This window comes from Oricola indica (genome assembly GCF_965227485.1).
In the GTDB taxonomy this organism is placed as follows: domain Bacteria; phylum Pseudomonadota; class Alphaproteobacteria; order Rhizobiales; family Rhizobiaceae; genus Oricola; species Oricola indica.
In genome coordinates, this window is the sequence record NZ_OZ245747.1 from 3,560,365 (window position 1) to 3,618,035 (window position 57,671).

The 57,671-nt window shown below is 62.2% G+C and carries 49 protein-coding genes and 1 pseudogene (2 of these 50 only partly in view); 23 read left to right on the forward strand and 27 right to left on the reverse strand.

The annotated features are described in order from the left end of the window. From ACQK2M_RS17890 to ACQK2M_RS17910, 5 genes are all read left to right on the forward strand, one after another. Positions 1-773, forward strand: the 3' portion of a protein-coding gene (locus ACQK2M_RS17890; protein WP_223476999.1) for a TRAP transporter substrate-binding protein. Its footprint begins 274 nt before the window's first position; 773 of the gene's 1,047 nt are visible here — the last part of the coding sequence; its start codon lies off the left edge, out of view; the stop codon is at positions 771-773. A gap of 69 nt (positions 774-842) precedes the next feature. Beyond that, positions 843-2,207, forward strand: a complete 1,365-nt coding sequence (locus ACQK2M_RS17895; RefSeq protein ID WP_425418900.1) for a glutamine synthetase family protein — start codon at positions 843-845, stop codon at positions 2,205-2,207. A 4-nt stretch (positions 2,208-2,211) separates the two neighbouring features. After that, positions 2,212-3,594 carry an aldehyde dehydrogenase family protein gene (locus tag ACQK2M_RS17900; protein ID WP_425418901.1) on the forward strand — a complete coding sequence of 461 codons (1,383 nt, stop codon included), beginning with the start codon at positions 2,212-2,214 and terminating at the stop codon, positions 3,592-3,594. Next, positions 3,591-4,736 (forward strand): iron-containing alcohol dehydrogenase, encoded by a 1,146-nt coding sequence (locus tag ACQK2M_RS17905; RefSeq protein ID WP_425418902.1) that lies wholly within the window; start codon positions 3,591-3,593, stop codon positions 4,734-4,736. The genes ACQK2M_RS17900 and ACQK2M_RS17905 overlap by 4 nt, the downstream gene beginning before the upstream one ends. Positions 4,737-4,826: 90 nt before the next feature. After that, entirely contained in the window at positions 4,827-5,813 is a 987-nt protein-coding gene (locus ACQK2M_RS17910) for a magnesium transporter (protein WP_425418903.1), read from the forward strand. Between the two features lie 59 nt (positions 5,814-5,872). Here the strand turns inward: ACQK2M_RS17910 and ACQK2M_RS17915 are convergent, their stop codons facing one another. From ACQK2M_RS17915 to ACQK2M_RS17955, 9 genes are all read right to left on the reverse strand, one after another. Then, positions 5,873-6,964 (reverse strand): Gfo/Idh/MocA family protein, encoded by a 1,092-nt coding sequence (locus tag ACQK2M_RS17915; protein WP_425418904.1) that lies wholly within the window; start codon positions 6,962-6,964, stop codon positions 5,873-5,875. Next, positions 6,961-7,986, reverse strand: a complete 1,026-nt coding sequence (locus ACQK2M_RS17920) for a Gfo/Idh/MocA family protein (RefSeq protein WP_425418905.1) — start codon at positions 7,984-7,986, stop codon at positions 6,961-6,963. The genes ACQK2M_RS17915 and ACQK2M_RS17920 overlap by 4 nt, the downstream gene beginning before the upstream one ends. 9 nt (positions 7,987-7,995) lie before the next feature. Then, complete coding sequence (locus ACQK2M_RS17925) at positions 7,996-9,036, reverse strand: Gfo/Idh/MocA family protein (protein ID WP_425418906.1); 1,041 nt, start codon at positions 9,034-9,036, stop codon at positions 7,996-7,998. Continuing rightward, the gene (locus tag ACQK2M_RS17930; protein WP_425418907.1) at positions 9,033-10,121 is read right to left on the reverse strand and encodes an ABC transporter ATP-binding protein; all 1,089 of its coding nucleotides are present in this window, start codon (positions 10,119-10,121) and stop codon (positions 9,033-9,035) included. The genes ACQK2M_RS17925 and ACQK2M_RS17930 overlap by 4 nt, the downstream gene beginning before the upstream one ends. A gap of 13 nt (positions 10,122-10,134) precedes the next feature. Next, positions 10,135-11,151: an NAD(P)-dependent oxidoreductase gene (locus ACQK2M_RS17935; RefSeq protein WP_425418908.1), complete on the reverse strand. Its 1,017-nt coding sequence runs from the start codon at positions 11,149-11,151 to the stop codon at positions 10,135-10,137. Then, a complete protein-coding gene (locus ACQK2M_RS17940; protein ID WP_425420081.1) occupies positions 11,148-12,206 on the reverse strand; it encodes a carbohydrate ABC transporter permease in 1,059 nt (352 codons plus the stop codon). Before ACQK2M_RS17940 ends, ACQK2M_RS17935 begins: the two co-directional genes overlap by 4 nt. Before the next feature lie 19 nt (positions 12,207-12,225). After that, entirely contained in the window at positions 12,226-13,257 is a 1,032-nt protein-coding gene (locus tag ACQK2M_RS17945; RefSeq protein ID WP_425418909.1) for a carbohydrate ABC transporter permease, read from the reverse strand. Between the two features lie 84 nt (positions 13,258-13,341). Beyond that, positions 13,342-14,622: an ABC transporter substrate-binding protein gene (locus ACQK2M_RS17950; protein WP_425418910.1), complete on the reverse strand. Its 1,281-nt coding sequence runs from the start codon at positions 14,620-14,622 to the stop codon at positions 13,342-13,344. Positions 14,623-14,691: 69 nt separating this feature from the next. Next, positions 14,692-15,402, reverse strand: coding sequence for a GntR family transcriptional regulator (locus ACQK2M_RS17955; protein ID WP_223477011.1), 711 nt, complete (start codon positions 15,400-15,402; stop codon positions 14,692-14,694). Between the two features lie 116 nt (positions 15,403-15,518). Here ACQK2M_RS17955 and ACQK2M_RS17960 point away from each other — a divergent pair, with 116 nt between their 5' ends. Further along, positions 15,519-16,430 (forward strand): alpha/beta hydrolase family protein, encoded by a 912-nt coding sequence (locus ACQK2M_RS17960; protein ID WP_425418911.1) that lies wholly within the window; start codon positions 15,519-15,521, stop codon positions 16,428-16,430. A 19-nt stretch (positions 16,431-16,449) separates the two neighbouring features. On the opposite strand, the gene ACQK2M_RS17965 is transcribed toward ACQK2M_RS17960, so the two are convergent. Then, positions 16,450-17,190 carry a glycosyltransferase family 2 protein gene (locus ACQK2M_RS17965; protein ID WP_425418912.1) on the reverse strand — a complete coding sequence of 247 codons (741 nt, stop codon included), beginning with the start codon at positions 17,188-17,190 and terminating at the stop codon, positions 16,450-16,452. 277 nt (positions 17,191-17,467) lie between these two features. On the opposite strand from ACQK2M_RS17965, the gene ACQK2M_RS17970 reads away from it, so the two are divergent. Further along, the gene (locus ACQK2M_RS17970; RefSeq protein ID WP_425418913.1) at positions 17,468-18,118 is read left to right on the forward strand and encodes a response regulator; all 651 of its coding nucleotides are present in this window, start codon (positions 17,468-17,470) and stop codon (positions 18,116-18,118) included. A 23-nt stretch (positions 18,119-18,141) separates the two neighbouring features. On the opposite strand, the gene ACQK2M_RS17975 is transcribed toward ACQK2M_RS17970, so the two are convergent. Next, entirely contained in the window at positions 18,142-20,346 is a 2,205-nt protein-coding gene (locus tag ACQK2M_RS17975; RefSeq protein ID WP_425418914.1) for an ATP-binding protein, read from the reverse strand. Between the two features lie 210 nt (positions 20,347-20,556). Here ACQK2M_RS17975 and ACQK2M_RS17980 point away from each other — a divergent pair, with 210 nt between their 5' ends. After that, the gene (locus ACQK2M_RS17980; protein WP_425418915.1) at positions 20,557-22,110 is read left to right on the forward strand and encodes an FAD-dependent monooxygenase; all 1,554 of its coding nucleotides are present in this window, start codon (positions 20,557-20,559) and stop codon (positions 22,108-22,110) included. Between the two features lie 19 nt (positions 22,111-22,129). Here the strand turns inward: ACQK2M_RS17980 and ACQK2M_RS17985 are convergent, their stop codons facing one another. Then, entirely contained in the window at positions 22,130-22,852 is a 723-nt protein-coding gene (locus ACQK2M_RS17985) for a sulfite exporter TauE/SafE family protein (RefSeq protein WP_425418916.1), read from the reverse strand. A gap of 187 nt (positions 22,853-23,039) precedes the next feature. On the opposite strand from ACQK2M_RS17985, the gene ACQK2M_RS17990 reads away from it, so the two are divergent. Further along, positions 23,040-24,488 (forward strand): aldehyde dehydrogenase family protein, encoded by a 1,449-nt coding sequence (locus ACQK2M_RS17990; RefSeq protein WP_425418917.1) that lies wholly within the window; start codon positions 23,040-23,042, stop codon positions 24,486-24,488. Then, positions 24,488-25,603 (forward strand): iron-containing alcohol dehydrogenase, encoded by a 1,116-nt coding sequence (locus ACQK2M_RS17995; RefSeq protein ID WP_425418918.1) that lies wholly within the window; start codon positions 24,488-24,490, stop codon positions 25,601-25,603. Before ACQK2M_RS17990 ends, ACQK2M_RS17995 begins: the two co-directional genes overlap by 1 nt. Positions 25,604-25,627: 24 nt before the next feature. Here ACQK2M_RS17995 and ACQK2M_RS18000 read toward each other — a convergent pair whose 3' ends face one another. Next, positions 25,628-26,506 carry a LysR substrate-binding domain-containing protein gene (locus ACQK2M_RS18000; protein WP_425418919.1) on the reverse strand — a complete coding sequence of 293 codons (879 nt, stop codon included), beginning with the start codon at positions 26,504-26,506 and terminating at the stop codon, positions 25,628-25,630. Between the two features lie 265 nt (positions 26,507-26,771). Between ACQK2M_RS18000 and ACQK2M_RS18005 the strand changes: the two genes are divergently transcribed. From ACQK2M_RS18005 to ACQK2M_RS18025, 5 genes are all read left to right on the forward strand, one after another. Further along, a complete protein-coding gene (locus ACQK2M_RS18005; protein WP_425418920.1) occupies positions 26,772-29,648 on the forward strand; it encodes a molybdopterin oxidoreductase family protein in 2,877 nt (958 codons plus the stop codon). Next, on the forward strand, positions 29,645-30,394 hold the full coding sequence (locus tag ACQK2M_RS18010) for a 4Fe-4S dicluster domain-containing protein (RefSeq protein ID WP_425418921.1): 750 nt from the start codon (positions 29,645-29,647) through the stop codon (positions 30,392-30,394). The genes ACQK2M_RS18005 and ACQK2M_RS18010 overlap by 4 nt, the downstream gene beginning before the upstream one ends. A 5-nt stretch (positions 30,395-30,399) precedes the next feature. Further along, a complete protein-coding gene (locus ACQK2M_RS18015) occupies positions 30,400-31,314 on the forward strand; it encodes a dimethyl sulfoxide reductase anchor subunit family protein (protein WP_425418922.1) in 915 nt (304 codons plus the stop codon). Positions 31,315-31,691: 377 nt separating this feature from the next. Continuing rightward, a complete protein-coding gene (gene xsc / locus ACQK2M_RS18020) occupies positions 31,692-33,470 on the forward strand; it encodes a sulfoacetaldehyde acetyltransferase (protein WP_425418923.1) in 1,779 nt (592 codons plus the stop codon). A gap of 235 nt (positions 33,471-33,705) precedes the next feature. Beyond that, positions 33,706-34,512 (forward strand): IclR family transcriptional regulator, encoded by an 807-nt coding sequence (locus ACQK2M_RS18025; RefSeq protein ID WP_425418924.1) that lies wholly within the window; start codon positions 33,706-33,708, stop codon positions 34,510-34,512. Positions 34,513-34,521: 9 nt separating this feature from the next. Here the strand turns inward: ACQK2M_RS18025 and ACQK2M_RS18030 are convergent, their stop codons facing one another. The 4 genes from ACQK2M_RS18030 to ACQK2M_RS18045 form a co-directional block, all read right to left on the reverse strand. Then, the gene (locus ACQK2M_RS18030; RefSeq protein WP_425418925.1) at positions 34,522-35,436 is read right to left on the reverse strand and encodes an NAD-dependent epimerase/dehydratase family protein; all 915 of its coding nucleotides are present in this window, start codon (positions 35,434-35,436) and stop codon (positions 34,522-34,524) included. Beyond that, positions 35,433-36,932: a tripartite tricarboxylate transporter permease gene (locus ACQK2M_RS18035; protein WP_425420082.1), complete on the reverse strand. Its 1,500-nt coding sequence runs from the start codon at positions 36,930-36,932 to the stop codon at positions 35,433-35,435. The genes ACQK2M_RS18030 and ACQK2M_RS18035 overlap by 4 nt, the downstream gene beginning before the upstream one ends. Positions 36,933-36,975: 43 nt before the next feature. Further along, positions 36,976-37,416, reverse strand: coding sequence for a tripartite tricarboxylate transporter TctB family protein (locus ACQK2M_RS18040; RefSeq protein WP_223477280.1), 441 nt, complete (start codon positions 37,414-37,416; stop codon positions 36,976-36,978). Positions 37,417-37,527: 111 nt separating this feature from the next. Continuing rightward, positions 37,528-38,481 (reverse strand): Bug family tripartite tricarboxylate transporter substrate binding protein, encoded by a 954-nt coding sequence (locus ACQK2M_RS18045; protein ID WP_425418926.1) that lies wholly within the window; start codon positions 38,479-38,481, stop codon positions 37,528-37,530. Between the two features lie 209 nt (positions 38,482-38,690). On the opposite strand from ACQK2M_RS18045, the gene ACQK2M_RS18050 reads away from it, so the two are divergent. The 4 genes and pseudogenes from ACQK2M_RS18050 to ACQK2M_RS18065 all read left to right on the forward strand — a co-directional run. Continuing rightward, positions 38,691-39,488 (forward strand): phytanoyl-CoA dioxygenase family protein, encoded by a 798-nt coding sequence (locus tag ACQK2M_RS18050; protein WP_425418927.1) that lies wholly within the window; start codon positions 38,691-38,693, stop codon positions 39,486-39,488. Positions 39,489-39,515: 27 nt separating this feature from the next. Further along, positions 39,516-41,207, forward strand: a complete 1,692-nt coding sequence (locus ACQK2M_RS18055; protein WP_425418928.1) for a thiamine pyrophosphate-binding protein — start codon at positions 39,516-39,518, stop codon at positions 41,205-41,207. Further along, on the forward strand, positions 41,194-41,967 hold the full coding sequence (locus ACQK2M_RS18060; protein WP_425418929.1) for an SDR family NAD(P)-dependent oxidoreductase: 774 nt from the start codon (positions 41,194-41,196) through the stop codon (positions 41,965-41,967). Before ACQK2M_RS18055 ends, ACQK2M_RS18060 begins: the two co-directional genes overlap by 14 nt. 177 nt (positions 41,968-42,144) lie before the next feature. Continuing rightward, positions 42,145-42,289 (forward strand): annotated as a pseudogene (locus ACQK2M_RS18065) (IS3 family transposase); the annotation flags it as partial. 59 nt (positions 42,290-42,348) lie between these two features. On the opposite strand, the gene ACQK2M_RS18070 reads toward ACQK2M_RS18065, so the two are convergent. The 10 genes from ACQK2M_RS18070 to ACQK2M_RS18115 form a co-directional block, all read right to left on the reverse strand. Next, positions 42,349-43,257: an SMP-30/gluconolactonase/LRE family protein gene (locus ACQK2M_RS18070; RefSeq protein ID WP_425418930.1), complete on the reverse strand. Its 909-nt coding sequence runs from the start codon at positions 43,255-43,257 to the stop codon at positions 42,349-42,351. A gap of 26 nt (positions 43,258-43,283) precedes the next feature. After that, positions 43,284-44,786, reverse strand: a complete 1,503-nt coding sequence (locus tag ACQK2M_RS18075) for an aldehyde dehydrogenase family protein (protein ID WP_425418931.1) — start codon at positions 44,784-44,786, stop codon at positions 43,284-43,286. Between the two features lie 25 nt (positions 44,787-44,811). Continuing rightward, positions 44,812-46,293 carry an aldehyde dehydrogenase gene (locus ACQK2M_RS18080; protein ID WP_425418932.1) on the reverse strand — a complete coding sequence of 494 codons (1,482 nt, stop codon included), beginning with the start codon at positions 46,291-46,293 and terminating at the stop codon, positions 44,812-44,814. Between the two features lie 2 nt (positions 46,294-46,295). Then, entirely contained in the window at positions 46,296-46,673 is a 378-nt protein-coding gene (locus ACQK2M_RS18085; RefSeq protein WP_223477033.1) for a carboxymuconolactone decarboxylase family protein, read from the reverse strand. 37 nt (positions 46,674-46,710) lie between these two features. Next, positions 46,711-47,124, reverse strand: coding sequence for a hypothetical protein (locus ACQK2M_RS18090; protein WP_425418933.1), 414 nt, complete (start codon positions 47,122-47,124; stop codon positions 46,711-46,713). Between the two features lies 1 nt (position 47,125). Beyond that, positions 47,126-48,790 (reverse strand): GMC family oxidoreductase, encoded by a 1,665-nt coding sequence (locus ACQK2M_RS18095; RefSeq protein WP_425418934.1) that lies wholly within the window; start codon positions 48,788-48,790, stop codon positions 47,126-47,128. A gap of 38 nt (positions 48,791-48,828) precedes the next feature. Further along, a complete protein-coding gene (locus ACQK2M_RS18100) occupies positions 48,829-49,797 on the reverse strand; it encodes an ABC transporter permease (RefSeq protein ID WP_223477036.1) in 969 nt (322 codons plus the stop codon). Continuing rightward, on the reverse strand, positions 49,794-50,750 hold the full coding sequence (locus ACQK2M_RS18105) for an ABC transporter permease (RefSeq protein ID WP_425418935.1): 957 nt from the start codon (positions 50,748-50,750) through the stop codon (positions 49,794-49,796). Before ACQK2M_RS18105 ends, ACQK2M_RS18100 begins: the two co-directional genes overlap by 4 nt. Then, positions 50,747-52,285, reverse strand: coding sequence for a sugar ABC transporter ATP-binding protein (locus ACQK2M_RS18110; protein WP_425418936.1), 1,539 nt, complete (start codon positions 52,283-52,285; stop codon positions 50,747-50,749). The genes ACQK2M_RS18105 and ACQK2M_RS18110 overlap by 4 nt, the downstream gene beginning before the upstream one ends. Before the next feature lie 72 nt (positions 52,286-52,357). Continuing rightward, complete coding sequence (locus ACQK2M_RS18115) at positions 52,358-53,533, reverse strand: substrate-binding domain-containing protein (RefSeq protein ID WP_425418937.1); 1,176 nt, start codon at positions 53,531-53,533, stop codon at positions 52,358-52,360. A gap of 289 nt (positions 53,534-53,822) precedes the next feature. Between ACQK2M_RS18115 and ACQK2M_RS18120 the strand changes: the two genes are divergently transcribed. The 4 genes in view from ACQK2M_RS18120 to ACQK2M_RS18135 are tightly spaced (at most 6 nt apart) and all read left to right on the forward strand, a layout consistent with a single transcriptional unit that may run on beyond the window. Next, on the forward strand, positions 53,823-54,575 hold the full coding sequence (locus ACQK2M_RS18120; RefSeq protein ID WP_425418938.1) for an electron transfer flavoprotein subunit beta/FixA family protein: 753 nt from the start codon (positions 53,823-53,825) through the stop codon (positions 54,573-54,575). Between the two features lie 2 nt (positions 54,576-54,577). Next, positions 54,578-55,543, forward strand: a complete 966-nt coding sequence (locus tag ACQK2M_RS18125; RefSeq protein ID WP_425418939.1) for an electron transfer flavoprotein subunit alpha/FixB family protein — start codon at positions 54,578-54,580, stop codon at positions 55,541-55,543. A 6-nt stretch (positions 55,544-55,549) separates the two neighbouring features. Then, complete coding sequence (locus ACQK2M_RS18130; RefSeq protein ID WP_425418940.1) at positions 55,550-57,559, forward strand: (Fe-S)-binding protein; 2,010 nt, start codon at positions 55,550-55,552, stop codon at positions 57,557-57,559. Then, positions 57,559-57,671: the beginning of an NAD(P)-dependent oxidoreductase gene (locus ACQK2M_RS18135; protein ID WP_223477043.1), read on the forward strand. It continues 811 nt past the right edge of the window; only the first 113 of its 924 coding nucleotides appear in the window; it begins with the start codon at positions 57,559-57,561; its stop codon lies beyond the right edge, outside the window. Before ACQK2M_RS18130 ends, ACQK2M_RS18135 begins: the two co-directional genes overlap by 1 nt.

A 57,671-nucleotide genomic window follows, 5' to 3' on the forward strand; every position in this document is an offset into this window, starting at 1 on the left:
ACGCCGTTCAGTCCGACGACGACTCGATGGCCTCGCCGACGGAAGTCACCGTCTTCGGCGGCTACTTCCCCTTCGGCTGCCGCTATTCGCTGGACGTGCCGGTTCTGTTCAACCAGTACGGCTTGAAGGAAATCTGGGACGAGGAATACGCGAAGGTCGGCGTCAAGCACATCTCCGCCGGCTCGTGGGATCCGTGCCACTTCGCGACCAAGGATCCGATCAACAGCCTCGAGGACCTGAAGGGCAAGCGCGTCTTCACCTTCCCGACCGCCGGGCGCTTCCTCGCACAGTTCGGCGTCGTGCCCGTGACACTTCCGTGGGAAGACATCGAGGTCGCAGTGCAGACCGGCGAGCTTGACGGCATCGCATGGTCGGGCATCACCGAGGATTACACGGTTGGCTGGGCCGACGTGACAAACTACTTCCTCACCAACAACATCTCGGGCGCCTGGATCGGCCATTTCTTCGCCAATATGGATCGCTGGAACGAAGTGCCGGACCACCTCAAGGAACTGCTGATGGTGACGTTCGAAAGCTCGCACTACTACCGTCAGCACTGGTACTGGGGCGGCGAGGCAAATCTTCGCGTCAACGGCGACAAGATGCAGCTGACGACGATCCCGGATGCCGAATGGCAAACGGTCGAAGACGCTGCCGTGAAGTTCTGGGACGAGATCGCGGCCGAGTCCGAAACCAAGGCGAAGGTCGTCGAGATCTTCCGCAAGTACAACTCCGACATGGCCAAGGCGGGACGTCCGTACCGCTACACCTGATCGGCATAAAACATCCAAGAGGCGGGGCGCATGTGCGCCCCGTCCTTCCGTTTGAAGAGGTTCCCCGAAATGCCCGGTAACATGACTTTCGACACGCTGAAGAAACTTGTCGGCGACGGCAGCATAGACACGGTGCTCGTCTGCATCGTCGACATGCAAGGCCGGCTCATGGGCAAGCGTTTTCACGCGCAAAATTTCGTCGAAACGTCCTACGAGGAAACCCATTGCTGCAACTACCTGCTGGCGACGGACCTCGAAATGGCGACGCCGGACGGATACGCCTCGACGAGCTGGCGCTCCGGCTATGGCGATTATGTCATGAAGCCGGATCTCGATACGCTGCGTCCGGTGCCGTGGCTGCCCGGCACGGCCATGGTGCTGTGCGACGTGCTCGATCATCACACGCACGAACCGGTTCCGCACTCCCCGCGAGCCGTGCTGAAGCGGCAACTCGCCCGCCTCGAAGCCATGGGCTTTGATGCCATGATGGCGACCGAGCTCGAGTTCTTCCTTTTCGATAAGAGCTTCGACGACATCCGCAAGGACGGCTTCCGGGAGCTCCATCCGATCAGTGGCTACAACGAGGACTATCATATCCTCCAGACCACCAAGGAAGAGGCGATCATGCGGCCGATCCGCAATCATCTCTATGCCGCCGGCATTCCCGTCGAGAACTCCAAGGGCGAAGCTGAATCCGGACAGGAAGAGCTGAATATTCGCTACGCCGCGGCGCTCGATTGCGCCGATCATCATACGATCGCGAAACATGCGGTGAAGGAAATCGCCTGGCAGCAGGGCCACGCGGCGACGTTTCTTCCGAAATGGCACCAAGACCGCGTCGGCTCGTCCTCACATGTCCATCAGTCTTTGTGGAAGGACGGAAAGCCCGCCTTTTACGAGAAGGAGTCCGAACTCGGCATGTCGGAACTCATGCGCAATTACATGGCGGGACTGATCGCCTATGCGCCGGATTACACCTTCTTCCTGGCGCCCTATGTGAACAGCTACAAGCGCTTCATGAAGGGCACCTTCGCCCCCACCAAGACCGTCTGGTCGGTCGACAACCGCACCGCCGGCTTTCGGCTCTGCGGAGACGGCACGAAAGGCATTCGCGTCGAATGCAGGATCGGCGGCTCCGACATCAATCCCTACCTGGCGCTCGCGGCCATGCTGGCAGCCGGCATCAAGGGAATCGAGGAAAAGATGGACCTCGCACCGCCCACCAGCGGCGATGTCTATGAAGACAAGAAGGCAGGTGAAATCCCCTCCACGCTGCGCGCAGCCACGGAAACCCTGCGCAATTCCGCATTTCTCCGCGAGGCGATGGGCGACGACGTGGTGGACCACTACACAAGAGCTGCCGAATGGGAGCAGGAAGAGTTTGACCGCGTCGTGACCGACTGGGAAATCGCCCGCGGCTTTGAAAGGGCATAACATCATGACTGTATTGAAATGTATCTCGCCGATCGACGGCGCGGTTTTTGCCGAGCGTCCGGTGGTTTCGCTGACGGATGCCGAGGCAATGCTCGCCCGTGGCCGCGCCGCGCAGAAGGAATGGGCGAAACGGCCGCTGGCGGAACGCATCGCGCTTGTTCAGGCTGGGGTCGAAACACTCGGCGCAATGGGTGACGAAGTCGTCACCGAACTGGCGCACATGATGGGCCGCCCCGTGCGATATGGCGGCGAGTTCGGCGGCGTGAAGGAACGCGCCGACTACATGGCCGGGATCGCCGAGAACGCGCTTGCCCCGATCGTCACCGAGGACAGTCCCGGTTTCGAGCGCCGCATCGAACGCGAACCGCACGGGATCGTGTTCGTCATCGCGCCGTGGAACTATCCCTATATGACGGCGATCAACACTGTCGCCCCTGCCCTGATCGCGGGCAACGCGGTCGTTCTCAAGCACTCGACACAGACCCTGCTTGTCGGCGAGCGCATGGTGCGCGCCTTCGTCGAGGCCGGTGTTCCGGAAGACGTGTTCCAGAACATCTTCCTCGACCACCAGACAAGCGAAACGCTGATCTCGGCGGGCAGCTTCGATTTCATCAACTTCACAGGCTCGGTCGGCGGCGGACGCGCCATCGAACGCGCCGCGGCGGGCACCTTCACACCGATCGGGCTTGAGCTCGGCGGCAAGGATCCGGGCTACGTCATGGACGATGCCGATCTCGACTGGGCTGTCGACACGCTGATGGACGCGGCGCTCTTCAATTCCGGCCAGTGCTGCTGCGGCATCGAGCGCATCTATGTCGCCGGGCCCCTGTTCGACGAATTCGTCGAGAAGGCAACGGCTTGGGCGTCGAAACTGAAGCTCGGCAACCCGCTCGATACGGAGACGACCATCGGGCCGATGGCCAATGTCCGCTTCGCCTCGACCGTGCGCGCGCAGATCGAGGACGCGCTGTCGAAAGGCGCGAAAGGGCTTGTCGATCCGGCACTGTTCTCGGCCGATGACGGTGGCGCCTATCTCGCGCCGCAGATTCTCGTCGACGTCAATCACGACATGGAAGTCATGCGCGAAGAAAGCTTCGGTCCCGTCGTCGGCATCATGCCGGTCAAGGATGACGAGGAAGCGCTTCGGCTGATGAACGACTGCAAATACGGCCTGACGGCCTCGCTCTGGACGAATGACGCGGACCGCGCTGCGCGGATCGGGAGAAAGATCGAGACCGGCACGGTCTTCATGAACAGGGCCGACTATCTGGACCCCTCGCTGTGCTGGACAGGCTGCAAGGAAACGGGGCGCGGCGGCGCGCTGTCCGTCATCGGCTTCCACAACCTGACCCGGCCGAAATCATACCATCTCAGGAAAACGAAATGAGCCTCAAAGCCAACTGGTCCTATCCCACCGCAATCCGTTTCGGCGCAGGCCGCATCGCCGAGATCGGCGAAGCCTGCGCTGCGGCAAATATCAAGAAACCGCTGCTGGTCACCGACCGGGGCCTCGCCTCGATGGAGATCACCCTTCGCACGCTGAAACTGATGGACGATGCTGGCCTCGGTTCGGCGATCTTCGCGGACGTCGATCCGAATCCCACGGAAAAGAACCTCGAAGCCGGCGTGAAGGTGTTCCGCGACGGCGGGCATGACGGTGTCATCGCGTTCGGCGGCGGGTCCGGCCTCGATCTCGGCAAGATGGTCGCCTTCATGGCGGGCCAGACCCGGCCGATCTGGGATTTCGAGGATGTAGGCGACTGGTGGACCCGCGCCGACGCGGACGCCATCGTGCCGAATATCGCCGTGCCGACAACGGCCGGCACGGGATCGGAAGTCGGTCGCGCCAGCGTGATCACCAACTCTGAAACCCATGTAAAGAAGATCATCTTCCATCCGAAGGTGCTTCCCTCGGTGGTGATCGCCGACCCGGAACTGACGGTCGGCATGCCGGCCAAAATCACGGCGGGCACCGGCATGGACGCCTTTGCGCATTGCCTCGAAGCCTATTGCTCGCCGCATTTCCACCCGATGAGCCAAGGCATTGCCTTGGAAGGCCTGCGCCTTGTGAAGGAATACCTCCCACGCGCCTATGCCGACGGGACCGATATCGAAGCGCGCGGCCAGATGATGGCGGCTGCATCCATGGGTGCGGTGGCGTTCCAGAAGGGACTGGGCGCGATCCACGCGATCTCGCATCCGATCGGCGCCGTCTACAACACCCACCACGGCACGACCAATGCGGTGGTGATGGCCGCTGTGCTCGATCTCAACCGGCCGGAAATCGAGGAACGCATCGAGCGCGCCGCCGCCTATCTCGGCATCGAGGGAGGCTTCGACGGCTTCCGGGCTTTCGTGGTTGCGCTGAACGACTCGCTCGGCATTCCGAAAAAACTGTCGGATATGGGTGTCGACACGTCCCGGCTCGATGAGCTGGTGCCCATGGCGCTGGATGATCCGTCCTGCGGCGGCAATCCGGTGACGCTGAACGCGGAGAATGTGCGCGCTCTGTTCGAGGCGACCATCTGACGACAGCCCGTCCGGATGGAATAGCCAGCGTCAATGTGCTGTAACGAAGGCGGGGTCCAGTGGCCCCGCCTTTCGTTTTCGGGGACCGACGTGACCGACAACCTCCAGACACCGCCGACCGCTTTCGAACACGAAACGGCGGCGACGCACATGGTGCGCGGGATCCCGATCGCCACGATGAAAACACCCGTGGACAGCGTCATTGCTTCGCTGCGCGGACGGAAATTCGACTGTGCCGACACGATTTTCGTCACCGATGACGACGGCCGCCTGGAAGGCATCGTGCGGGTCAACGACCTGTTTCTGGAGACGGACTGCCTGATCGGCCAGATCATGGAGGAGGAACACGAGGCCGTTCGTCCCGACGACGATCAGGAGGCGATCGCAGTTCTCGCCATGGAACTCAACATGATCGCTGTACCCGTCGTCGACGAGGAAGGCCGGCTGATCGGGGCAGTGCCGCCGGAATCACTGTTGAAAATCCTGCGCGCCGAGCACATGGAGGACCTGCAGCGCCTCGCGGGCATCACGCCGCATGAGCGCGGCTCCGATGTCGGTTTCGACGCGCCTCTCGGCAACCGTATCCGCCGACGCCTTCCGTGGCTGCTGTTCGGCCTTCTCGCGTCGTCGCTGATCACGATCGTCATGGCGGGTTTCGAGCATTCGTTGGCCGCCAATGTCTCTGTGGCCTTCTTCGTGCCGGCCATCGTCTATATCGCGGGGGCCATCGGCACGCAGGCGGTCTCCGTCGCTGTGCGCGGCCTGCTGGACGAGGATATCCCCATTTTCAAACTGTTGCGCGGCGAGCTCGTCGTGGGCACCGGGATCGGCGCGGTGCTCGGCATCATCGCCGCCATTCTGGTGCTGGCGAGTTTCGGCGATCCCCTGCTCGCCGCGGCTGTCGGGCTGGCTGTCCTCGGCGGCGGTATCGTCTCGGCCGTTGTCGGGTTCGGGCTGCCGTGGGCCTTCACGCGTTTCGGTTCCGATCCGGCGCTCGGCTCGGGACCGATCTGCACGATCATCCAGGACGTCTCCAGCCTGCTGATCTACTTCTTCTTCGTCACGATCCTGCTTTAAATTTCGACCCGCACCGTGATCCCGAAGTCCTCGACCATGGGCAAGGTCGCGGGGCGAGCCTAACCGCTTACCGCGATATCTCCCGGCACCCAGTCGACGCAGACCGGCAAATCCCGGTCGAGCGGCAGATGGACATGGGCGCCACTGCGCGCGGCGTGGTAAATCGCCGCGACGAGCTCTATGGAGCGCGCACCGTCCTCGGCGGTTACCACCGGGGCCGGCCTGCCTTCCAGACTGTCGGCGATAGCGGCGAACTGGCCGACATATCCGGACGGCATTCGCGCGATTTCCGCCTCCATCTCGCCCAGCGCCGCATCGATCGACGGTTGCTCTTCCGGATTTCTTGCGGTGAACGTCCAGTCATCCTCGCCGGGCGCGTAAGGATTGCGGCCGCTCTCCGCGCTCAGCCCGTCGAAGACGAGGCGCAGGCGCGACCGGTCGTCCGCGCCACCCAGGGTGATCGAAGACGTTACCAGCCCGCCCGACATGGTGCGCATCGAGATGGCGGCGCAATCTTCCGTCTCGATCGCGTTGACCCGGGTGTCGAGAATGGCCGTGACCTCGGTGACGGGGCCAAAAAACGCGGTGACGAGATCGTGGATGTGGATGGCGTGGCCGAGCACGGCACCGCCGCGTTCGCTTGCCCATTTGCCACGCCAGGGCACCGCGTAGTAGTCCGCGCCTCTGTTCCAGTGCGTTTCCAATGTCGCGACAAGGGGTTTCCCGGCAAGCCCCCTCTCCTGCAGCGCAGCAAGCTGGTAGAGACCCCGGCCGTACCGGTACTGGAAGATCGGCGCGAACATACGCCCGGCATCGCGCGCCGCTTCAAGCATTCGGTCGGCCTCCGCGACGCTTCCCGCCACCGGCTTTTCGCAGATGACGTGCTTTCCGGCAGCGAAAGCCTTGAGCGCGACCGGTCCGTGCAGGTGCGGCGGGAGACAGATATCGATGATGTCTATTGCCGGATCCTCGATCACGGCATCCGCATCGGAGACGGCCGCGCAATCCGGGGCTTTTGCCGCCAGAGCACCCGCCTTTTCCGCGTCGAGATCGCAAATCGCGGCCACGCGGTAGCGGTCCGGCAGGCCGAGATAGCCGTCGAGGTGCTTTGCGCCGATTCCGGCGCCGAGGATCGCGACATTCAGCATCATGCGCCCTTCAGATTGCCGAGCCGGACGGCCTGTGCCTGCGCCTTCAGCGCCAGCTCCATGACCTTGAAGCAATGCGCCTGGCTCATCGCCGTTTCGGTGCGGTCGCGAATGTCGTTTGCGAGGTCGCGGAAATAGGTCAGCGGCGCGGCGGACCCGTCGATATGCTCGTAGCGCTCGCCATTGACCAGGAACACGTGGTCCGTGCCCGGACGTCCCGCGATATCGACATATTTGCGTAGTTCGATGGTGCCTTTGGTCCCGAGGATCGTCAGGCGCCCGTCACCCCAGGTCGGCAGTGCATCGGGCGTATACCAGTCGACACGGATATAGCCTTGTCCCTTGTCGCTGCGCAGAAGAATCTCGCCGAAATCCTCGAGCCCCGGATCGCCCCGATTGGCGAAATTGCCGACGCTCGACGCCACGATTTCCGCATCGTCGGACCCGGTGAAGAACAGGAACTGGTCGATCTGGTGGGAAGCGATGTCGCACAGCACGCCGCCATACTGATCGCACTCGAAGAACCAGTCCGGCCGGGTCGGCCGGTTGAGCCGGTGCGGCCCGAGACCGACCGTCTGAACGACGTCGCCGATGAGGCCTTCGCGTACGAGTTCCGCCGCCTTGCCGACCGCCGGCACCTCGAAACGCTCGGAAAAATCGATGGACCAGACGCGCCCCGTCTCGGCCACGACTTTCCTGATCTCGTCGAGTTGTTCGAGCGTCGTGCATCCCGGCTTGTCGGTCATCACGTCCTTGCCGGCGCGCATCGCCTCGATCGCGCGCCCGGCACGGCGCGCCGGGATATCCGCTATCAGAACGAGATCGATTTCCGGATCGTCGATCAGTTCACGTCTGTCGGCGACACGCGGAATGTCGGGGAAACGCTTGACGAACCCTTCGACGGGTTGCGGCTCACCCTCCGTCCACCAGCCCGTGCAGGTACAGCCGAGGTCGAGCATGCCGGCCAATTGGCCGAAGATGTGGCGGTGATCGATCCCGATCACGGCGAGTTTCAGGTCACTCATGGGACACCTTCAGGAGGTTGATATTTCGATTTCGACCGCCCGGCGCTCGCGCGACGAGAGCACAAGCGCATCGATCAGGCGGTGGACATGCAAGGCTTCGCGGCCAGGGACGCCGGGTTCGCGGTTTTCCCGGACAGCATCCGCGAAATCGGCGATCAGGTCCTGGTGCCATCCGTGGGGGAAGGCCATCGGATCGGCTCCGCCGCCCGTGCCGCCGGTTTCTCCGAACTGGTCGACACGGCCATCGCGCCAGTTGACCGTCAGCACGCCCGATTGCAGATGCGCGCTCGCCTTGTCGCAGTCGAGCGTGATCGATTCCGCGTCGCCGGGATAGGCCGCGGTCGTCGCCATGACCGATCCCGGAAACCCGCCGGCAAACCGCATGCCGCCGGCGACGAAATCCTCCGATTCCATTTCGTGGAACCTCGTGGTCGCCGATACGGCCTGCACCTCCGCCACGGGGCCTGTGAGGCTCAGCATCAGGTCCAGCGTGTGGATCGCCTGGCTGATCAGCACACCGCCACCGTCACGCTCGTAGGTGCCCCTGCCCGGCTCGTCGTAATAGGATTGCTCGCGCCACCACGGCACACTGGCGCGCACCAGGCCGATATCGCCGAGCGCGCCTTCGTCGATCAGGCTCCTGAGCTTCAGCGACGCTTCACGGAAACGATGCTGGAAGACGATGCCAAGCCTGACACCGTTTGCCTCGCATATCCGCACGATCTCCTCGGCAGCCTCTGTGGTTCGCTCGACGGGCTTTTCCATCAGGATGTGCTTGCCGGCTCCCGCAAAGATACGAACCAGGTCCAGCCGCTGGTTCGGTGGCGTGATCAGGATCACCGCATCGATATCGGGATCGCCCGCGATCGCCTCGATGCTATCGGCCGGGGGAAAGCCAAACTCCGCAGCGAAAGCCTCGCGCTTCTGCTCGTTGCGCGAAAACACGCCGCGCACATCGATACGATCCGACAGATCGCATAGGGCACGGGCATGCGGCGTCGCCGCCATGCCCGTTCCGATGACGCCGAAACCAAGCCTGTCTGCGCTCATGCCTTAAATCCGTTGACGATCACACGGCCATCGGCCGCGAAGAGGTGCATCGAGGAGCGATCGAGACGCAGATGCACTGTTTCGCCCCGGTGGACCGGCAACTGGCCGACCTGGTGCACGGTCAGCTGCGGAAGCCCGTCGGCCGTGCAGTAGACATAGGTTTCGCCGCCAAGCTGCTCGGTCAGATCGACCGAAGCGGTGATGTCTCCTTCGCCCTCGCCCACAATCGCCATATGCTCGGGCCGTGCTCCGAAAGTGACCTTCTGCCCCGGCGCGATTCCTTCCTGCGCCGGTATGGCGATGCGTTGCCCGCCAACCTGAAGTGACAGACCTCCATCGTCGCCGACGACTTCCGCCTCGATGAGGTTCATGCGCGGCGAGCCGATGAAGCCGGCGACGAAGGTGTTGACGGGCGCGTTGTAGAGATCGAGCGGCGCACCGATCTGTTCGACCCGCCCCGCATTGAGCACGACGATCTTGTTGGCGAGCGTCATCGCCTCGATCTGATCGTGCGTGACATAGATCATCGTGCCGCCGAGCTTGGCATGCAGGGCCGCGAGTTCCTTGCGCATGGCGACGCGCAATTCGGCATCGAGATTGGACAGCGGCTCATCGAACAGGAAGGCCTTCGGATCGCGCACGATCGCACGCCCGATCGCGACGCGTTGGCGCTGACCGCCGGAAAGCGCCTTGGGGCGACGGTTGAGATAGGGTGTGATCTGCAGCATCGCGGCGGCATCATTGACGCGGCTCTCGATCTCGGAACGCCGCATGCGCGAGTTTTCCAGTCCGAAGGCCATGTTCTTGTAGACCGACATGTGCGGGTAAAGCGCATAGGACTGGAAGACCATCGCGAGACCGCGTTCGGAGGCCGGGATTGCGTTGACCACGTCGCCGTCGATGACGACATCGCCACCCGATACCTTTTCCAGACCGGCAATGATGCGAAGAAGCGTGGACTTGCCGCAGCCGGACGGACCGACGAAGACGACGAATTCACCGCTTTCCACATGCAGATCGATGCCATGTATGACCTCGACCTGACCATAGGACTTCAAGACGTTGTTGAGGCGGATTTCGGTCAAACGATCGTTCCTTCTATCGGCTGCGCGCCATCGCCGCGAGGCGCGGCTCGGCCTTTTGCATGCGCAGCGGCGGCAGACCGCCGAGGATCTGCCTGATGTCATCCATCATCATGTCGCGGATGCGGGCATAGGAAGCTTCCAACCCTCCGGCGAGATGCGCGGAATAAAGGATGTCGGGCGCATCGCGCCACGGTGAACCGGCCGGTACCGGCTCTTGCGGAAATACGTCGATGGCCGCGCGGAAACGCCCTTCGCCGGCCATTTCGACAAATGCATCGAAGTCGACGACCTCGGCGCGAGAGCCGAGGATGACCGAGGCGTCATCGGGGATCAGATCGAGCTTGGCCCGATCGAGGAAGCCTTCGTTTTCGCTAGTGACGCCCGCCAGGATAAATAGGAAGCGGCTCCCGGCAAGGACATCCTCCAGCGTTGACGGAATGACACCCTGCGTTTCCAGATAACGGTCGGACAGCCACGGATCATGGACCGCGATGCGGCAGCCAAAAGGCCGCAGGAGCGGCGCGAGCGCGCGACCGAGATTGCCGTAGCCGATGAGACCGACCGGCGCGTCATAAAGGCTGTAGGCGCGACCGTTGCCGGCAATGCCGTATTTCTCCGCCGCGGCTCGAAACAGGACGTTTGCAGCGGAGAACCCGCGCGCCAGCGCAATGGCTTGACCGATGCAATACTCAGCGACAGCAGGGGCCATGGCCGGTGCGGCGGACAGCACGTGGATGCCGCGTTTCTGGCATTCGCCATAGTCGATATTCGGCTCCCAGTTCGCCTTGACGTTGAGTATCGCCTTCAGCTTCGGCGCACGGTCGAGGCGGTCCTTTCCCATCGCGGTCTGACCGACGATGATTTCGACACCGGCCAGCACGCTTTCGACGAGATCATCCGGCGCTCGCGCGCCGAAATGCGTGACGAGTGTGGATACACGGCCGAGTTCTTCCGCAACATCGGGCGTGAAGACCATCGCCTCGTTGCGCGGATAGGGATCGAACAGGATGACGGGCTTCGTGTGGATCATTTCATTCCGCTCGAGGCTATGCCCGTCGTGATGAAGCGTTGCAGGAAGGCGAAGACGAGCGTGACCGGGATCAGCGCGACCACAGTCATCGCCAGCACGTAGTGCCACTGCACGTCCAGTTCGCCCTGGAAGGCGTTGAGGCCGATTTGCAGCGTGTAGACCTCGGAGCGGTTGAGAACGATCAGCGGCCAGAGGAAGTCGTTCCAGCGCCACATCACGGAGAAGATCGCCAGCACCGCGATCGCCGGCAAGGACAGCGGCAGGACGATGCGCCAGTAGATCGACCATTCCGACGCCTTGTCCATTCGCGCGGCCTCAATCAGGTCGCGGGGGATGGTCAGCATGTACTGGCGCAACAGGAAGACGCCTGTTGGCGTCGCCGCCCCCGGCAGGATGACGGCCCACAGGCTGTTGACCATGCCCAGTTGCGTGACCACGAGATAGGCCGGCACGAGAATGATGGTAATCGGAATCATCAGCGTACCGATGACGAACAGCATCACGGCGCTACGGCCGCGAAACTCGTAGATCGCGAGACCGAAGGCGGCCATCGAGTTGATAAGAAGGGTCACCAGCGTCGCGGCGGTGGTCACGATCACCGAATTGTTGAGATAAGTCAGGAAGTTGAAGCGTTCGAGCGGCTTCGTGTAGTTTTCCCATGCGACGCGGAACTCACGGATCGGCTCGCGATTGGCGATCGGCACCTTGATGGTCTCGCCGGGATCGTCCGGATCGACCATCTGCGCGATGATGCCGATACGGCGCACCTGCGCGAGTTCGCGCACGGAGCCGTCCTCCATCGTCACCTCGAACATCGGCAGCGGATCGTCATAGCCCTCCACCTGGCGCTCGATCTGTCCGAGCGGCAGCAGGGTCGGCGGGAATTCCTGCAGGCCGGCCGGCGTCTTGAAGGACGACAATGCCAGCCAGACCACCGGCCCGAACATCAGCGCCACGCCGAGCGCGAGATAGATGTAGGAGAAGACATCCGTCCAGTGCATCGACGCGCCGCCACGACGCACCGTCAGGAACCGTGTGACCGAGCGGTCGTTCATTGCAGTCGTCCCGGCCATGTCAGCCCTCGTCCTTTCGCCGCGAGGCGGCGAGTTGCAGCAGGGTCAGCACGAAGAGCACCACGCCGAGCACGACCGAGGCGGCGGCGGCCAGACCGAAATTCTGGATCTGGTTGGCGAAGCCGGTCGTGTAGATGTACTGGACGACGAATTGCGTGGCAGTGCCCGGCCCGCCTCCGGTCAGCACAAAAACCTCGTCGAAGATCTGCACCGCCTTGATCAAGGCCAGCACGATGACGACCAGCATGTTCGGCCACAGCAACGGCAGCGTGATGCGGAAGAACACGCGCTCGCGCTTCGTTCCGTCCATCTCGGCGGCTTCGTAGAGATCGGGCGGAATCGCCTGCAAGCCGGCGAGCAGGATCAACGTGTAGAAGCCCATATGCGCCCACACGGAGACGAAGATCGCCCAGAACATCGCCCAGGCCGGCGAGATGAAAAACAGGATCGGGTCGAGGCCCATCGAGACAAGGAACGCGTTCAGCACGCCGTCGCGCAACAGGATCCACTTCCAGATCAGGGCGACGACGACCGGCGAAAGCAGCACCGGAAAGAAGAAGGCCGCGCGGAAGAAGCCGCGCCCACGAATCTCCCGGTTCAATATAAGCGCCGTGACGAGCGAGAAAAGCACCATCAGGCTGACCTGGAAGAAGACGAAGGTGAAGGTGTTGTAGACACCGCGCCAGAAACGGTCTTCGCGACAGGTCGACGGGTCGAGGTAATTGCCGCAATCGAACAGGAAGCCATATTGCTCCCCGCCGACATAGGGCCGATTTTCCATGAAGAGATTGGTGCCGCCGGTGACCGAATAGGCGAAATTGATGAACAGCGGAACGACGACGAAAAGGCCGAAAAAGGCCAGGTTCGGCAGGATGAAGAAATAAGGCATCGAGCCGATGCCGAGCAGGCGCTGCAGGGCGCGAAACGGTACGTCGAGAATGCCGAACAGTACGCGTACCGGCCACGCGGCAATCGCGTTAAGCCGGGACGTGCCGGTCTCCGCCTCGGGCTTTATCGTTTCGTCAAGCGCCATGGGTCCGCGTCACGCCGATGGGTTGGAGAGTAGCCGGGCGCGGAGGAACCGCGCCCGGGGATTTGTCAGTTGCCGCGAATGCACTCAGCCGCCGCGCTTCTTCTCGGCGATCTGCTGCTCGACATCCTGCGTCATGCGCTCGAAAGCCTGGTCGAGCGTCAGTTCGCCAACAATAGCTTCACCCAGACGCGAGATGAGCGCGCCGAACATGACGTAGTTGTAGGGATAACCCTGGGTTTCGAACGCGATCGGAGAGATCGACGGGACAGCGCCCGCGAAAGTGCTCAGAGCATGCTTGGCGCGTTCATCATCAGTGTCGAAGTCGATCCCCTTTTCCGCCAGTCCGAGATGTCCCGGAATGAACAGGGTGCGGCTGTAGAACTCGGCAAGATTCTCCTCCTGAGCGAGGTAATCCATCACCATCGCGACCTCTTCGGGATGCTCCGTGTCCTTGATCGCGACGAGTGCCGCGCCGCCAGGCATGCCGGTGCAAGCCGCCGGACCGCATGGCGCGGGGACCGCCCACCAGTCGAATGCGTCGCCGATCGTTTCGGCGAATTGCGGAATCTGCCAGGAGCCGGACATGTAGAGAACGACATTTGCGTTGGCGAAGTCCTCGTTGGCGCCCAGATATTGAGACCCTGAGACCGAGCCCCAGAGCTCCTTGGCCATCGTGCCGTCCTGGTGCCAGTCGTAGAGCTTCGTGGCCATCATTTTCAGACCATCATCGACCAGGGCAGGCTCGCCGTTCTCGTCGAACATCTTGGCGCCCATCGAGATCGCCGGTCCGGCAACGCGGTGGCCGGAGCGGTCCCAGGCCATCGGGATCGGAATATCGAGCTTGTCGGCGACTTCCTTCGACGCGGCCGCCCAGTCATCCCAGGTTGCGCCCTCGCCCGGCATTTCGACGCCGGCCTGCTCGAACAATGTCTTGTTGACGTAAGGTCCGGTCACCGTGAGCTGCGTCATGAAGCCGGAAATCGCGTCGCTGTCGGGCGCGAGCCACTTCAGGAACGGTCCGAAATTCGTGCGCCAGTAGTCGGCATCCGAGAGATATGGCGTCAGGTCCAGATAGTATTGCGACAGGCCGCCGAGATCGGTGACGCGGGCCATGTCCGGCCCCTCGCCCGCGGCGAGCTGAACGCCGATACCGTCGCGAACGGCGGCATAAGGCACGATATCCAGAACGACCTTGATATCCGGATTGGCTTCCTCGAAACGGTCGAGCAGGTCACGCATGACCTCGCCCTCGTTGCCGTCATTGTACCAGGTCATGCGCAGCTCGGTTTCGGCAAGCGCGTTGCCAGCCATCAGGCCGAGCGCCGCAACACCGAGAAGGAGCGTCTTGTTCAGTCGATGTGTCATTGCATTTTCCTCCCTTTGTAACTTGTATACTAGTACACTAACAAATGCCGAGCAAGGCTCGACATGCGTTCATTCATGATTTTTTCCGTTCACCTCCCCGGTTTCGAAAACGGAGTCGACATGGGCACGGATAACCGCTGCAGCGCCTTCCGGATCGCCGGCGCGTATCCGTTCCAGAAGGGCGACATGATCGCGATAGGCCTGCATCGACCGGCCCTTGATCGACGACATCAGCTTCAGCCGCCGGCGGTCGACATGCGCCTTGACCGATTGTACGAGATGCCACGAATTCGGCACACCGGCCATCCGGGCAAGCGCCTCGTGGAACTGCTCGTCATGGCGGAAGAAGGCCATGTAGTCGTCGCGTTCCCCGGCCCGCCGCTGCGCCTCGAGAATCGGCGCGAGTTCGTCTTCGTCGAGGCCGGTCTCGGCCAGCTTGCGCGCGACCGCCTCCTCGATCGCGCATCGGATGAACACCGACTCCCGCAAACGCGCCTCGTTATGTGGCGCCACGACGGATCCCACCTGCGGACGCACGATGATCAGTCCCTCGCCGGACAATTGCTGGAGCGCGGCACGCAGAGGCGTCCGCGAAATATCGCAGAAACGCGCGATTTCGCTCTCGCTCAGCGCCGCGCCCGGCGGAAGGCGATTGTCAACGATGCGGGCACGCAGGGCGTCGTAAATCTGAGGCGCGATGGAGCGCGACCGATCGATCTCGATATCGTCGAGCGCTGGTCCCGGATCGAACCGTTCGGCTTCAGCGCTCAGGCGGGGCATGAATGGCTTGCCACGCGCCCGGGCGGCGCCGGGAATGCGCAAAAAGAGAAACTCGGCAATTGCTCCTCCGAAAGTGCCGAAGTACTAGTATACCAGCTTATCGCGGAATCCCTCGAATGCAAGCATCAACGTTAAAACCGGTCATCGACGTGTCGCAGTTGTGGATGCTTCTCGGCATTCCCCACGGACCGGAACGCTGCCGCGGTGGAACCGTCACCGACAGCACGGCGCAAGACGGCCATATCGAAGAGGAAATCCGCCTGGAAACGGCACGCGGCCCTGTTCCGGGAACGATGTTCCGTCCTTCGCGACCCGGCCCCCACCCTGCGATTCTCTATTGCCACGCGCATGGCAATCGGCACGACATCGGCCGGCGCGAATTGCGGGAAGGCCGCACTGCCCTGCCCGGCGGAGCCTATGGCCCGTTGCTCGCCGACAAAGGGTATGCCGTTCTCTGCATCGACATGCCCGGGTTCGGCGATCGGCAGACAGAGGGGAGCGAGAGCGCGCTGGCAAAGGCCGCGGATTGGACAGGACAGACACTGTTCGGCCTGATGCTCGCGGACCTGTCCGCAGCTCTGGACTATCTCGCCGAACGGCCGGACATCGATGCCCGGCGGATCGCCACATTCGGCATTTCCATGGGCGCCACGCATGCTTACTGGCTTGCAGCGCTCGACGCCCGTATCGAGCGGACGGCGCATCTTTGCGCCTTCTCCAATATCGCAGGGCTCATCGAGGCCGGTACGCACGACCTGCACGGCTCCTACATGACCGTGCCCGGGTTACTCACCCGGTGCGACATGGGCGAAATCGCCGCGATGATTGCACCGACACCGCAGTTCATCGGCGCGGGCGGGACGGACCCGCTGACGCCGCCCGCAGGCTTGCGGCCCGCGATCAAAACCGTGCGCGAAGCCTATGAAAGGGTCGGCGCAAGCGATCGGTTGACCATTCTCGTGTCACCCGAAACCGGGCATGTCGAAACGCCGGAAATGCGCAAAGCCATCCTCGATTTTTTCACGTAATCGGCGATCGTCTCCGAGATCACTCCGGACGGATATCCTTGTAATCCTTCGTGAAGGGCCGGCCGCGAACGGCGACCCAGACGTAGTTGATCGCGTAGCGAAGTCCGACCGTCACAAGCCCCTCGCCCTTCATGCGGCGCGCGGAAGAATAGATCGGCAGGCGGAATGTCCATTTGACCCGCCCTTCCCGGCTCACCCGGCGAGCCACGTCGGTGTCCTCGCCATAGAATTCAATCGTCGTGTCGTAGCCGCCGATCTTGTCCAGGACATCGCGCCGGACGATAAAATTGCCGCCCTGTATCATCGCACCGGCATGCAGAACGTGATGCATGACGAGGTAAACGAGATACCCGACAGCATAGAATGACCGCACCATCAGGCGGCCGATGCGGGACATGTCGTAATAGATCAGGGGACCGGACAATGCGGCGAGATCGGGATCGCGTTCGAACTCGCGCAGCACGGTCTTTATCCACCCCTCGGGCAGACGCGTGTCGGAATCGATGTTGGCGATCAATTCGCCTCTTGCCGCGACATAGCCCGCCTGACGCGCCCGGACGATACCTTTCCTGGGCTCGTCGACAACCTTGACCCCCGGCACGGCCAAGGCACGTTCGCGCGTGTCATCGGTGGAAGCATTGTTGACGACGATGACTTCGGCCTCGCATTCAACCGCCGCGAGTTCGCGCATAACGCTTTCGAGGCACGGGCCGATGAAGTCCTGTTCGTTGAAGGCAGGAATCACAAAGGAGAGTTTCATGCAGGCCGCCGGCTCCGCTGGAACGCCGGTGTCCGCTCGCCGGGCACCTGCTTGCGTGCCATAGCCGACTCGACCCGCAGATGAAATCCCTGGAATCCCGATGCGACGCTGGGGCGCGCGCCGCACCCCGCCGATTGTCATCCGGCGTAGACCCGCAACCGGGAATATGTCGCGGCAATCCCCGCGAACAGGGGGTGACACTGCGTGTCGGTGTGCGTTTACTTGATGCCGACTTCGGGGGCGGAGAAAACCCCCGTCAGATTTCCGGTGGCCAGGCTTGAAACGAATACTGATACTTGAAGACGTCGCGGAGACACGGCGATGGCTTTCTCAGATCGCCTGCGCGGCATTTCCCGACGCAAGCGTCGTCGAAGCGGACAATCTGCGCGCCGGACTAGCCGCGGCGAATGACGCGCCGGATCTGGCGCTCATCGACCTGCGCCTGCCTGACGGTTCCGGGCTCGAATTGTTGCGGCTCCTGCGGTCTCGGAGCCCTCAAACCGTCTGCGTGATCACGACGGTCATGGGTGATGACGCCAATGTCGTCGCCGCACTCTCGCAGGGCGCGGAAGGCTACCTGCTCAAGGACCAGGACGAAGCGGTGCTGATCCACCAGCTTGGCCAGATCAGCCACGGCATACCCGCCCTGTCGCCGGTCATAGCCCGCCGGATCATGAACCACTTCCGCGATACCGGCCCGGTGATCGACGAGGTCCAGCTTACCCGCCGGGAGACCGACGTGCTGGCGCTCATCGCGCGCGGCTTGCGCAACGCGGAGGTGGCGGCCGAACTCGATATCGCCGAGAACACAGTCGCCGGCTATATCAAGGAAATCTATCGCAAGCTCGGCATTTCATCGCGGGCCGAAGCGTCCTGGCACGCGACGCGGCTCGGCTTGCGCGCGCAGGCAAAAGACGGTGACGGGTGACGGATGCCGGCGCTATCTTAGGCTTATGTGGACACGTCGGGCATCGCAATCGGGAGCGCGACCCGGACAGTTGTGCCCGAGGGGCCAGTGTCCAGCCCATACTCGCCCAGCAAAGTACGTACCCGCGTTTCCATGCCGGATAGCCCGACGCCTGTCGTCGCCAAAGCCCGGTCGAAGCCTTTGCCGTCGTCGGTGACCTCGATTTGCGCCGTGCCGTTGCAAAAGGAGATCGTGACTGTCGCACATGACGCGCCGGCGTGGCGGATGATGTTGCTCACCGACTCGCGGACAATCGAGCGGATCGACTGAACCGTGGAGTTCGGCAGTTCCGCGAACTCGCCCTCCTCCAGCCGCCAGTCCAGACTCAACCCTGCCGCCGAGAGACGATCCGCGGTCTCGCGACGAAGTTCGGCGAGCATATCCTCGGCCGTTCTCGGTGCGCCGGCCGACGAGTTGATGATGTCGCGCAGATCGGAGATCGCCTCGCGGATCATCGCATCCTTGCGTTTCGGCTCGCTCCCATGCAGCGCACTCAGGAGCTTCGCGCCGATATTGTCATGGGCGTCACGGGCGATGCGCGCGCGTTCCTCGGCCGCGCCCTTTTCCTGGGCGAGCCGGCTTTCATAGGCATGAGCAAGCATCTGCAGAAGTTCGTCCGCGAGTTCCGTGTCGCGCCCGGAGAACAGGCGCCGTCCACCTCGTGCGTAACCGACCCTCACGGGCGCGACCACACCATACCCGGGCACGCGCAGGAAAAGGCCGTTCTCGGCAATCACCGGCTCCGCGCATTCCCCGGTCGGTTCGACGGAAAGCGGGTCGAACGCCTGACGCAGGAGCCCTGTCCAGCGGTCGTTTCGGATATCGCGATCCGGTGTCAGCGCGATATCGACCACCTTCTCGAAGAAACGGGTTCGGTTCGGTTCCGGTGGCGTGAGCTGACGGGTAAGCGCATCGCGAAGCGGCAGGTAAAGCAAGGCAATCATCGCGAGCGCCAGTCCGAATGCAGGCAGGTAGTCGAGCGCGATGGTCGTGACGAGAAACAGGTCGAATGCCACGAAGGCCAGCGCTCCTGCTACATAGGACAGGATGCGGAACGTCCATCGATCGAGATCGAAAAGCCGGTATTGGAGTATGGATAGCGCCAATCCCGCATAGACGATCAGCGCCAGGGTGTAGGCAAAAGCCTCCGGCGCGAAGCTCGGTTTTCCGGTCAGGATCGGCATGGAATAGAAGATCACAAAGATACCGGTCGCAACCGCCAGCGACAGAGCGAACCAGCGCAGCCCGGCGCGAATCCGGGGATCGTCGCCAGCGCGCCAATATTGAACGCCGGCCGTGACAAACGAGGCGACGGCGAGCGCGCTGACGGGCAGGTATCGCCCTATATCGGGACCGGAAAACAGGTGCAGAATATCCAGCAGCCACCATGCCGCGGTCCCACATGCGATCACGATCGGAACAACAGCCGGAACGATCTTTCGGGGATAGACGAGGAACAGGATGCACAATGCGGCGACATAGGCCATGGAACCGAACGGATTGACCGTATTCAGAAGCCGGAAGAGCGGTTCCGGCAGCGCCAGTTCACGGGTCAGGTAGATCGCCGACGGATATGTCGAAATCACGAGCGCCACGCTGCTGATGCCGAGCATGCGAGCACCCGCCAGGTAAGGCCGAAGCGCCCAGACCGCGATACCGATCACCAAGCCTGCAAAGCCGACCGAGATCTGCAGCCAGTAATCCGCCGACAGCATCGAAAGCGGGCGCCTTTGCGCCGGAACGATGGCCGTTCGCGTGCCATCGCGGAGCGTCATGAGGACACGGCCAGAACGCATAATGTCGGCGATCCGGCCCTGGCGTTCGAAGAAGCGGTCCAACGCTTCGTAGCTGGCCACGCCGTCCGGCTCCTCGGCAATGTCGCCGGCTTCGAGCATCATGATGCCGCCGCCCGGCTCGCTTGCCTTGAGGGCGATCGTCCCGCCTTCGGCGCCGGTGATCCGAACGATTATTGCGCCGCGAGACAGATGAGTCGCAGGCCCCCCCGGCGACACGTCGGCAACTTCCAGGCCCGGGCCGGATTGCGGAGCCTTCAGGGTCAGACCGAGCCAGGGCTGATCGACGGCGACAAAGGTCGCAATCGCCGCCAGAACCAGCGCCGCCGCGGCCGCCACCGTGACGATTAGCGCCGGCGCCAGCCGCGGACCAGTCCCGGCATCGTCAATCGTCATTCATCGCATCCTTGCGCACGAAATCCTCGCGTACCGATCGTCTCACCAATCTTTCTTCTCATATTGCCATGCGCGCAATTGCGAAATGCCCCGAACGGGGCGGCACATCCATATGTGCGGCGCCCGGCTTCCAGGGCGGGGAAGAAAACCTTGTTCACAATACCGACTTGCAACTATTGATGCGTGACCGACAATCCTGGGAGGGGAAGAATGGAAACGGCGGAAGTGGCGATCGTCGGCGGCGGTCCGGTAGGTCTCGGACTAGCCATCGATCTCGGCCAGCGCGGCATCAACGTCGTCCTCTTCGAGAAATACGAAACCATTCAGCCGATCCCCAAGGGCCAGAATCTCACACAGCGCACCGGCGAACACTTTCAGGCATGGGGGATATTCGAACGGATCAAGAGCACGATCAAACTGCCACCGAAACACGGCAGCGGCGGCGCAACCGCCTATGGCTCCCTTCTCGGAGATTATCACTATGACTGGCTCGTGCGAAGCGACGTACAGCAGTATTATGCGGCCTCGAACTTGCGGATCCCGCAATATGATCAGGAGGCGGTGCTGCGCGAGCGCGCAGCGGAGCTCGACACTGTAACAGTTCATTTCAATCACAGGGTCGAGCGGGTCGAGCAGACGCAAGATGGCGTTCATCTTGATGTCACCGACGACTTCGGCGCAACGCGGCGGGTCAGCGCCCTCTACGTCGTCGGCTGCGACGGCGCCCGCTCGATGGTACGCGAAAGCGCCGGTTTGACCCAATCCGTGAGGTCGAACTACCGCAGAATGGTGCTCGCAGTGTTCCGTTCCGACGACCTTCTTTCGATCCTCGAACGCTTTCCCGGCAAGTCCTATTTCAACGCGCTCAGCCCCGACAAGGAAGGCTACTGGCAGTTCTTCGGCAGCGTCGATCTCGGTCGGTGGTTCTTTCACACGCCGGTGCCGGAGGATTCGACGGAGGAAACGCTCGACCTCTCCTACCACCTCGCGCAAGCGGTCGGCCGTGAAATCGAGTTCGAGACGGAGTATCTCGGATTCTGGGATCTCCGTATCGCCATAGCCGACCACTACCGCAATGGCCGGATATTCATCGCCGGAGACGCCGCGCACAGCCATCCGCCCTATGGCGGCTATGGCGTGAATAATGGCTACGAAGACATTCGCAATCTCGCCTGGAAGCTGGAAGCGTCGCTACGCGGATGGGGCAGCGATGCACTTCTGGACAGCTACTCCCGGGAACGTCAGCCGGTCTTCGATTCCACCGCCGACGACTTCATCGCGCAGATGATCGAGAGCGACCGCGCGTTCGTCGCCGAATACAGTCCCGAAAAGGACAAGGTCGCTTTCGAGAAAGCGTGGGCCGAGCGCGCGGAACTTACGAAGCGTGACGTCGAACAATACTGCCCGAATTATGCCGGCTCTCCCATCGTGACCGGCGGCTCCGGAAAGACGAGCGCAGTCGGCCAACATAGCCATACCGCGCGGCCGGGATATCTCTTGTCGCCGAAGGGCGATGTCACAGAGCGCCTCGGCTCGCATTTCAATCTCGTGACCGTCGGCAGTCACCCGGACGCGGTTGCCGCCTTCCGCTCGCGCGCCGACGCGCTCGGTATTCCGCTCGACGTAGTCGAAATGCCGGCGAACGAGGAAACCCGTGAATGGGAAGCGGATCTGATCCTTTTGCGACCGGACCGCTATATCGCCGCTTGCGGAACGGGACCGGCGGACGCTGACGCGTTGGCGACCGCAATCGCCCGGAAGTAGCCCTTCCCCTCGCCGGCTGCTACATGACCCAACCCTTGTAGATCAGACGCAGCGCAATCAGCGACACCAGGATACGGAACAGTTTCCGGAACAGCTCTTCGGAAACGTGGTGCGTCACCCGCTTGCCGGCCCACGTTCCCGCGAAACCCGCGATTGTCGCGAGCACAATATGCGGAACGTAGTCGAAATAGCTGAAGCCGAGACTGACATAGCCGGCGACCTTCATCACATCCAGAGAGATCAGGCATGCCGCCAGCGTGCCGGTGATCTGGAGTTTCACGAGATTCGTGCGCAGCATGACCGGCTGCAGCACGCCGCCGACGCCGAAAAGCGCGCCGAGATAGCTGTGCGCGATACCGACGAAGAAGAATGGGTGTTTTATGCGCAGCTTCAGATTTCCCGTCGGCATCCAGATGAGCACCAAGAGGAGGCAACCGAGCAGCATCGAGATCGTGGCTTCCGGCAGAATGGCGAAGGTTCGCGTGCCCAGATAGACGCCAAACAGGCAGCCGAAGACGAACACACCGACGATTCGCCACTGGATATGGTGCCAGAAATATCCGATGCGCGCGGCAAGAGACCCGGCCGCGAAAGCGGACTGGAGCGGCACAGCCGCCGATACGGGCAACACCCAGACGCTGACCAGAAGCATGATGTAGACGCCGCCGGTCGCGAAGGCCCCATTCACGAAAGAGGCGACGAAACTGCCCAGCGTTATGGCCAGGAGCACGTAATCGATCATCGGAAACGGTCCTCGGGATCCGAACGACTGGTAATCGTCCGATTGGAAAGGCCCTTGGTCTACTCAAGGAACAGCTTCGCGGACAAGCCCCTGTGCGGACACAACCACACGTGCCCATATCAGCGCTTTGCATCAAGGCGTGTCCGCGCTACCTGTCACGCCTGTACGTTGCTTTCGGAGGGGACGCATGTCGGCGAATAAAGCTCATCATTACATCAATGGGGAATGGTTGGCGGATGCGCCGAACGGATTCTGCGACAGCATCAATCCGGCGACCGGAGACGTGATCGGATCAGTGCCGAACGGATCGGTTTCGCTTGCCGAACAGGCCGTGACCGCGGCGCGTGACGCCTTCGAAACGTCGGAATGGGCCAGCAATCCAAGGCTGCGAGCACAGGTGCTGCTCGATTTCGCAGACAGGCTGGAGGCGGACAAGGACAGGATCGCCACCTTGATGGCGACAGAAAACGGCAAGGTGCTCACCCAGGCCAAGCACGAGGTCGCAGCGGGTTTCGGCGAAGCCCGCTATTATGCCGGCGTTGCGCGCAATGTCTTCGGACGCACCTATGAGAGCGGTCCCGGCAAGATGTCGCTGATGACGCGCGAACCGTCCGGTGTTGTCTCGGTGATCGTGCCCTGGAATGCGCCGGTGACGCTTCTGGTGCGCTCCATCGCGCCGGCACTCGCCGCGGGGTGCACCGTTGTTATCAAGCCGGCGCCGCAGACCCCTTTCACAAATGCCGCCGTGATGGAGTGTTTCGCCGCGCTCGACGCCCTGCCCAAGGGCGTCGTCAATTCGGTCAACGAATACGGAACCGAGGTCGGCACCGTACTTTCGACGCATCCCGAGATCGACGTCATCTCGTTCACGGGCTCGTCGCGAACCGGCAAGATCATCATGGCCAATGCCGCAGACACCGTGAAGCACGTTTCGCTGGAACTCGGCGGCAAGGCCCCGGCGATCGTCTTCGACGATGCAGATCTCGACACAGCCGTTGCCGAGATCAAGCGCGGTTCACTGGCGCTGAACGGGCAGATGTGCACCTGCGTCAGCAGGATCCTGGTGCAGGACAGTGTGTACGACACCATGAAGGACCGCATGGTAGCGGCCTATGAGAAGGTAAGAACCGGCGACCCGATGACCGATGGTGTCGAACTCGGACCGCTGATCGACCGACCGAACCAGGAGCGCATCCTCGGCATCATCGAACGCGCGGGCGTCGAGGCGAACATGGTGGTCCGCGGCGAAGCGCCGAAGGGCGACCTCGCACAGGGATGCTATGTCACGCCGACGATGTTCGAGATCGACGACATTTCGAGCGACCTCGTGCAGGATGAATTGTTCGGCCCAATCGTGTCTTTCGAACGGTTTTCCGACGAGGCGGATGCGCTCCACAAAGCGAATGCAACCCGCTACGGGCTCGCGGCATCCGTCTACACAAACCAATTGAAACGCGCGATGCGGATGAGCCGCAAACTGAAATTCGGCACCGTCTGGCTGAACAGTCACAACCGGCTGCTCGCCGAAGTGGAGACCGGCGGTTACCGCGAAAGCGGCGTCGGACGGCTGCACGGGATCGAGGCGATGAACGACTTCCTCGAAACCAAGCATGTCTATTACGAGGCAGAGAACTGATGCCACTGATCCAGTACCTGTCGCGAATCCCGTTCGATTTCGGCGCAATCTCCTGCCTGGGCGAAGAGATCGGTCGTCTCGGTCTGAAGCGGTCCTTGCTGGTGACGGACAAGGGTGTCGCAAACGCCGGAATTCTTGAAAAGGCGCTGGCGGCGGCCGCACCGTTCACGCCTGTGGTCTATGACGGCACAAGTGAAAATCCCACCGAGGCGTCGTTGCTGGAATGCCTCGATATCTGGGCCGACATGGGTTGCGACGGCGTCATCGCGCTGGGTGGAGGATCGGCGATCGATCTGGCGAAAGCCATCGCGCTGATAAGCAGCCATGGCGGCAAGCTGGCGGATTACGACGTCAAGACGGGCGGATCGGGGGCGATCGGCAAGGTCTCGCCGCAAATCGCCATTCCCACGGCGGCAGGCACCGGAGCGGAGGTCGGGCGCGCCTGCGTGATGAGCCTGCTGGACGGGCGCAAGATGGCGGTCGTGAATCTCAACATGGTCGCCGATACCGTGATCTGCGATCCCGAACTCACGCTCAGCCTGCCGCCTCGCCTGACCGCCGCGACGGGGATCGACGCACTCAGCCACGGCATCGAGACGACGATGAGCACGATGGTCAATCCGCCGGCTGCCGCGATCGCGCTGGATTGTATCGCCCGGGCCGCGAAATGGCTGCCGGTGGCTGTCGAGGACGGATCGAACCGTGAGGCCCGCTGGGAAATGATGATGGCGGCGCTGGAAGGCGGAATGTGCCTGCAAAAATCGCTCGGCGGCGCGCATGCCATGGCGACACCGCTTGGTGAATTGCACCTGCATCACGGCACACTGATCGGCGTCTTGCTTCCGCATATTCTTCGCTTCAACAAGGACCATGCAGCCGGAGAGATCGCGCGCATCCGAACCGCGACGGGAATGCCGCCAGAGATCGAGGCGCATGACTGGATGCGCGACTTCATTTCCTCGATCGGCCTGCCTGCGACGCTGAGCGAACTCGGCGTGGACCCTGCCCTGCTGCCGGGCATTGCCGAGAAAGCCGCGGGCGACCACCTCTCGGCGACAAATCCGCGACCGGCCGGGGCCGAGGATTACCTTCAGCTTCTCAGGGACGCGATGTAGCGGCACGTGCTCGGCGACACGCCGTCAGCGTCCGGACAGCGCATCGATCAATGCGCGCTGCGCAGGCGTCAGCGCCCGTTCGGAATGTCGGATCAGGGCGAATTCGCGTTCCGGCAGATCGACGGGAACGGCGCGCAGCCGCCCGGCCTCGATCGATGCAGCGGCCACCTGTTCGGATATGATCGTCACGCCCGCGCCGGCCTCCACGGCCTCGCGCACCGCCTCGTTGCTCGGCAGGACGAGCACGATGCGCAAGGCGTCGAAACGCACGCCCATCCGCTCGCACAGTTCCTCCAGCACATGACGCGTTCCCGACCCCTCCTCGCGAATCACCCAGGGCAGGCTCGTCATGTCCATTCGTCCGCCCGGTGCGATCTGCGCGGATGAGCTTGATGAAACGACAAGCATCGGTCGGTCAGTGTCGATGACCTGGCGGATCAGTACACCATGGCCAGTCGGCCCCTCGACAAGGCCGATATCCACGCGACCGGCCATCACCGCATTCTCGATGCCCTGCGTGTTCCCGATGGTGATGTCGAGGCGAATGCCGGGATAGGCCTCGTGATAGGTGGCGAGCCGCCTCGGAAGCCAGTGATTGGCGATGGTCTGGCTGGCGCCGACGGAAACAGTTCCCCGTGCAATGCCCGAAGCCTGTTCGAGTACGGCACCGGCGATCTTGGCGCGTTCCAGGACTTTCCGCGCTTCCGGCAGGAAACGCCGACCTGCTTCCGTCAGTTCAATTCCGCGACCAACCCGATTGAAAAGCCGCACGCCCGATTGGCGCTCCAGCGATGAAATCGCGGCGGATGTCGCCGATTGCGTCATCCCGATCGCCCGTGCCGCGCGCGTCACATGGGATCGTTCCGCGACCGCCACAAAGACCCTGAGTTGATCGAGTGTCATCCGTTCTCTCGCAATCAATCACTTTCTTCGATTGAACCTACCAAAATTATTCGCTTGTTCAATGAAATAGAAGCCGCCATCCTGATTCAGGAAAGGTTCTCAACGTGTCGAAAAAGAAGGGGAAATCGGGTTTGTTCGTGCGCCTTGGACTTTGGTTCGGCAGAGCATGGTCGTCCCTCACGATGAGAAACCGGTATCGACCGGAGCTACATTACATGCGCGGCCGCCCCGCAGATCGAACGGACAAGAACGGGCAGCATCGTCCATGAGTCTGGACGAACCATCCGGGCAGCAACCGACCCCGTCTACAGCCCGTGTCGATCCCTCGCCGAAAGTTGCCGACGAGATCGCGAAAACCACCTGCTACATGTGCGCCTGCCGGTGCGGCATCGATGTTTTCCTGCGCAAGGACGCCGATGGCACCAAGAAGGTGAGCTACATTCAGGGAAATCGCGATCACCCGAAGAATCGCGGCGTGCTTTGCGCCAAGGGCTCGGCGGGGATCATGCAGCATTACTCCCCCGCACGGCTGCGGAAGCCTCTGCTGCGGACCGGCCCGCGCGGATCGGGCGAGTTCAAGGAGATTTCCTGGGACGAAGCGCTGTCGATCGCGACCAAATGGATGGGCGAGGTTCGAAGCAGGGATCCGAAGCGACTGGCCTTCTTCACCGGCCGTGACCAGTCGCAATCGCTCACCTCCTGGTGGGCGCAGCAGTTCGGCACGCCAAATTACGCGGCCCATGGCGGCTTCTGTTCGGTGAACATGGCAGCGGCCGGCATCTACACGATGGGCGGCGCGTTCTGGGAATTCGGCACGCCGGACTGGGAACGCACGAAGATGTTCATGATCTTCGGCGTCGCCGAGGACCATGACTCCAATCCGATCAAGCTCGGCCTCAGCCGACTGAAGGAGCGCGGCGTCAAGATCGTCGGTGTCAACCCGGTTCGCACGGGGTATAATGCTGTGGCGGACGAATGGGTCGGCATCACGCCAGGAACGGATGGGCTTTTCGTTATTGCCTTGATCCACGAGCTGCTGCGCACCGGATCGGTCGATATCGCCTATCTCGCCCGCTACACCAATGCAGGATGGCTGGTCATCGATGCGCCCGGAACGGCGGAAAACGGCCTGTTCGCGCGAGACGAGGAAGGGCGCACGCTCATCTTCGACCGCAAGAGCCGGACTATTCGACCGAGCGACGACGTCGATGCGGTCCCGGAATTCGACACCGAGGTCGAACTGCCCGACGGCCGCAAGGCGCGGCCGGTGTTCCGCATCATGGCGGAGACCTATCTCGACCCGGCCAACGCGCCCGATAGAGTAGCCGAGCGGTGCGGCATCGACGCTGGGACGATCCGCCGGTTGGCCGCCGAACTGGCCCGCACCGCCTTCGAGGAGGAGATCGTCGTCGAGCAGCCATGGACCGACTGGCTCGGGCGCCGTCACGAGACGTTGATCGGGCGGCCGGTCAGTTTCCATGCCATGCGGGGGATATCGGCCCATTCCAACGGCTTCCAGACCTGCCGCGCGATCCATCTGTTGCAGATATTGCTCGGCTCCGTCGAATGCCCGGGGGGATTCCGGTTCAAACCGCCCTACCCCAAGCCAGTCGACGCGCACCCCAAGCCGCATGCGGGCTGCAAACCGGACTCGCCGCTGGACGGGCCGCATCTGGGCTACGTGCTCGGTCCGGAAGACCTGCTGATCGACAAGGAAAACCAAGCGCTGCGCATCGACAAGGCCTATTCCTGGGAAGCGCCGCTGGCCGCCCACGGCCTGATGCACATGGTGATCTCCAACGCGGTCGAAGCCGATCCCTATCCGGTCGATGTCCTGCTCCTCTACATGGCGAACATGGCGTGGAATTCGTCCATGAATACCGGCGGCGTCATGGAGATGCTGACGCGCACGGACGAAAATGGCGAGTATGTGATCCCGAAGATCATCTATTCGGACGCCTATTCCTCGGAGACCGTCGCCTTTGCGGACCTCGTCCTGCCGGATACGACCTATCTGGAACGCCACGACTGCATCAGCCTGCTCGACCGGCCGATTTCCGAACCGGACAGCCTTGGCGACGCGATCCGCTGGCCGGTGATCGAACCGGACCGGGACGTGCGCGGATTTCAAAGCGCGCTGATCGACCTCGGTGCGCGGCTGGGCCTCCCGGGCTTCGTTACCGAGGACGGGACGGCGACATATCAGGATTATGCCGACTATATCGCCAATCACGAGCGCCGTCCCGGTGTCGGGCCGCTCGCGGGATGGCGCGGAAACGGCGACAGCCACGGGCGCGGCCTAGCCAACCCGGAACAGGTCGATCGCTATCGGGAAAACGGCGGTTTCTTCGAGACGCATATTCCGGAGGAAGCGCAGTTCTTCAAACCTTGGAACGCCGCCTACCAGGACTGGGCCGTTGAAATGGGCCTGTATGACAAGCCCGCGCCATATCTCTTCCAGCTCTACAGCGAACCGTTGCAGAAATTCCGGCTGGCGGCGGAGGGTTTTGGCGACAGGCAGCCGCCGGAGCATGCGCGCGAACGGATCGCGACCTGCTTCACGCCGCTGCCGCAGTGGTACGCGCCGCTGGAAGAAGCAGCGCTCGATACCGATGAATTTCCATTGCACGCGATCACGCAACGCCCGGCCGCGATGTATCACAGTTGGGGTTCGCAGAACGCCTGGCTGCGCCAGATTCATGGCGAAAACCCGCTCTACGTGCCCGAAAGCGTGGCCGATGCCGCCGGCCTTGCGGACGGCGACTGGGCCTGGGTGATTTCGCATCACGGGCGTATCTGCGTGCCGATACGGCGCATGGCTGCGGTCAACGGCAAGACGCTCTGGACATGGAACGCGATCGGCAAGCGCAAGGGCGCGTGGGCCTTGCAACCGGACGCACCGGAGGCGAAGCGCGGATTCCTGCTCAATCATCTGATCCATGAGTTGCTGCCGCCGAAGGGCGACGGTCTGCGCTGGTCGAATTCCGACCCGATCACCGGGCAGGCCGCGTGGTTCGACCTTCGCGTGCGCATCGAGAAAGCGGATACTCCGCCCGATGTCAGCCAACCCGATACGGGTACACAGAAATCGCCGGTCGGCACGGGGCCGGACGCCCTCGCCTACGGAAAGGCATGGACATGACCAGCCTTCCCCAACCCGGCGCAAAGAAACTCGGCCTCGTCATCGATCTCGATATCTGCGTTGGCTGCCACGCCTGTGCGGTCGCCTGCAAGGAATGGAACACGAGCGCCTATGGCGCGCCGCTTTCGGACCAGGATCCCTATGGCGGGCAACCCGAAGGCACGTGGCTCAACCGCATCCATTCCTACGAGGTGAAACCCGAGGGGCAGCCCGCGCAGCTGGTGCATTTTCCGCGGAGTTGCCTGCATTGCGAGGATGCGCCCTGCGTCACCGTCTGCCCGACCGGCGCGAGCTACAAGCGCGGCGAGGACGGCATCGTGCTCGTCGACGAAAGCATGTGCATGGGCTGCGGATTGTGCGCCTGGGCCTGCCCCTATGGCGCGCGCGAAATGGACATGGCCGAAGGGGTGATGAAGAAATGCACCCTGTGTGTCGATCGTATCTACAACGAGAATCTTCCCGAAGAAGACCGGGAGCCGGCCTGTGTTCGGACATGCCCGGCCAAGGCGCGTCATTTCGGCGATCTCGGCGACCCGGATAGCGCGGTCTCCAGAATGGTGGCCGAACGGGACGGATACGACCTGATGCCGGAACAGGCGACGAAACCGGTGAACAAATATCTTCCGCCCCGCCCGAAGACCGGCTGCGGCAACGGCGCGGCGCCCGACAATCTGGCGCAACTGGCCACGGCGGAGCCGTCCGGCCTGCTCGGCTGGGTCGATAAAGCCCTGGCAATGCTGGAGTAGACCGCATGCATCCCGCCGTCTCGCTTCTGCTTTTCACCACCCTTTCCGGCGCCGGGTTTGGCCTGATCGCCTGGACGGGCCTCGGTTTCGGGCCGACAGGCACGTGGTTCGCATGGCTGGACGCCTTCGTGGCGGGACTTCTCGTCACAGTCGGACTGTCCGCATCGGCGATGCACCTGAGACGTCCGGACCGGGCCTGGCGCGCCTTTTCGCAATGGCGGTCTTCGTGGCTGTCGCGCGAAGCCGTGCTCGCCGCCGCGACATCGGCCGTCTTCGGGGTATACGCACTGATCTGGATATTCACCGGTGCGCGTTTGCTTCCTCTCGGCATAGTCGCCACGCTGCTTTCCGCGATCACGGTGTACGCGACGTCGATGATCTACACGCAATTGCGCACGGTACCGCGCTGGGCGACGCCCCTGACGCCGGCTGTCTTCCTGGCCTTCGCGGCGGCCGGTGGCGCGCTGGTGCTTTCGGTACTCGAGGGGGGACGCAGTTCCCCGATCGCTGCCATCGCCCTGTTCGCGCTGGTCCTCGCCTGGATCATCAAGGCGGCATGGTGGCAACGCGCAATGAAAACGACCCGCGCGAGTGCCGGCGCATCGCCGGAGCAAGCCACCGGGCTCGGCAATATCGGTACCGTGAGCCGGTTCGAACTGCCGCATACAGGCTCGAACTATCTGCTTCGCGAAATGGTCTTCCAGGTCGCACGCAGACGCGCCCGCGCGGTCAGGCGGCTCGCTTTTCTTTTCGGTGCGGCGTTGCCGGCGGTGCTTCTGCTCATCTTCCTCACTTTCGCCCCGAGCCCGGCCCTGCCGGTTCTTGCCCTCGTCTCGCATTTCGCGGGCCTGCTTTGCGAGCGCTGGTTGTTTTTCGCGGAAGCGGAGCATGCCGTCGGCGCCTATTACGGCGCGCGCTGACGATCGCGCTCTGTGCACGGCGTTCCGGATTCTACCAGAATTCGCTTCGCCAGCCGCGCTTGAAGCCGGAAAAGCGCCCAATTCCCGCAAAGTAGTTGCAGACATCGAATATCCGCGATTGAAACCGCGTCCGACTTCTCATAAAAATGGAATTGAATTTCAAAATAGGAGGAATACCACCGAATGCGGAGAACGGTGCCAAAATAGTCGCGATCAAAGATCGCTGCTTGATATGGCGCGATCCTGCCATCCGGTAAGCCACGCGAAACGGGAGCGGCCAATTCCTGCACGGCGCGTCATGCCGAGATCGGTGAGACCGCCTGGCGACGGAGCCGCCGCCCAGAGCTACACATCTCAAAGACGGGGAATACGAAACAATGAAAATGACCACGGAAGAAGCATTCGTAAAAACACTCCAGAAGGCCGGGATCCGGCATGCGTTCGGGATCATCGGATCGGCCATGATGCCGATTTCCGATCTTTTCCCGAAAGCCGGCATCACCTTCTGGGACTGCGCGCATGAAGGCAGCGCCGGCATGATGGCCGACGGCTACACGCGCGCAACCGGCAAGATGTCGATGATGATCGCCCAGAACGGACCCGGCATCACCAACTTCGTGACAGCGGTGAAGACCGCCTACTGGAACCACACCCCGCTGCTGCTGGTCACGCCCCAGGCCTCCAACAAGACGATAGGCCAGGGCGGATTCCAGGAAGTCGAACAGATGAAGCTGTTCGAGGACATGGTGGCCTACCAGGAAGAGGTGCGCGACCCAACCCGCGTAGCCGAAGTGCTGGCTAGGGTCATTTCCAAGGCAAAGGCACTCTCAGCGCCGGCGCAATTGAACATTCCGCGCGATTTCTGGACCCAGATCGTGGATATCGACATCCCCGCCCCGCTCGAGTTCGAACGCAGCTCCGGCGGGGAGAACTCGGTCGAGCAGGCGGCGGCGCTGCTGTCGAAGGCAAAGACCCCCGTCATCCTGAACGGCGCAGGCGTTGTGTTGTCGAAAGGCGGCATCGATGCTTCGAAGGCGCTCGCCGAACGCCTCGATGCGCCGGTCTGTGTCGGCTATCAGCACAATGACGCTTTCCCCGGCTCGCATCCGCTTTTTGCCGGACCGCTTGGCTACAACGGCTCCAAGGCCGCGATGGAACTGATCAAGGAGGCCGACGTCGTGCTCTGCCTCGGCACCCGGCTCAATCCGTTCTCGACGCTGCCCGGATACGGGCTCGAATACTGGCCAGCGGACGCCGAGATCATCCAGGTGGATATCAATCCAGACCGCATCGGCCTGACCAAGAAGGTCAGCGTCGGGATTGTCGGCGACGCGGCGAAGGTCGCGAATGGCATCCTCGCAAGGCTGGCGGACAATGCGGGCGACGCGGGCCGCGACGAGCGCAAGGCGCATATCGCGATGACCAAGAGCCGCTGGGCGCAGCAGCTCTCCAGCATGAACCACGAGGATGACGATCCCGGCACGACCTGGAACGAACGCGCCCGCGCCGACAAGCCGGAATGGATGAGCCCGCGCATGGCCTGGCGCGCTATCCAGACAGCATTGCCCAAGGATGCCATCATATCCTCCGACATCGGCAACAACTGCGCCATCGGCAACGCCTACCCGAGCTTCGAAACGGGCCGGAAATACCTCGCTCCGGGCCTGTTCGGCCCATGCGGCTACGGCCTGCCGGCCATCGTCGGCGCGAAGATCGGCTGTCCGGACGTACCGGTGGTCGGCTTCTCGGGCGACGGGGCCTTCGGCATCGCGGTCAATGAGCTGACCGCAATCGGCCGCGGCGAATGGCCGGCGATCACGCAGGTCGTTTTCCGCAATTACCAGTGGGGTGCGGAAAAACGGAACTCGACGCTTTGGTTCGATGACAATTTCGTCGGCACCGAGCTCGACGAGGACGTCAGCTATGCAGGGATTGCCAATGCATGCGGCCTCAAGGGCGTCGTCGCGCAGACGATGGACGAACTGACCGCGGCGCTGGCGACGGCAATCGAGGACCAGATGAACAATGGCGTGACCACGCTGATCGAAGCGATGATCAACCAGGAGCTGGGTGAACCGTTCCGCCGCGACGCGATGAAGAAGCCCGTCGTCGTGGCCGGCATCGACCCGGCGGACATGGCCGATCAGACAGCCTGATCCGGCTCCGACCTTCTGCAGAACGGCGTCCGGCGGGAGTTCCGCCGGACGCTTGACGTTTCGCCTGTATTTCCGCTCTTCCCGTTCCGCCGACAGATTGCTCCCTTGCTCCCGAAAGGCTAGACACGCCCGGCTTGGCGGAGTTGTCCGCCCCGCATTTGTGGCAAATCCACAAAACAGATGAAGCTACAGCGTTTTGTTATTAGTATCGCTGCGAAAAGACCGGGAAACACACGTGGCAAGACGCAAAACCGAGCAGGACCTGGCCGACGGCGACAAGGATTATCGCTTCAACACCTCACTGGCACGCGGCCTCTCGGTGCTGAAGGCATTCGGACCCGACAACCGCCCCATCGGCAATGCGGAAATCGCGAAACGCGTCGACTTGCCGAAGGCGACGGTGTCGCGCCTGACATTCACGCTGACGGAACTCGGCTACCTCACCTATGACGACGATATCGGGCGCTATTCGCTCGGGCCGGCCGTTCTTTCCCTCGGCTATGACGTGCTGGCGCAGATGGAAATCGGGGATATCGCGCGGCCGTTCATGCAGGAACTGGCCGAATATGCCGACGGGTCGGTTTTTCTTGGCATGCCGAGCGGGACCGAACTGGTCTATATCCAGGCCTGCCGCTCACCGGTTTCGATGACGATCCGGCTGGGCATCGGCTCTCGCATTCCGATGGCAAAGACGGGAATGGGGCGGTCTTATCTGGCGGCACTGCCGGAGGATGATCGCGCGGCGCTCCTTGAACGTATGGCTCACGATTTCGGGGACGAATGGCCGGAAATCGAACGGAAACTCCAGCCCGCGATAGAGGACGCCACGGCGCGGGGCTTCGCCATCGCGGAAGGCGACTGGATCACCGAATCCAACTCGGCCGGCGTCGCCATCAAGAACGCGGCCGGCTACCCGGTCTATGCCGTCAATGTCGGTGGCCTTCGCTCGATCATCACGCGCGAGCGCCTCGAGGTCGATCTGGGTCCGCGCCTCCTTGCCGTCGCACGGCAGATCGAACATGCCGCACGCGCGGTGATGTAACGCGTGATTTCAGCCGGCGAGTGCGTTTCGCCGGAAGATCTCGACGGTTTCGGCGACCCCCTTCTCCAGCGAGGTATCGGGCAGCGGGCCGATGATCCGCTGTAATGGCTCCGTATCGAACCCCGCCACGGGCGACAGCCGGCTTTCATCGGCCAAGGTGATGTGCGCATCCGGAACAACGCTTGTAATCGCGGAGCGGATATCCGACGTGGTCTCAACCCGAGACGTCAGGTCGGACAACAGCGCACCCTCCCAGTCGGACGCAGCGGCCCGAACGAACATCTCGGCGACGTCGCCGGCATATTGAAAGCAGCTCTCTGTCCGGAAGGGCATCTCGTAAGCCTCGCCCAACGCGGCCGCACGGATCGCCGTCGTGATCGCCGAGGTTTCGCCCTGATCCCGACCCACGCCATAGACGATATGCGGTCGCAGACCGAGGCTCGGAACGCCATGATCCTCCCAGTAGAGACGCGCGATCTCCTCGTCCGTTTTCTTGTAGACGCCGTAGAGATTGGCCGGCGCATTAGCCTCGCCGCGCGGTTTGGCGGCGATCGAACTCGTATAGATGACGCGCCGCACGCCATGAATGCGCGCTGCCTCCATTATGTTCAGGTGGCCGATAATGTTGACCTTCGCGCCGAGGACAGGATTGCCCCGGCATTGGGGTATCTGCAGTGCGGCGAGGTGTATGATGGCCGAGGGGCCGGTTTCAGACACGATCGCCTCGACAGCACCCCCGTCTGTCACGTCGCAACTGCGCCATGCGATGCGGTCCATGGGCGGATCGGGTAGCAGCGCTTTCAGGCGGCTGAAGTCGCGGTCGATATCCGTGGCGACAACATCATGACCGGCGGCGACAAGCCGGGCAATGATCCATGCACCCAGAAATCCGTTGGATCCCGTAAGAAGAACAGGGCCGGTCATTGAGGGTTCTCCCGTGATGCGCGGTGACGTTCCTTCAGCCATCGCAGGATCGGCCAAAGCACCATTGTGGCTGTGAGCAGGAACAAACCGAGCGCGATGGGCCGTTCAAAAAAGGCGAGAAAGCTGCCGCGGGTCAGAAGCAGCCCTTGCCGCAGGGAGTTCTCGATCGTCTCGCTCAGCACCATGCCGATCACCAGCGGCGCGAGCGGAAAACCTCCGCGCCTGAGCAGAAAGCCCCCTACTCCACCCAGAAACGCGATTACCAGATCGAGCGGATTGCCGCGCACGCCGTAGGCGCCGACGATGGCGATCACCACGACCATGGTCATCAGCAGCGGTTCGGGAATGCGCAACGCCGGCGTGAACAATTGCGCACCCAATGCGCCGCAGAAGAACATCATGATGTTGACCACGACCAGGATGGCGAAAATCGCGTAGACGAGGTCAAGATGATGCAGGAAAAGCTGCGGGCCCGGCGTCAGACCGTGGACGATGAAGGTACCGAGCATCACGGCGGTGACCGGATCGCCCGGAATACCGAGTGCAAGCGTCGGCACCATGGCCGAACCCGTCACGGCGTTGTTCGCACTCTCCGCCGCGATGATGCCGGACGGCTCACCCTTGCCAAAATTCTCGCGGAAGCGAGAACTGCGCCTCGCCTCGGAGTAGCTGATAAAGGCTGACGTGGTCGCGCCTGTGCCGGGCAAGGCGCCGACGAACGAGCCGATCATGCAGGATTTCAGCAGCGTCCCGAGACGTGGCTTCCATTCCGCGAGAGGCGGCAGCCGAAAGCCCACATTGTGAACGACCTGTGGCTTCGGTTTGTGGTTATCCGCGACACGCGTGAAGACCTCGGAAAGCGCAAACACACCGACAATAGCCGGGATCAAAGAGATACCGGCGCTCATCTCGAAGCTGCCGAAGGTGAACCGCATGTCGCCGGTCACGTGGTCCGCGCCGACCGTCGCCAGAAACAATCCGATCGCCCCGGTCAGAAGTCCTTTCGCCATGGCGCCGCGCGAAACATTCGCGATACAGATCAGCGCAAAGACGCCAAGTGCGAAGAACTCGATAGCGGTGAAATTCAGCGAAAAGGCCGCCAGTTGCGGCGCGGCGAGGATGAGTACGGCAACGGAAAAGAGACCGCCGATCGTCGAGGCCGCGGTCGCCCAGCCGATCGCCAAATCGGCCTCTCCGCGCTGCGCCATGGGAAACCCGTCCAGAGCCGTCGCGGCCGCCTGCGGTGTTCCCGGCGTGTTGATGGCTATGGCGGTGATCGAACCGCCATAAACCGAGCCGCAATAGATGCCGAGCATCAACGCCAGGGCGGGTATCTGATCCATGGAATAGGTGAAGGGTAAAACCATCGTGATACCGATGACCGACCCCAGGCCGGGCAACACGCCGACCATCACGCCGAGCACGGTCCCGGCGAGCATTGCAAAAAATGTGGCCAGGGTCAGGACGTGGCCGAGACCTTGCGCGAACAGTTCCATCAATCAGATCTCCGGTCGCGGCAGAAGCGTTTCTTATCCATGTTCAGAAGGTATCGAACCACGGTGACGACGGCAGGATGATCAGGAAGACTTCCTCGAATACGTACCAAACCGCGAAGGTGTAGATGACAGCAAGCCCCAGTATGATCGGCACGCGCCGGTAGCCCATGATCCAGGGAAGCACCACGGTGAAAGCCAATGTCGAAATGACGAAGCCGATACGCGTTATCGCCAGCGTGTAGAGCCCTGTCGCCACGAGCGCCGCGATCGTCCAGCCATAAGGACCGGGCTCCTCCTCGTCGCGGCTTTCGGCGCGCGCCTGAACGAGCACGATGATCGACAACAGCAATACCGCCCACAGGATGATCCGTGGATAGAAGACCGGCCCTCGCCCGGCAGTCATGAACGATGTCTCATACGCCGGATCGAAAGTATGCCAGACAAGAAAAATCCCGGCGAAGAGAATCCCCGCCGCCGTGAACATCGCCACCGATAAGCCGCTTTTCTGCACGTCTCGCCTCGTTCCAGGAAAGGTCCCCGACTGAACCGGCGGATGCAGCCTCAGAGACGCACCCGCCGGTTGGCCCGAAACGTCTTACTTGCCGAGACCGGCACCAACGAGGAGTTTTTCGTTCTTGTCGAATTCCGAACGAACGAACGCCTCGAATTCCTCGCTGCCCATGAAGGCAACCGGTTGGCGAAGCGTTTTCATGCGTTCGGTGAACGCGTCCGAATGAATACCCTCTTCGCAGGCCGATTCGAGCGCTGCACGGGCCTCGTCCGGAATGCCCTTCGGCGCGACGATTCCACCCCAGATCGGGAAGTCCATCGGAACGCCCTGATCACCGGATGTCGGAAGATCCTCGGCGCCATCGACACGCTCGGAACTAAACATCGCCAGCGAGCGCACCTGATCGCCATTTTGCGTCAGGAACGAAATATGGGCGACGAACATGTCCACCGATCCATCCAGCATCGCCTTAAAGGTCGGCGCGCTTCCCTTGTAGGGAATGAAGGTGAATTCTGCGCCCGTCGCGTCGGCTAGTCCGAGACCCGCAACATGCGGAATGGAACCGACCGCCTGGACGCCATAGTTCAGTTCGCCCGGATGCTCCTTCGCGTAAGCGATCATGTCCTGAAGGTCCTCGAAGGGCGAATCCTTGCGCACGACCAGCGACGACGGCGCTGTATAGGCGAGGCAGATATAGTCGAAACTGTCGGGATTATAGGGCAGTTCGCGCAAATGCGGCTGGGTGGTCATCGGGCCGACAGGCATCATGCCGACCGTGTAGCCGTCAGGCCTCGCGCGGGCCGTTTCCGCGGCTCCGATGGTGCCGCCCGCGCCGGCCGTGTTCTTCACGACGATCTCGCCGCCCAGCGCCGCGGCCATCGGCTCGGCAAGGGTGCGTGTGGTGATGTCGGTACCGCCGCCGGCGGCGAAAGGCACGATGATGGTCACGGGTTTCGCCGGGAAATCCGCCGCATGCGCGGACAGGCCCGTACCGACGGCGGCAACAAGCGCCGCGAGCGTAGTTAAAACAGTCTTCATTTCATTTCCTCCCTTTGTTCGTCTGCCGGCCTGTTTTCTTGGCCGCTGCCGGGGCGGTTGGCTCCGCTCCTTCTTGCTTCGGCCTGACGTTAAGGCGGAATCGGATTTTTTCAAAACATAATTTCAAAAAAATTTGAAATTGAATTCCAAAAGTCGTAACGCTAGACATCAGGACGCGTTTTCCGCGCCCGACTTGGGAGGAAAATCTGATGCTGAACCAACAGGAACTTGACACTTATCACGAGGACGGACTCGTGATGGCGGACTACCGCCTTCCCACCGATGTGCTGGAGAATCTGCGGGGTGCCGTGGACAAACTGATCCACGATCATCCGAATGTCCGTCCGGAACAACTTTCAGGGCCGCACAACCCCTGGGGACAATCCGCTCAGTTGATGGGGAATGTCGACTTCCTCGAATTCTGCCAGCACCCCGATATCCTCGACATGGTCGAGCAGGTTATCGGACCGGACATTATCCTCTGGGGTTCGATGCTGTTCGCCAAACCGGCCGGAGACGGCAAGGCCGTGCCGTGGCATCAGGACGGACGCTACTGGCCAATCGAGCCGCTAGAAACGGTGACCGTGCGCGTCGCAATAGACGGATCCGACCTGGAAAACGGCTGCATGCAGTACATTCCGGGCTCGCACAAATCGCGCTCGCTGGAGTTGCACGAGATCGACATCCGCGACGACATGGCGCTGGGCCAGCGCATGGCGGAAGTGGACGATTCCAAGGCTGCCGACTGCATTCTCGCCCCCGGCCAGATTTCGCTGCACGATGTCTACACCGTACACGGTTCGGCACATAACCGCTCGACCAAACGGCGTGCCGACTATGCGATTCGCTATATGCCGGCGACCTCGCTCTACGACCGGTCGGACGATCATCCGGCGACCGTCTACGCCCGCGAGAACTCGCCCAACATGAACTACACGAAGCGCCCGATCTGGCTGGTGCGCGGACAGGATCGCGCCGGCAACGACTTCAGCGTCGGCAAGGGCTGAGGCCCATCGCAAGGAAAAAGAACAGCAATGACAAAGACAAATGAAGCTGTGGTCCGGACTCTGGTGGAGTCCGGCGTCAACCGCGCCTTTACGCTGCCGGGCCTGGGCATCACATGGTCCCTGCCCGCATTCCACGACGCCAAGGCCGATTTCGATGTGGTTCTGACCCGCAACGAGTGGATCGCTTCCGTCATGGCGCAGGTCACCGGCCGCCTGACCGGCCGGCCGGCGGTTCTGATGGGACAAGGTCCCTGGGTTACGACGATCGGCGGCATGGGAATTCTTGAGGCGCACTTCTCGGGGTCACCCATGGTCGTCCTGACCGAGACCTCGGACTATGACGGCTACGGTCAGATGGGCGTCTACCAGACGATGACCGGAGATTACGGCGGGGCAGACGCGATGGCTTCGCTAAAGCCGATCACGAAATACTGCACCTATGCGACGACGCCCGAGGAAGCCGTCTACGGCACACAGATGGCGGTCAAACACGCGGTCCTGCCGCGACAGGGACCGGCCGCAGTGGTCATGAAAACACCGATCATCCGTGCCGAAATGCCGGAGACCTCGAAACCGAAGCTCTATCCGTCACAGGGATATTACGCATATACGCCGTCGCGGCCCGATGCCGGCGCCGTTTCGCGACTGGCCGAGATGATCGACAAGGCCGAGCGTCCGCTGATCATCGCGGGCAACGGCGTGCTTTCGTCAGGTTGTGGCGCGGCATTGCAGGAACTGGCCGAAGCGGCCGGCGTCGGCATCGCCACGAGCTACAACGCCAAGGGCGCAATATCCGAAAACTCCGACATCTGTGTCGGCATGATGGGAACCTGGGGACACCGCGCAGCCAACCGCGCGGTCGCTCAAGCCGACCTCGTGGTCATGCTGGGCGCCTCGATGGGGCCGGACTACACGCGATTCCGCGAGGAAGGATTGATCCGACCCGGCGACCAGACGCTGGCGCAGGTGGATATCGACCCACGCAATGCGGGTTGGGTCTATCCTGTCGATTTCGCCATCACAGGCGACGCGAGCGATGTCGTCGCGATGCTGGCGGAACAGGGCCTGTCGGGAGCAAGGCGCGAAACACGTGTTGGGGCACTGACCGACGGGAAGAAGCGCAATGGCTATTTCGACCTGCCCGACCTGCCGTCAGCGCAGGGCACGGTACATCACTCCGATGTCGTGCGCGGCCTGCAATGCTTTCTCGGGCCGGACGACCTTCTGGCGCTCGACGCCGGGTCGAACCGGATCTGGGCGACGTTCGGGCTCAGAATGCCCTATCCCGGCCAGCTCCTTGTGCCCGGCGGCACCGGTGCGATGGGCTGGGGCGGACCGGCCGCGGCGGCGGCGAAGCTCGCACTGCCCGAAAAGCGCGTTACCTGCCTTGCCGGCGACGGTGGTTTCATGATGACGGTTCAGGTGATCCCCACCTGCGTCCAGCAGAACCTGGACGTGGTGTTTCTGGTCTCGAACAATTCCGGCCTCGGCATGGTTCGCGACAATCTGGGTGACAAGCGTCTCGCGGTCGATTTCAACGAAGTGGACTTCGTCAAGGTTGCCGAGGGCATGGGCGGCAAGGGACTGGCCGTCTACCATCCCGACGAAATCCGGGATGCACTCGACGAGGCGCACAAGATGGGCGGACCCGTCGTCGTCGACGTGAAGGTCGATCCCGATGCCAGCCACCATCCGGCGGTCGACAATGAACCGCTTTAAGAACCGAACCGCCCTGGTCACCGCCGCTGCAAGCGGCGTTGGCCGCGGCGTGGCCCTCCGGCTCGCGCTCGAGGGCGCGAAGGTCACGGTCTGGGACCGCGACACGGCGAAGCTCGACGACCTTTCGGGCGAAGTCGCCGCCGCCGGACTTCCGGTAACCGCCGAAGTGGTGGACATGACGGATGGCGATGCTGTCGTTGATGCCGTCGCGCGGATGGCCGACCGCAACGGCAGGATCGACGTGCTGGTGAACAATATCGGCGGCTCGCTGCACACGCCCTTCCATTTCCTCGAACAGAGCGACGAGGACTGGGCACGGGTCATGGACGTGAACGTGTCCGCGTGCGTGCGCACGACGCGGGCTGTTCTTCCGCACATGATCGAGTCGGGATACGGGCGCATCATCAATATGGGGTCGAAGGCAGGCCGCTTCGGCAGCCTGTTCGCGGGGGCGAACTACAGCGCCTCGAAAGGCGCGATGCAGGCCTTCACACTGCAGATCGCGCAGGAATTCGGGCCGCACGGCATAACGTGCAACACGCTGTGTCCCGGTGCGATCATTACAGAGCGGGTCGAGCGGTTGCTCGCCGAAAGGCAAAGCGCCGAGGAGCGCGCGCGCGTTCTGGAGAGCATTCCGGTCCGCCGGCACGGTCGCGTGGAGGATGTCGCCGCGGCGATCGCCTATCTCGCATCCGAGGAAGCCGGTTTTGTCAACGGCGCGTCTCTCGACCTGAATGGCGGGCAAGCGATGGTCATCTGACGGCTGGCCGCCCATCACGTTCCGCCCAAAGGCTGGAAACGTGCAGGAAGCTGCTTCCGTGCAGGATGCGCCGTGTTGGGTCCTCAGGATGCCGGAATGCGGTTGAGCAAACCGATGCCGACGTCGTTCCGTTCCGTCGCGAAATGACCCGCATCGAAGACCGCGCGGACTGAGAGGGCGAACTGGTTCGGGCACTATGGCTGAAGGCGCATCCACTGGCTGCTTGAGCAGGACGGCTGGTCTGTCCGTCTCAAGCACGGTGAAGCGCATTTGGCGGCGTGAAGGGCTCAGAATCCCGCATAAACGGCCTAAGCGTGGAAGGTTCTGATTCAATGGCGGCTCTCTGGCCATTGGAAGGCCAGGCAGGATGGGCAGCGCCAATCAGGACGGATATCGCAGGCCGGTCGTGTTCAAAAACACCGAATAGACCCCGGTCGTCGCCGTTATGAACAACCTGTTGTTGCGCGCGCCGCCAAAAGTGACGTTTGCGACAACTTCGGGAACCAGGATTTTTCCGATCAGTTCGCCCGAGGGTGTCAGACAGTGAACGCCGTCCCAGGCGCTGACCCAGAGATTACCGGCTGTATCGACCCGGAACCCGTCCGGAATTCCGGGTGCGATTTCCGCCAGGACCCGTGACGTGCCGAGTTTGTCGCCGTCAACCTCGAATGCCCTGATGTGATGCGGTGCGCTCCGATCCGTCAGCCAGCCGGAATCGGCGATGTAGAGCAAGCTTTCGTCGGGCGAAAACGCCAGACCGTTCGGCATATCGAAATCGTCGGCGACGACCGTCACGTCGCCGCTGTCGGGGTCGATCCGGTAAACGTTGCAGGTCTCTTGTTCCTGCGCCGCCTTTCGCCCGACATAGTCGGAGATGATGCCGTAGTTCGGATCGGTGAACCATATGGATCCGTCCGATTTGACGACGACATCATTGGGGGAGTTCAGCCTCGCCCCGTGGGCACTGTCGGCCAGCACGGTGACATGGCCATCATGCTCCGTGCGGACAACACGCCGTCCGCCCTGCTCGCAGGTCACCAGGCGCCCTTCCCGGTCGCGCGTCGACCCGTTCGGATTGGACACTCCGGCGCGGAAAACGGAAACCGCGCCGGTCTCCTCCTCCCATTTCAGCATTCGGTCATTGGGAATGTCGCTCCAGATCAGGCAACGCAAATCCGCGAACCAGACCGGCCCTTCCGCCCATCGGTTTTCGCCGTGGAGCTTTTCGAGAAACGCCACCGGGTCGATGAGCGAATTGAATCTCGGATCGATGATCTCGTAGCAGTTCATGCCGTCCTCCCTTTCGCACCTGCCGGTTACGGCAGGCGCATCGCGACTGTCTTCGTCTCCGTGTAGAGATCGAGGGCCTGGGCGCCGAGGTCGCGGCCCCATCCCGACTGCTTGAAGCCGCCAAACGGCATCGTGACGTCGTTGAAGTTGTGCGTGTTGACCCACACGGTCCCGGCCTTGATCTTTGCCGCCAGGCGGTGAGCCTTGCTCAGATCGTTGGTCCAGATCGCCGAGGCGAGGCCGTATTCGGTATCGTTGGCCGCACGCGCCACCTCGTCGAGACCATCATCGTCGAAGGGAATGGCGCAGACGACCGGGCCGAAGACCTCTTCGCGCATGACGGCCATGCTGGAACGCACATTGCCGACAATGGTCGGCGAGACGAAATAGCCTTCCCGGTTGGGAGCGAAGCCGCCGCAGACGACCTCCGCGCCCTCGTCCCTGCCCTCTTCGAGAATGCGGAAGATGCGCGACTGCTGCTTTTGCGAAACGACCGGGCCGAGTTGCGTGGCGGGATCGATGCCCGCGCCCATCTGCATGGCCGCACCCTGCTCGGCGACACCTTCGACCACGCGGTCATAGACATCGCGGTGCACGTAAAGCCGGGTGCCGGCCCCGCAACTCTGGCCGGCATTGAAGAAGGAACCGCTCGCCGCGCCGGCAATCGCCATGTCCAGATCGGCATCGGGGAGAATGATGGTCGGTGCCTTGCCGCCGAGTTCCAGGCTCACCTTTTTCAGGTTGCCGATAGCCGCCGTGGCGATGGCCCGGCCGGTCGCCGTCGAGCCGGTGAAGGCAATCTTATCGACCCCCGGATGCGCCGACAGCGCCGCTCCGGCCATCGCGCCATATCCGGTCACAACGTTGAGAACGCCTTCCGGCAGGCCGGCTTCCATTGCAAGCTCGGCCAGCCGCAGAGCGCCGATGGGCGTCTGCTCCGCCGGCTTCAGCACGATGGTGCACCCTGTCGCCAGCGCGGGCGCCACCTTCCAGGCCAGCATCGCCAGCGGGAAGTTCCAGGGAATGATCTGCGCGGTGACGCCAATCGGCTCGCGGCGGGTATAGGTGTGCCAGTTGCCGGGCGCAGAAACCGTCATGGTCTCGCCGTTGAGCTTGGTCGCCCAGCCGGCGTAGTATCGAAACACATCGGCGGTGAACGGCACTTCGCCGTTCAGGCTGTCGCCGATCGGCTTGCCGTTTTCCAGCGTGTTGATCGTCGCCAGTTCGCCGGCATGATCCAGGATCAGGTCGGCCAGGCGCCAGATGATCCGGCTGCGCTCCGACGGCGACATCTCGCTCCACGGACCTTCGAAGGCGCGCCGCGCCGCCATAACCGCGGCATCGACATCGGCCTTGTCGCCTTCCGCGACGCGGCCCAGGACTTCGCCGCTGGACGGGTCCTCCACATCCAGCATCTGCCCGGACACCGGCGGAACGTGTTTCCCGCCGATGAACAGCATCTGGTCGCGGCGGACAAAAGCCTCCCCGTCGCCCGACTGGCCGGGCGCTGCAACGTCTTGAATTGTCATCGTTATCTCCCTTGGGCTTACGGCCCTAGCGTTGAACGAATGGCGCAGGAATCGAGTTTTCCATGTCGATCCAGACCGATTTCTCCTGCAGATATTCGCGAATGGCCGTTTGGCCGTTTTCCCTGCCGAAGCCCGATTGCTTCATCCCGCCGAACGGCGACAGGGGGCTGGTGGCGCGGTACATGTTCACCCATACGGTGCCCGCGACGAGCCGCTTCGGCAGGCGCAACGCGCGCCCGACATCCTGCGTCCACACACCGGCCGCGAGGCCGAAAATGGTGTCGTTGGCAATGCGCACCGCATCGTCCTCATCCTCGAACGGGATAATGGACAGTACCGGCCCGAAGACCTCTTCCTGGGCGATCCGCATTTGCGGGCTGACATCGCCGAAGATCGTCGGCTGGACGAACCAGCCATTACCCTCCGGAACGCCGCCGCCGAGCAGGCAGGTCGCGCCTTCCGACTTGGCGATGTCGATATAGTCGAGCACCTTCTTGCGCTGCGGTTCGGTCGTGATCGGCCCGACCTGGGTGTCCTCCAGCAGCGGATCGCCGATCCGCGCCGTCCGGGCAAAGCCGACGAGCCGTTCGACCACCTCGTCATAGACGGAGCGTTGAACCAGGGCGCGCGAGCCCGCGATGCAGGTCTGTCCGGACGCCGCGAAAATGCCCGACACGATGCCCGGCACAGCGCTATCCATCTTCGCGTCGGCGAACACGATGTTGGCCGACTTGCCGCCGAGTTCCAGCGTCACCTTCTTCAGCCCCTCGGCCGCACCGCCATAGACCTTGCGGCCGGACGCGTCACCGCCAGTGAACGCCACTTTGGCCACCTTGGGATGCTTGACCAACGCCTCGCCTATCTCATGGCCGAAACCAGTGACGATGTTGACGACGCCGTCGGGAAATCCTGCCTTCTCGAACAACCGGCCAAAGGCCAGCGCCGAAACAGAGGAATATTCAGACGGTTTCCAGACCACCGTATTGCCGGCGGCCAGCGCCGGCGCCAGCTTCCATGTCGCCAGCATCAGCGGCGAATTCCACGGCGTGATTGCGGCGATCACGCCAAGCGGCTCTTCCAGCGTGTAGTTGAACACGCCTGGCTTATCGATCGGGATGACCCTGCCTTCGATCTTGTCGGCCAAGCCGCCGAAGTATCGGAACCATTGGGGCATGTAATTGAGCTGCATCCGCATTTCGCTGATTAGCTTGCCGTTGTCGCGGGTCTCAAGCCTGGCCAAGTTTTCGGCTTCCTCGGCCAGCAGATCGGCGAAGCGGCACAGCAACAGCCCCCGCTTCGACGCCGTCATCGAGCGCCACTCACCCTGAAAAGCCGCCTCGGCGGCTTCCGCCGCGTCGGCGACATCGTCGGCCGAAGAACGCGGGACACGCGCCCACGTCTCCCCGGTATAGGGGTCGTGGCTGTCGAAGGTGCGCTCTGTGCGGGAGCCGGTCCACCGGCCCCCGACAAGCATGTCGTAACGTTCGACAGGCAGTTGCTCACGCATGGTCAGGCTTCCAACTCGGCCAGCGCCTCTTTGGCGGTGCGGAAGCTGTCGACGCCCGCCGGCACGCCGGCATAGATCACGACCTGAAGCAGCACTTCGCGAATTTCTTCCTTGGTGACGCCGTTACGGATCGCGCCTTTGACATGCATCGTAAGCTCATGCTTGCGATTGAGCGCGCTGAGCATCGCGATGTTCAGCATCGAGCGCGTCTTCTTGTCGAGCGTGTCCCGGCCCCATACGGCGCCCCAGCAATACTCTGTGACAAGTTCCTGGAGCGGAAGATTGAAATCATCCGCGCTGGCAATCGACTTCTCGACGAATTCCGCGCCGAGCACGGATTTGCGGATTTCGAGGCCCTTCTCGAAGGTTTCCTTGCTCATGTCGTTTGTCTTCCTTTCAATGTGTCGGAGATGAAATTCAAAGCCCCGGGGTGGGGCGATAGGTCTGGCCGCGGGCGATCACTTTCGCCAGCGATCCGTCCACGAGGTAGGGTTGCGTCGCTTTGGAATCGTAGGTGACGCTTTCCTGGCCGGTATAGCCGATCAGTTCGCGAACCTTCTGGTCCATGTAGTAGGTGCAGACCGCCACGGTACTGAGCGCGTTGAACGCCTCCGCATCGCCTTCGGCCATCTTCTCAAGCGCGCCTTCGGCGCCATCCTTCAAATCGACGGCGACGGCGCGCTCGAAGCCTTCCTTGAGATCGATGCGAAAATCCAGTGCGGCCAGCGCAGTGTCATAGGTGCAGACCTCCGAATAGGCCGGCATGTCGCCATGTCGCGGGATCAGGAAATCCGCCAGCGCGAGAAAGGTATCGCCATGTTGCTCACTCATGTCATGCCACCTTCTGGTTGCGCCGCTCGGCAATCATGCGGCGGGTGTTTCGCAATGCGACGGCCATGATGGTCGCAGTCGGGTTGGTCGCGCCCGATGTCGGGAAGGTCGATGCATCCATCACGTAGAGATTCGGGACGTCATGGGTTGCCCCCCACTGGTCCACCACCGACTTGCGCGGGTCGTCGCCCATCACGGTGGTTCCGATCAGATGCCAACCGCTTTCCCGGACCGGCGTACTGACCAGTGTCTCGATCGCGCCGGCCGCATTCACGCTCTCGAGGCACCGCTCGATGTTGAAGTTCAGCAACCGGTTGGAGTTTTCGTTGACCTGATACTTGATCTGGGGTGCCGGCAGGCCATCGCTGTCGACGAGATCCTTCGACAGCACCACCTGGTTATCTTCCTCCGGCAGGTCTTCGCCCACGATGCCCCAGATCAGCGAATGTCCGAAACGCCGGGCAACGTTTTCATGCAGGTTCTTGCCCCAGAAATCGCGGAAATCGCCATCTTCGGACACATAAACCTTCGACCCGATCGCGCCGGACACCCCGACGGGACCGCCGGAGGGCATGCAGTTCCACTTCGACCCCCGGAGGAATCCCCGGCTCTCGTCGGTTTCGTAGAATTCTAGCGAATAGATCTGCTGGCCAAATGGCCCCCGCCAGCTATCGAGCGGGTCCTCGAACGAGGCAAGCACGCTTGCGAACGGGTGCATCATCAGCCGCTTGCCGACAAGGCCGGAGGAGTTGGCGAGACCGTCCTCGCCACCCGACATCAGCAGCAGCCGGGGTGTTCCGACACCGTTCGCGCAGAGAATGACAACCTTGGCCTTCTGGCGGCGAGTTCGCCCGTTGCCGTCGATATAGACGACGCCGGTGGCAAGACCGTCGGCACCGGTCTCGATCTCGCTGACGCGCGCATTCGTTACAAGAGTGGCGCCAGCCTTCAGCGCCAACGGCCAATGCGACCGGTCGGTGGTCGATTTCGCCCCTTCGGGACAGCCGGTCAGGCACGTGCCCCTGCGCACACACGGATTGAGCTGACCGAACGATTCCGACGGGATGGCGTTGGACCCGGGCCACCAGTGCCAACCCATCGCTTCCTGACCCATGATTCCGCGATGCCCCACGCTGCCCATCGGCAGGGCGGGAAACGGATACGGGCCGCGTGGTGGGTAGGCGGGGTCTCCGGACAGACCGGACACACCGACCTGCCGTTCGATTTCGAGCTGGAAGGGCAGTAGATCCTCATAGGTGAACGGCCAGTCGTCGGCCACACCATCCATGCTTCGAACCTTGAAATCGGACGGGAGGAAATGCATCCACTGCGCGCCATAGAGGTTCGCGCTTCCCCCCACGCCGGCATACATGAGCGGATTGATATCGGTCGTCGAGGTATCGACAGGATAGTCGCGCGGATTGTCGCGCACATTCGGATTGGGGTGCCAGAGCTTGGTCGCCACCAGTTCGTGCTCCGGGCGCGCACCGGTATAATCATCGTAGTCGGGCCAATCGCCCTGCTCCAGCACGACGACCGAGATACCGGCCCGCGCCAGTTCGAGCGCAGCCACGGATCCCGACGGCCCCGCACCGACGATGACGACGTCAACCTCCTCGTCGCGCCGCGGGCGGCTTCGTCTCGGCTCCAGTTTTTCGACAGACATCGAAAGTCTCCTCCAGTTCAGGTTTGTTTCGGCGGCGGTTACATCAGCCGCTGACGATAGAAGGCGGCCGCCCCGATGATGATGACGCCCTTGATGACCTCCTGCATCTCGATCGGAAAACCGAGCAGCAATACGAGGTTGCTGATAACGACAAGTACGACGACGCCGAGAAGCGCGCCGACGATCGTCCCACGACCGCCGGAAAGCGCGACGCCGCCCATGACCGCGGCCACGATGGAATCGAGTTCATAGCCCTGCCCCACCCAGTTCGAGACTGTTCCGACATAGCCGAGCAGGAACAGCCCACCGATCCCGGCACAAACCGAACTGAGAACGTAACAAAGGATCGTGATCCGCTCGGGAGAGGTTCCGTTCAGGAACGCCGCACGGGGATTGGTGCCGACCATGTAGATCTGACGCCCGATCCTCGAACGGTGCAACAACACGCCGGCGAATACGGCAAGGATACCCAAGGCGAGCAGATTGACCGGGATTCCGAATACGCGGCCTGACGCCAGCCATGCCATCCCCGGCGGCAAAGTGGAGATGGGCGCGCCGCCGGTATAGGCGAACCGGGCGCCTTGCAAGATGATCATCGTCGCAAGTGTCGCCAGGAACGGGCTCACACCGCGCTTCGCAATCAGCCATCCATTCAGCAAGCCGACCATGGCCGAGAGGATGATGGCGGCCACGAAAATCAAAGGAATGACGCTGTCGTCGGTGGCCTTGAATGCCGTGGCGAGGACCGCAACCGTAGCCATGAGAGAGGCGACCGAAAGATCCAGGCCGCGGACCAGAATTGCAAAAGTCTGGCCAATGACGACCATCCCCAAGGGAGCTGCGATGGTCAACACGTTTACGAGATTCTGAGGCCCGAGAAATGCCGGCGAAGTGACCGCGGCAATTATCAGGAGCAGAGCCAGGAAGACAATCAGCCCGTATTTCTCGAACATGCCGGCCATCGACATGCCTTCGCGCCTGATCGCGGCGTTATCTACCTCGGTCATCCGCCCCTCCTGTCGGACCGGTAAATGCCGACTGCGATAATGATGATCAGGCCTTGAACAACCCACTGCCAGTAGGATGAAACACCGGCGAAGTTCAGAAGGTTGTTAAGGATCGAAACCAGAAGGACGCCCAGAAACGTTCCGAACACGCCGCCACGACCGCCGGCGAGAATGGTACCGCCCACGATTACGGGTGTGATGGACTGCAGCGTCAACGGCAGACCGATGCGCGGATCGCCTACCCCGGTCTTGGCCACCAGGAACAACGCGGCAAGCGACGTGCAGAGTCCGGCGAGCGCATATGCGAGTATCTTCACGCGCCTGACCGGAACGCCATTGAGGCGTGCCGCTTCCTCATCGCCGCCGACGAAATAGAGCATCCGTCCCGTCCCCGTGCGTTGCAGCCAGACCCCCGCGATCGCGAACGCGGCAACCAGCGCATAGGCGGTTATCGGGATGCCCATGAAGTTGTTGTAGGCGATATCCTCGAACACGATCGGTACAGAGCCGCCTGGCTGCTTGCGGTACATCAGCGTCAGTCCGAAAATGACGGACGACATTCCCAGCGTGACGATGAGAGGATGCACCCGGAGGAAAACGGACAACGTACCGTTGATGGCCCCGATCCCCGCGCCGAGCATCATTGCTGCCGGAACCGCAACCCATATCAGGTCCGGCCGCCAATCCAGGAAGGATGCGACAAAGACGGTAATGGCTCCGGCCAATGCGCCGATCGAAAGATCAATGCCGCCGATCAGAATGGTGAATGTCTGGCCAAGGCTGACAAGACCGAGAACGACCATCTGCTGAAACAGGAAGGAGAAATTGCGGACAGTGAGAAAGCGATCGGAGATCAGCGTGCCCGCCACGATTATGATCGCCAGCAAGAGCAGGACGACCAGATAGTTGGGAAGCAGACGATTCCTCCGCATTGTCGCGACTATAGCGCTCATGCTGCCGCCTCCCGTCCCGCGTCGCTCGCCCTATTGGGCGCGGCGACGGCGAAATGCATGATGCTGTCTTCCGTGATCTCGTTGCCTGCGACCTCCCCGGTCACTTCGCCATGCGCCATGACGACGACCCGGTCCGACATGCCCACGACCTCCGGCAACTCCGAACTGATCATCAAGATCGCAAGTCCGCGCTCCGCCAGCTCCCTGATGATCCGGTAGATCTCAACCTTGGCGCCGACATCGACGCCCCGGGTCGGCTCGTCGAGGATCAGCAGGCGGTCCGCGATGCGTGTCCAGCGGGAAAACAGGATCTTTTGCTGATTGCCACCCGACAGGGCTCCGACGCGCGTGGACACGGTCGGGGTCGCGACCGAGAAAGCCTTGACCTGGCCTTCCGCCATTTCCCTTTCGCGCCCGTTGTCCACGAGCATACCTTTACTGACGTCGCTCAGTGCGGGCGCGAAGATGTTCGCCGCCACGGACATGTCCAGGAAAAGCCCCGAACCTTTCCTGTCCTCGGTCAGGTAGCCGATGCCGCGCCCAATGGACACGGACGGCCGGTGACCGGCGATGCGCGAGCCGTCGAGCTCTATACTGCCGTGATCGATTGGTGCGATTCCGAAAATGGCGTCGGCGACCTCGGTACGCCCGGACCCGACCATACCCGCGAGACCGACGATCTCGCCGGCGCGTACGTCGAGGCTGACATCGCGAACCCGCTTTCCCGACGCCAGATTGCGCACACGCAAGACCGGCCCTTCCGCAGCTTCGGTGTTGGCGCTCGCCTTCGCCGGAAAAATCTGCGTGATCTCGCGGCCGACCATCATGTTGATCATGCGGCTTCTCGTGAGTTCCTCCACGGGAGCCGAACCGACAAGCTTGCCGTCCTTCAACACGGTCACACGATCCGCGATATCGAAGATTTCCTCGAGGCGGTGCGAGATATAGACGATTCCGATTCCCTGCGAGCGGAGATGGCGCATCCGGTCGAAAAGCAGATCGACCTCCTTGCCGGAAATGACCGCAGTCGGCTCGTCGAGAATGAGAAGCCTGACCTCGCCGACAAGCGCCTTGGCGATCTCGACCATCTGCTGGTCCGCCAGGGCAAGTTCGTCGATGCGGGCAGACGGATCGATGCTGACGCCAAGAGACTTGAGGATGGTCTTTGCTTGCCTCGTCCGCTCCCGCGCTGACAACAGTCCCAGCCGCCCACGCGGCTGATGATCGACGAGAATGTTTTCGGCGACGGTCAGTTCGGGAAAGAGCGCGAGTTCCTGATGAATGACATGAATTCCAGCGTCGCGCGCTTCCCTGGGATTACGCCATTCCACTTCCCGGCCCAGATATTTGATAGTCCCGCCGTTTGGCCGGATCGCACCACCGATCACATTGGTGAGCGTCGACTTGCCGGCTCCGTTCTCGCCCAACAGCGCATGAACTTCTCCCGGCACGACGTCAAAGCTAACCCGATCCAGCGGCTTGACGCCCGGATAGATCTTTTCGATCTGAGTCAACTCGAGTACAGGCTCGACCATTTTCGACTTTCCCGCAAAATTGTCCCGGTTGTCCTTCCGGCGAAACGCCGGAAGGATTCGACCGAATTTTGCTTACTTCGGATACTCGGGATCGAACGTCGCGGGATTGTATCCCTCGGGCAAACCGTTGCTCGGCGAGAGGTCACCCGGATCATCCATGCTCACATGATCGAGCAGGTAGCGGTCGGCCTTGACGGAGGCTGTTTCCGCATCGGGCGACGTGACAATCTGCATGTTGACCTCGACACGGGATGGCACCGGCACGCCGTTGAGCACATCGAGCGCGGTTTCGACACCGGTAATGCCCATTGATGTCGGATAGTCGATTCCCATCATCGGCACATCGTATTCGTGCGCGAGCTGGTACATGCGCGCCACATCGCCACCGGTCATCGGAGGGATTTCACCCTTGCCGTAACCCGCGTCCAGATAGGCTTCGATGGCGCCGTATCCCTGCAGCGCGCTGTCCGCGAGCACGCCATCGATCTTGTCGCCGTACTTCTGGATCAACGCGGCCATGGTCGCCTTGCCGGTCGCTGGGTTCCAGTCGGTATATTGCATTTCCAGGACGTTGATGCCCGGATACTTCGAAAAGACCTCCTTGTTGGCCTTGATGCGGATTTCGGCCGGGCTGGCGCCGGCGATGCCGGGGAGCATGACGATGTCGCCTTCCCCGTTCAAATACTCGGCCATCCACTGGGCTTCCATGCGGCCCACAACGGTGTCGGATGCCGTAACGAAGGTAATGTAATTTTCGGGGCTCGACACCTTCCGGTCCACCATCACCACGGGGATGCCCTGTCGCATCGCACGACCCACGACGCTGTCCAGAGCTTCCTCGGTCGCCGGTGCGATGAGAAGCAGATCGACTCCTTGGCTGATCAGGTCCTGAATATCGGAAATCTGCTTGGCCGGATCATCATTTGCGTCGGTGACCAGGAAGCGTTCGATCTGGTCGGAATTCTGCCCGGCAGACCAGAGAATACCGTGTTGAAACGCGACGCGCCAAGCGTTCGATATGGAGGCGTTGGAGAAGCCGATTGTATACGGACCTTCCTTCTTCCACTTCGCCGTATCGACCATCTCGTTGAAGTTCGGGTTCCAAAGCCACGTCCGCGGAACGCCCTCATAGCCTTTTCGCCCAGCGTCCTGTGCAGACGCCGGAACCACTGCCAGCACTCCCGCGACCAATACGCCGGCGATACCTGCGGCGAAGCCCGCTTTTGTCTTATGACGAATTGAATTCATTGATTTTTCTCCTCCCGGAAATCCGGTTCTCATGAATATCGGCAGCGTCAGACCGCCTCAAAATCCGAAGATCTCTGACATTCCTCCAAAGATGTGGAGCGACGCCTGGGCAACGCCTCACAGGCAAAAAATAGCTATCGATACCCGCATCAGGTCAATCTGCAATCCGGTAATATCCGGTATTACCCGACGCCTGCTGGTCGCGGCGGAAAACCGCGTTTAGCCTCCCGAGGAAAAGGCATTGCATTCGCTCTTTCGGCGTTTGCGGCCAGGAATTTGGGAGGAAGAAATGAGGATTCTCGTCATCCTTCGGATGATGCCTGATCCGGCGTCCGAACTGGAATTGAATGAGGACGGTCTGACCCTGGACCGGGAGTGGCTCGACTTCAAACTGAACGATTTCGACGACCAGGCCCTGGAGGAAGCAATCCTTCTGAAAGAGGCCACCGGTGCCGAGGTGACGGCGGTTGGTGTCGGGGAAGGCTCCCGCAGGACATTGCAGATGGCGCTCGCGCGCGGCGCCGATCGGGCCATCGAGGTCGAAACGGACCCGGATGCGATGATTTGTTCGCGCACCATCGCGAAGGGGATCGTGAAGATCATCCAGGATGAAAACGCCGACCTGGTGCTCACAGGCGTTCAGACCCCGGAAGACCTCTACGGCCAGCTGGCGCCGTATCTCGCAGCGTTTCTGGACTGGCCGTCCCTTTCGGGCACGAGCCACGCCGCGCTGTCGGGAAATTCGCTTTCCGTCGCCCAGGAACGCGGAGGCGGACGCACCGCAAACTACGAAATCGCACTTCCCGCCGTTCTCGGCGTTCAAACGGCATCCAAGGCGCCCCGCTACGTTTCGGGAAGCAAGCTGCGTGAAGCTGCCAAGACGCCTATCGAAAGCGCTGAGATCGAAGCTCCGCCGCTTGCTCCCTCCGGGCAACTGGTCGAACTCGCGGCGCCTCAAAGCAATGGCGGCGGCATATCGCTTGGCAGCACGGCAGATGAAGCCGCAGCCCGCCTGATCGATATTCTCGCCACAGAAGCATGACCATGAAAATCCTTGTAGTCGCAGAAACCCTTGACGACGGAATCGATCCGGTCAGCCTGGAACTGATCACAGCGGCGCGCACTGTTGCCGAAACGAGCGATGAGGTCGTCGCGATTGCCTTCGCCGAAACGTCCTCCACTCCCGCAGAATCTCTCGGAAGCGCGGATCGGTTGATCTGCGTCGAGGGCGCGAACACGGATACGCTGACGCCGGAAGCGATCCAGAGCCATGTGCTGGAGATTCTTGAGCGCGAAACGCCGGATCTTGTCCTCGTGGCCTATTCCGCGATGGGCCTCGACTTGGCGTCGTGGCTTGCGGCACGCGCAGAGATGGGTCTTACCGCCTACGTCAACGCATTGGAACACGAGGGCGGCAAGATCGTCGCGCGCTCCCAGCTCTATGGCGGCAAGATGCTCGCGCGTACCGAATTGGCATTGCCAAACGTCTTGTCGGTCACGCCCGGCAATTTCCCGGAAGCGCCCAGAACCGCCGCCGAGAAGGTCGAAGCCTTTGAGCCGAAGCCCCTGGAAAACTGCCACATCCAGCTGAAATCTCTGCAATCGCCCGAGCTGGAGGGAGTGAACCTGACGACGTCGGATCGGATCCTCTGCATCGGACGGGGCATTTCAGACGAAAACGGCGTCGAACAGGCGCGGCAACTGGCGACGCTTCTATCGGCGGATCTCGCCGGAAGCAGACCTGTCGTGGACGGCGGCCTGCTTGAGAAGCGCCGTCAGGTTGGCAAATCGGGACAGAAGGTGAAGCCCAAGCTCTACATCGCACTTGGTGTATCGGGCGCACCGGAACACCTTGAAGGCATGGCGGGTTCCGAAAAGATAGTCGCCGTCAACACCGATCCGGATGCCCCGATCTTCAATGTCGCCCATTATTCGGTGAATTGCGACCTGTTCGATTTCATGCAGGCGCTTGGCGACAGGCTCGAGGAAAGTCCGGCGGAAACTGGGTAACCGGGCATGCGCGACACTGCAATCCTGTGGGCTCTGACCGGCTCCGCTGTTGCCATCACGCTTTGGCGAAGCCGGTTTCTGATCGCTCCCCTCGTCGCAGCCCGCAGGCCGGTCGAAGACCGCACCGGTCATCCCGGAAGGCGCGTATCCGGCGTTCTGGCTGCGGTCGGACTTCATCGCAAACTTCTGCAACGCCCGGTTTCCGGCGTGCTTCACGCGATGATCTTCTCGTCCTTTCTGGTCCTGCTGACGGCGATCGTTCAGGCATTCGGGAGCAAGCTCTTCCCCGGTTTCTCGCTCGCTGCGGTGGGCGGGGAAACCTGGTTCCGGCTGCTGCAGGATATTTTCGGAGTCGTGATGCTGCTGGGCGTCGCCCTGGCCATCTGGCACCGCTACTATCTTCGGCCCGCGAGATTCAAGGGCTCCAACAATGCCGACGCGACCTGGATCTACGTCTTGATCGCGGCAATCGTCGGCTCGATGTTCATGGAAAGCGCGTTTACGATCCAGGCCCACGGATCGACGGCCTGGCGGCCCGTCTCAGGTCTGATCGCTCAGGCACTCGGTGCCGCCGGTTTGACTTGGCCGGCCGGCGAAGCCTTTTTCTACTGGGGGCATGTTCTCGCGATCCTCGCCTTCCTCGTTTACATCCCCGGCTCGAAACACCGGCACATGTTTCTGGCGGCGCCGAATATCTTCCTGCGGAACCTTGAACCGAAAGGCATGTCGCCGGCGGTCCCCGCCGATCGCGAGCAGCCGGGGGTCAATCACTTTTCCGATTTCGGCTGGAAGCATAATCTCGACCTTCTGACATGTACGGAGTGCGGACGTTGCCAGGCGGCCTGCCCGGCCTATGCGGCCGGTTTGCCGCTAAGCCCGAAATTGCTGATCACCGATCTGCGCGACGCGATGATCGACCCGTCATGCACGCACGAACCGATCGTCGGTGGCGCGATTTCACCGGAAACCCTCTGGGCATGCACGACATGCCGTGCCTGTGTGGAAGCCTGCCCCGTCGAGATTGAGCACCTGCCGAAGATAATCGATCTCCGCCGCACCCTCGTCGAAGCCGGTACGATCAATCCCGGCATGCAGGACGCCTTCACCAATCTGGGCAATCTCGGCAATTCCCTGGGTCAGCCGTCGCGCCAGCGCGCGCGCTGGACCAAAGGCCTGCCCTTCAAGGTGAAGGATGCGCGAAAAGAGCCGGTGGATGTCCTCTGGTTCGTCGGCGACTACGCGTCATACGATCCAAGAGTGCAGGAGGTCACCCGCAAGATCGCGATGCTTCTCCATTCGGCCGGCGTCGACTTCGGCATTCTCTATGACGCCGAACAAAACAGCGGCAACGACGTCCGGCGCGCAGGCGAAGAAGGTCTCTTCGAAATGCTCGCTCAGTCGAATATCGACGCGCTCGAAGCGGCCGACTTCAATCGCATCATGACCACGGATCCGCACACGCTGAATGCATTGCGGAACGAGTACCGGTATCTCGGCGCAAACTATGATGTCGTTCACTACACCACCCTGCTCGCCGAACTCGCGGAAACCGGTAGCCTCCGCATCAGGAAGACCGCGGAAGGCGGGACAGCGACATATCACGATCCTTGCTACCTCGGACGCTATAACGGCGAATTCGACGCTCCGCGCACGCTGATAACTTCAGTCGGCCTGAAACTGCACGACATGCCTCGATGCCGCGAAAACAGCTTCTGCTGCGGCGCCGGCGGAGGCCGCATCTGGCAGGATGACGAAGGTGTCGTGGAACGCCCGAGCGAGAACCGAATTCGCGAGGCGCTGGATATAGAAGGCGTTTCGGTCTTCGTCACCTCCTGTCCGAAAGACAAGGTGATGTATTCGGCCGCGGTCGACGCGCTGGGCGTCGGAGATCGCATCGTCGTCCGCGACATCGCGGAAATCCTGGAAATCGAAACGGATAACAACACAGCACCGTCTGCAGATGCGCAGGGCGGAAACGAACGGCGCGTGGCGCGGGATAGGAAGGAGACATCTTAATGAGCAGCAAGAAGATCGGTTTTGTCGGCGTGGGGAAAATGGGAGCGCCGATGGCTCTGCGCCTTATCGCTGCCGGCCACGAGTTGGTGATTCACGACAAGAATCTGGCCGC

Coding starts and splice junctions, on each gene's coding strand:
- ACQK2M_RS17895 (WP_425418900.1), top strand. CDS start 843: ATGCCCGGTAACATGACTTTCGACACGCTGAAGAAACTTGTCGGCGAC.
- ACQK2M_RS17900 (WP_425418901.1), top strand. CDS start 2,212: ATGACTGTATTGAAATGTATCTCGCCGATCGACGGCGCGGTTTTTGCC.
- ACQK2M_RS17905 (WP_425418902.1), top strand. CDS start 3,591: ATGAGCCTCAAAGCCAACTGGTCCTATCCCACCGCAATCCGTTTCGGC.
- ACQK2M_RS17915 (WP_425418904.1), bottom strand. CDS start 6,964: ATGATGCTGAATGTCGCGATCCTCGGCGCCGGAATCGGCGCAAAGCAC.
- ACQK2M_RS17920 (WP_425418905.1), bottom strand. CDS start 7,986: ATGAGTGACCTGAAACTCGCCGTGATCGGGATCGATCACCGCCACATC.
- ACQK2M_RS17925 (WP_425418906.1), bottom strand. CDS start 9,036: ATGAGCGCAGACAGGCTTGGTTTCGGCGTCATCGGAACGGGCATGGCG.
- ACQK2M_RS17935 (WP_425418908.1), bottom strand. CDS start 11,151: ATGATCCACACGAAGCCCGTCATCCTGTTCGATCCCTATCCGCGCAAC.
- ACQK2M_RS17940 (WP_425420081.1), bottom strand. CDS start 12,206: ATGAACGACCGCTCGGTCACACGGTTCCTGACGGTGCGTCGTGGCGGC.
- ACQK2M_RS17945 (WP_425418909.1), bottom strand. CDS start 13,257: ATGGCGCTTGACGAAACGATAAAGCCCGAGGCGGAGACCGGCACGTCC.
- ACQK2M_RS17950 (WP_425418910.1), bottom strand. CDS start 14,622: ATGACACATCGACTGAACAAGACGCTCCTTCTCGGTGTTGCGGCGCTC.
- ACQK2M_RS17955 (WP_223477011.1), bottom strand. CDS start 15,402: ATGCCCCGCCTGAGCGCTGAAGCCGAACGGTTCGATCCGGGACCAGCG.
- ACQK2M_RS17960 (WP_425418911.1), top strand. CDS start 15,519: ATGCAAGCATCAACGTTAAAACCGGTCATCGACGTGTCGCAGTTGTGG.
- ACQK2M_RS17965 (WP_425418912.1), bottom strand. CDS start 17,190: ATGAAACTCTCCTTTGTGATTCCTGCCTTCAACGAACAGGACTTCATC.
- ACQK2M_RS17975 (WP_425418914.1), bottom strand. CDS start 20,346: ATGACGATTGACGATGCCGGGACTGGTCCGCGGCTGGCGCCGGCGCTA.
- ACQK2M_RS17980 (WP_425418915.1), top strand. CDS start 20,557: ATGGAAACGGCGGAAGTGGCGATCGTCGGCGGCGGTCCGGTAGGTCTC.
- ACQK2M_RS17985 (WP_425418916.1), bottom strand. CDS start 22,852: ATGATCGATTACGTGCTCCTGGCCATAACGCTGGGCAGTTTCGTCGCC.
- ACQK2M_RS17990 (WP_425418917.1), top strand. CDS start 23,040: ATGTCGGCGAATAAAGCTCATCATTACATCAATGGGGAATGGTTGGCG.
- ACQK2M_RS17995 (WP_425418918.1), top strand. CDS start 24,488: ATGCCACTGATCCAGTACCTGTCGCGAATCCCGTTCGATTTCGGCGCA.
- ACQK2M_RS18000 (WP_425418919.1), bottom strand. CDS start 26,506: ATGACACTCGATCAACTCAGGGTCTTTGTGGCGGTCGCGGAACGATCC.
- ACQK2M_RS18005 (WP_425418920.1), top strand. CDS start 26,772: ATGAGTCTGGACGAACCATCCGGGCAGCAACCGACCCCGTCTACAGCC.
- ACQK2M_RS18010 (WP_425418921.1), top strand. CDS start 29,645: ATGACCAGCCTTCCCCAACCCGGCGCAAAGAAACTCGGCCTCGTCATC.
- ACQK2M_RS18015 (WP_425418922.1), top strand. CDS start 30,400: ATGCATCCCGCCGTCTCGCTTCTGCTTTTCACCACCCTTTCCGGCGCC.
- xsc (WP_425418923.1), top strand. CDS start 31,692: ATGAAAATGACCACGGAAGAAGCATTCGTAAAAACACTCCAGAAGGCC.
- ACQK2M_RS18030 (WP_425418925.1), bottom strand. CDS start 35,436: ATGACCGGCCCTGTTCTTCTTACGGGATCCAACGGATTTCTGGGTGCA.
- ACQK2M_RS18035 (WP_425420082.1), bottom strand. CDS start 36,932: ATGGAACTGTTCGCGCAAGGTCTCGGCCACGTCCTGACCCTGGCCACA.
- ACQK2M_RS18040 (WP_223477280.1), bottom strand. CDS start 37,416: ATGTTCACGGCGGCGGGGATTCTCTTCGCCGGGATTTTTCTTGTCTGG.
- ACQK2M_RS18045 (WP_425418926.1), bottom strand. CDS start 38,481: ATGAAGACTGTTTTAACTACGCTCGCGGCGCTTGTTGCCGCCGTCGGT.
- ACQK2M_RS18050 (WP_425418927.1), top strand. CDS start 38,691: ATGCTGAACCAACAGGAACTTGACACTTATCACGAGGACGGACTCGTG.
- ACQK2M_RS18055 (WP_425418928.1), top strand. CDS start 39,516: ATGACAAAGACAAATGAAGCTGTGGTCCGGACTCTGGTGGAGTCCGGC.
- ACQK2M_RS18060 (WP_425418929.1), top strand. CDS start 41,194: ATGAACCGCTTTAAGAACCGAACCGCCCTGGTCACCGCCGCTGCAAGC.
- ACQK2M_RS18070 (WP_425418930.1), bottom strand. CDS start 43,257: ATGAACTGCTACGAGATCATCGATCCGAGATTCAATTCGCTCATCGAC.
- ACQK2M_RS18075 (WP_425418931.1), bottom strand. CDS start 44,786: ATGACAATTCAAGACGTTGCAGCGCCCGGCCAGTCGGGCGACGGGGAG.
- ACQK2M_RS18080 (WP_425418932.1), bottom strand. CDS start 46,293: ATGCGTGAGCAACTGCCTGTCGAACGTTACGACATGCTTGTCGGGGGC.
- ACQK2M_RS18085 (WP_223477033.1), bottom strand. CDS start 46,673: ATGAGCAAGGAAACCTTCGAGAAGGGCCTCGAAATCCGCAAATCCGTG.
- ACQK2M_RS18090 (WP_425418933.1), bottom strand. CDS start 47,124: ATGAGTGAGCAACATGGCGATACCTTTCTCGCGCTGGCGGATTTCCTG.
- ACQK2M_RS18095 (WP_425418934.1), bottom strand. CDS start 48,790: ATGTCTGTCGAAAAACTGGAGCCGAGACGAAGCCGCCCGCGGCGCGAC.
- ACQK2M_RS18100 (WP_223477036.1), bottom strand. CDS start 49,797: ATGACCGAGGTAGATAACGCCGCGATCAGGCGCGAAGGCATGTCGATG.
- ACQK2M_RS18105 (WP_425418935.1), bottom strand. CDS start 50,750: ATGAGCGCTATAGTCGCGACAATGCGGAGGAATCGTCTGCTTCCCAAC.
- ACQK2M_RS18110 (WP_425418936.1), bottom strand. CDS start 52,285: ATGGTCGAGCCTGTACTCGAGTTGACTCAGATCGAAAAGATCTATCCG.
- ACQK2M_RS18115 (WP_425418937.1), bottom strand. CDS start 53,533: ATGAATTCAATTCGTCATAAGACAAAAGCGGGCTTCGCCGCAGGTATC.
- ACQK2M_RS18120 (WP_425418938.1), top strand. CDS start 53,823: ATGAGGATTCTCGTCATCCTTCGGATGATGCCTGATCCGGCGTCCGAA.
- ACQK2M_RS18125 (WP_425418939.1), top strand. CDS start 54,578: ATGAAAATCCTTGTAGTCGCAGAAACCCTTGACGACGGAATCGATCCG.
- ACQK2M_RS18130 (WP_425418940.1), top strand. CDS start 55,550: ATGCGCGACACTGCAATCCTGTGGGCTCTGACCGGCTCCGCTGTTGCC.